Here is a 57,671-nt window from a genome sequence, read left to right on the forward strand (position 1 = left end):
GCATACAAGATTTTTTTCTTGCCATAAGGCGATTCAAATTCCTGATCATTGCCTACAATATGTTCCCTAAACTTTGAAAAATAAGCTTCAAGCTCCGTTATTTGTTTAACATCCGAATCCATCATTTAAAATCCTTAAAAATTAATGCCTAATTTTGTTTTTCAAAAACCTCTAATCCATTTTGCAGGAAAATCCCATAGTCTTCTTCGCTAGGGGTATATCCCACTGGCTCTGTCAATACTTCATTTTTATTCGGATTGAATAAGACGTAATAAGGTTGAGAATTTGACTTAAAGAATTGGGTTTGAAAATTGGCCCATTTATGACCGTAATTTTTAAGTCGTCTTGTCCCCCCATTGACCCTATTCACCTCTATCTGTTGATCCTCAGGAAGATCCTTTTTATCATCCACGTACAAGGAAATGAGTACGTATTCATTCCTTAAGTAATTGTCTATGTTTTCTAAAGGCCAAATATGCTCTTCCATCTTTCTACAATTCACACAGGCATATCCAGTAAAATCAATCATGATGGGTTTGTTAACCTGCTTAGCATAGGCAATACCTTCTTTCAAATCCTTGAAGGTTTTTAAATTATTTGTATTTGTACTTGGCAAGATCCAACTGTATCCCACTGGTGGTGCCAAACCGCTTAACAAGGTTAAAGATGTAAACGTATTAGTCTCTTTATTTACCCTAAATCCCGATGCCAAATAAATGACAAAGCATGTAACCAAAATGCCTCCTGCTATTCTAGGGAATGATATTTTTTTGATAGGTGAATCATGAGGAAATTTAATTTTTCCAAAAAGATACAATGCCAGCCCTACAAAAATAATAATCCAAATGATCAAGAAAGGTTCTAACTTTAAGATCCCCCACCTTTTAACCAAATCGGCATTTGATAGGAACTTAAATGCCAAAGCCAATTCCAAAAATCCTAATATGACCTTGGTAGTATTAAGCCAACCACCCGATTTAGGTAAAGCATTCATCATATTAGGGAACATGGCAAACAAGGCAAAAGGTAAACCTAAAGCCAAACCAAAACCGGCCATACCTGTTGTAAGTTGCCACGCCCCACCATCAACTGTCAATGAACCAGCCAACAACGAACCTAAAATAGGACCTGTACAAGAAAAAGACACTATGGCAAGGGTTAATGCCATAAAGAAAATTCCAATAATTCCACCAGCATTCTCTCCCTTGGTTGTTTTATTTGTCCAGCTTGCCGGTAATGTCAATTCATAATATCCAAAAAATGAAAAAGCGAAAAACATGAATATGGCAAAAAACACAATATTCAACCAGACATTGGTGGATATTTCATTTAAAATATCGGGGTTTACCGAATCTAAAAGATGAAACGGAACACTCAATATTAAATAAACCATTAATATAAAAAAACCATAAAGAAGAGCTTTTGAAACACCTGAGCTCTTATTCTGGTCTCCTTTTTTGGTGAAAAAGCTCACCGTTAAAGGAATCATTGGGAATACACAAGGTGTCAAAAGTGCTAGTAATCCCCCTAAAAAGCCTAAACCAAATATACTCCAAAATGATTTTTGTTCAACTGAAGTATTTGTAGTTAACTGAATATCCTCTGGAACCATCCCATACAATAACTTATTTGTTTGATTATTATCAACAGTATTGTTTTCTAGATTTTGTCCAGCTTGGGTTGTATCTTCAACAAGATTAAAAACCAATTCAACTTCGGTAGGTGGCAAACATTTACTATCATCGCACACCATAAACTCCACAAATCCTTTAATAGTTTTGAACTCCTTATCTACATGTATTTTTTGTTTAAAAACGGTTGATTTTTCAAAATACTTGATTTTCATTTTAAAAACCGGATCGTCCACAATATGGCCTTCTTCTTCGGAAGTGTTTCCTAATATTTTAAAGCTCTCCTCTCCATTCTCATAGGTAAACGTTGTCGCAATAGGGCCGTTTTCTGGAACTGTTTGAGAATACAAATGCCATCCCGTCTCAATATCTGCAACTGTTATTAAATGATACTCTGTTTCAGAAATTTGTTCAACAGAGGTTTTCCACTTTACTGGATCATGTATTTGCGAAGATGCATGGAATCCATAAAAAACTATTAAGATAAGTATCCAGTACTTTTTCATCACTTCAAATTGTTTTTCTTGTTTACATTAATATCCAAATAGTTCTTCCAAGCTTACCATTCGAAGTTCTCCTATTTTCTTAAGATCTTCAGTAGTAATATGATCTTTTGAACCAACTATGCAATAGGTATAGAACTTATTTGCAACCTTTTGATTATGAAAATCTTTAATTTGCTCAAAATCGATCATATCTACAGCTTCATAAATAGATTTTCTTAAATCATAATCAATTCCTTTTTTTAGAGCGTTGTAATATAATCTAATAGGCTCACCTTCTGTAATTCTTTGTGTTTGAATGGATTTCTTTATAGCTTCTTTAGCCAATTTAAATGATTCTTTATCCTCAGGTAAATCATTTAAAAGCTCATTCATGGCAGCCACGGCTTCTAACATTTTGTCTGATTGACTCCCAACATAAGCACTCATTTGAAACATCTGTTCCTTTTTGTATGGAATGATATAGGATGCATAAGTAGAATAGGCCAATGCCTTAGACTCTCTAATAGTTTGAAAAACGATAGATCCCATTCCCCCACCAAAATATTCATTAAAAATGGATATCATAGGCTCTTGAGAAACATCATATTGCTCCACATTTCTTACCCATCTTATTTCACTTTGTACCATGTCATAGTCAACAAACAATACCTTGTTTTCTAACTGCTTGGTATATTTAAATGTTTTCTTTTGCGGGTAGGAATTAAAAGTTTTAGGTAATGGGTGATTGACTTTCAACTTAGTTTCAAGCTCCTTAACCGTTAATGGACCATAGTAGGACACTTCATGTTTAAATTTTAACAGGGAATGTAATAAGTCAACCAATTTTTTTGAAGTAATGTTTTGAATATCCTCATTGGACAACACATCGTTGAACGGGTTTTTCTCACCATAAACTGCATAATTGTTCAAACCAGAAAAAATATTTCTCTTATTTGATTTATTATCTTTCCTAATTTTAAAAATTCTTGATTTTAATTCTTCTAAAGCATTTTCATTGGCTTCGCAATTGGAGATAACATATTCAAACAATGAGATTAGCTCATCAAAATTCTCATTAAGCCCATAAAAATTTACTGTAGTTTCCTCATTACTAACATTAATAGAATAATTACTCGCCAACGCGTATAATTTTTTATTCAATTCTTCTGACGAATATTTATTGGTAGATAAATATTTAAAATAACTTATTGCTAAAGGCAAATAAGCATTGTGATATTCTCCCATATCGAAACGATATGTCATATTGAATAATTGATTTTCATCATTATGCACATATAGCAATTCGGTATTCCCATAGGATACTTTTTGAAGGTCCTTTTTAAAATCAACCCAGCTTGGTTGAATGGGTTCCTCCTTCATTGATTTTATATTTTTCACAAAAGCCGACTGTTTACCTGCATTAGTTTCAATAGGAGTAATTGGCGGCTTTTCTACATTCATTATACTCTTATCCGTTCCCTTTCTTTTATAAACAGCTACATAATTTTCTCCGAAGTATTTATTTGCTACCCTAACAACATCTTCCTTCGTTATTTTTGACAAATTGGTTAATGAGGCCACTTCCTCATCCCATGCATTTGAATTACTTTTTATATATACGCTAAGTAAAGAACTCAATCTTCCATTATTAAATTTTAATGCTTGTTGCTCCTGAAGTTTGTAATTAGATATTATAGCTGCTAGAAGGTCACTACTGAAATCCCCTTTCTTTAACTTCTCAATCTCCCCCATCAAAATATCTTTAACTTCATCTAAAGATTGACCTTCCTTTGGGGTTCCTGCAACGGCAAACACTCCATAATCCTTAAGTTGCATATGGAAGTTATAGGCCTCCTGCAAAACCTGTTTTTGCTTGATATTAATATCAAGCAATCCTGCCTTTCCATTACTTAAAACATTTGAGATCAAAGACAATATTCTGGCGTCTTTTGTATTATATTCAGGAGTCCTCCAAGCAATACGTATATTTTCCGCTGTTGGACCAAAGACCTCTCTTGTAATTGGTTCACTTATTGGTTTCTCTGGTTTTGGATTATAGCCATCAAATGTTTTAGCCGCCATATAGGAAAAATGATTGTCTATTTTTTCTATTAGCAAGTCTGGATTAAAATCGCCTACCATGATGATAGCCATGTTATTTGGCACATAGTAGGTTTGATAATAGTCTTTAATGGCAGAAATAGATGGGTTTTTTAAGTGTTCTATGGTACCTATCGTCGTTTGTTGCCCATAATTGTGAGTAGGAAAAAGAGCATCACTCATTTTTTCCATCACTTTTCTACCATCATTGTCTGAGGATCTATTTTTTTCTTCATAAACGGCTTCTAATTCTGTATGAAAAAGTCTTACTACAGGATTCCTAAAACGTTCTGCCTGTATATCTAAAAACTTATCAATAGCATTTGATGGTATATCTTCTTTATAAACTGTTTCCTCTACCCAAGTATGAGCATTTGTACTTTGAGAACCAATTTCTGTCATGAGCTTATCATACTCTCCTGCAATTGCATATTTTGACGCCTCATTTGATACTTGGTCTATTTTTGTATAAATTTCTTTCCGCTTATCTGGATCTGTTGTTTTATTATATACTTCATAAAGTTCTTCAATTTCCTGCAACAAGGGAGCTTCCTTTTCCCAATCTAATGAACCAAACTTATCAGTCCCTTTAAAAAGGATATGCTCTAAATAATGAGCCAACCCTGTATGTTCTTTCGGATCATTGTTACTTCCTGCTCTAACTGCAATATTCACAGCTATTCGAGGTTCCTTTTGATTGACACTTAAGATAACTTGCAAACCATTATCCAGGGTATAAAACCTTGCCTGCATGGGGTCATTAGAGACATATTTATACGTATAACCATTTGAAGTTTTCTCTTCCCAATGAAAATCATTTTGTTGGGAAAAGCCTTTAAATAAAACCAAAAATAATAGGACCAAAAGGAGTGACTTGTTGTTTTTAAAATTTATATGTTTCATATTCATTAAGGTTGTGTTTGCATTTAAGTAGTAAAATTTGATTCATTATTTAAAGAACCGCCCCAAAATGATATGGTCTGAGGCGGCCTTCCTTTAAAAAAAAACTAAAAACTACTTATTTACTTATAATTATTGAAATGGGACTATTTAGGTTTTATAACACCCCCAGCTATAGTAAACTGAAGGTGTTATGGACTAATTCAAATAATTCCCTTTGTTATTGAAAAATTTCTGTGAATAGTTTGTGTAATTACTTAATCTAGGAGTTGCTCTAAAATTTTCTCTAATTCTGAATTGGAAGGTCTTGGTGCATTTGCCATAATTATATTACTTTCTGGATCCAATAAAATAAACCTTGGAATTCCTTTAATGTAGTAATCTTGAACAAACTGAGATTTAAAATCATTATCTGCCATTAATTGAACGCCTTCTAAATTTTCATCTTTCACCATTTTTTTCCATTTATCACGATCTTGTTTCCTGTCTATGGAAATACTAATAAATTCTATGTCTTTATCATGATATTTCTCTTCAACTCTTTTTAAATGTGGTATTTCTGCTTTACATGGTCCACACCATGTAGCCCAAACGTCTATATAAATGTACTTACCCTTAAAATCTTCTAAAGAGGAAGTTCCTCCCTTAAAATTTTCATAATCTAGGAACTTAGGTGAAGGATTCCCTTTTGCCACTTTTCTGAGCTCATGATAACTATTGGTAATTTCCTTTTTATGTTCTTCATTACTCGATCCTTTCATAAATTCTTCATAGTAAGCTTCTAGTTCATTGGTATATGTAATACCATATTGAGCTTTTTTATAGAGTAATAAATCTTTAATGGTTTGATTAGATAAGGTATTATAAGTCTTTAATATTGCTAGGTCTTCAGCAATACCGGTAGCTTCTGATAGTTTATTGGCTTCTCTCTTACAATAATCATTCAACAAAGAATAATATGCATAAGAAAATAAAAAGTCTTCTTCTCTATTGTAGTCAAAATTGTCAAGTTCCTTCAAAAATCCTTGGGAAACTTTAAAAGTTGAATCTTTAGCATAATAAGCATGGTTAGCTTCATAGTTAGAAAGATTACTTAAATAGGTATATTCTATATTTCTTCTTTCCTTTTCTATATACTTTTCTGGTAAATTCTCAGTACCATCAAGTAAAGTCTTAGAAACATTACGAACTTCATCTTGCTTTGATTTAAATGTTGATTCGTCTAAAAGGTATTTATTCACATCCTTTCCAATAACTTCCTTTTCTTTCCTCCTTTTTGAAATTAAGTAACTATTGATTTCTGATCCTACACCTTTAAATTGAATGGTTTCATTAAAATTCTCACTATCATAGTTAATTTCTAAGTCATCCCCTGCTTCTAAATATAAATACAAGAGATTGCTGCCATCATAAACCATCAAGTTCTCGGCCTTAATTCTTAAGGTATCTTTAAATGTTCCTGTACTATCTAAATCAACGGTTTTTGACAAGGAGTTTATCATACCACTGAACTGTAACTTATTCGTTCTTGAATTTAAAATAGTTCCATTGATAAGAACATAGTCTTTCTTTTCTGTTTCTTGAGAACAGGAAAGAAAAGCAAGAGGGGCAAAAACTAGCAAATAAAATAACTTCTTCATTTTAATAATTACTTTTAATTAAAGGATGGAATGTTATAACTAACCTTCTTTATTTAGTAGAAAAAATATCATCTAACATTTGATACATATCAACCTTTTCTGGATTCTTAGAGCTATAAATAATTTTGCCTTTTGGATCTAAAACAATTTTAGTTGGGAAAGAATTGACATTAAAAGGAATTAAAAGATTCGTTTCATTGGTGCTTCTTATGTGGGTCCAATCATAATTTTCTTTTTCAATGATATCCCTCCATTTTTTATCTGTATCTCCTTGATTTACCCCTACAACCGTAAAATTTTTATTGGCATATTTTTGACTATACTCCTTAATTTTTGGAATTTCCGCCATACAAGGACCACACCACGTCCCCCAGTAATCCAGTAGAACATAGTTACCTTTTAATTCTGACAATTTAAATTCTTTACCATTTAAGGTGTTCAATGTAGTGAGTTCTGGAGCAGACATTCCGATTCCTGTATTTTCAACTGCTGAAATGCGCTCTTTAGCTTCTTCATAAAAAGGAGTACCGTCCAAAGTTGAGCTATCAAAACCATTAAATAGAGCCTTTGCTTCTTCATGTGTAAAGTATCTTCTGTAGTAGGCATCATTAAAGACATAGGATGCAGCAATAGATTTGGGATGCGACTTAATAAAATCCGTTTTTAGGACAGTTACTTCCTTACTTAACTTATCCCTTCTTTCATATAGGCTTTTTACCTCTTCTTCATTTAAATCACTAGTAGAAATAGCTACTGAAATAGAATCCATGGTATTCAAAAGAGGGAATATTTGTGAGTTAATCAGCGCTAAATCATTATTAATACCCAATGAATCTGAAGGATATGCATCTACCATATAATCTACTATTTTTCCATTATAGGAGATTTTAGCTCCAGGAAAACCAATGAACCATAATCGGCTTAAATGTGCTTTGACCGAAGCTTGATATTCCTTGTCCCCTACCTTTACCTTATAACTTCTTAGAGCTTCAGGAACACCTATGTAATATAACTTATAACCCTCTATAGAATCCTTGAAAGTAAATTTTTGATCTTTTATCCCAAGGGTATCTCTATGATAACCAGACGGATCCTTATCATCTTTTTCATAGTATACCAAATAATCGCTCTCAAGTCCTTCTATACTAGCATTTAATGTGAATGTTTTTGGTATTTCTTTCACTTCTTCACCAGACTTGTTTGACTTACAATTAAGCATAAGAATGGCCGTAAGCAAAAGGAGGTTTGCTTTAATATTCATGTCTATATGTTTTTTGGAAACCAAAACGAAGATTTTTTATCACCTTCGTTTTGGCAAGGATTAATAACTTATAATCTAGATAATGATTGTTATTTAAAAAGGACTCTAATTGGTATAAATATTTGAAGGCCAATCTTGACCATCTGTTCTGGTAAGGGTAAATGTTCCATATTCATCATAGGAAACAGTGTAATAATAGGTCCATTCCACTGTAATTGTTGGGCCATCAACATCAATAATATTCCATTGTTGCTGTCTCCAAGTGTCATCTATAATTTCCACTAAACCAGTATCATAACTGTAACTAAGAGCTCCTGGCCCTCCGTAATAATAATCACAAGATAAATCACTTACGTCATAAACAGTAAAACTACCTGGTTGAAGTGCCATAGAAATGGTTCCTGTTTGGCCTACCTCTACATCACCCCAAGTAACACCTCCAGCAGAAACCTCAATCCATTCATAATCATAAGTACCTTCCCAAATAGGAGGAGCAATTTCCACAATTCTAGACCCCATAGAATAGGTACAATTAAAGTCAAAACAATCCTTACGAGTATCCACAACAGCACCATCTTGACCAGTAATTACCCATTTAAATTCAAATATGTCGCTTACCAAAACGTCCCCGTTATGGTTAGGTGAAAATTCACTACTAAAAAGGTCTGCGAGTTGGTCTTTGGTTACAGTAATCATAAATGTGCTTTCTGGGTCAACTATTGTTTCAAGTAACTTTCCTTCAGAACCACCCAAATAATTAAATGTTCCATTATTGTTTTCCTCTGCAAAAGCATAAATTTCAACTTTACTTATATCAGAAACAGGGAATTCACCTATTTCCAATGACACTTCATAATCGATTGAGGTTAAGTACCAATACTCCTCACCTCCAGTCTCCAATTCAACATAATATTCAAATTGGTTTGTCCCATTTTCATTAGAAGGTGTAAATTTCAAATAAGCATCATCTTTCCATGTGATTTCATAAGGATCTGGCATTTTCACATCATCATTTTCTTCACAAGATTGAACAATTGGAAGCAATAATAAGCCCAGACATAACAAAATTATTTTTTTCATTACTAATGTTTTTTAATTAAAGTTATAGGTTATATACTTTGGGTGTTCCTTTGAGAACATCCCTCAACTTGTGATTTAGTTTAAATTGGGGTTTACATCTCTTATGGATTGAGCAATTCTAACCACATAGCCATCATCTCCCGGACTTAATGTAAACTCTTCTCCTGTTAAAGGATGAACTCTAGTAAAGACAGGTACTTCGTCGCCATACACATGGTATCTTTTTTGGTCAAATAGATTTAAAGATGAGCCCGCTAATTCCTTTCTTCTTTCATCCTTCACCAATTGTAAGGTTGTAGCATTATCAGTAAAAGCAAGTGGCGTAAAGGATTCTAATCTATTAGGCAGCAAAACATTTAACATATCGATAGCACCTTGACCATCTCCAGTGCGCACCTTGGCTTCAGCATTAGTTAGCATTAACCTAGGAACACTTAGCCCATTACATCGCTCTGAATTGGCGTACATGTAAATATAATTTGGAGACACATCAATACCCGTACTTGATGTTTGAGTTGCAAATAAATACCATCTTCGATCATTATCCTGATCATAAAGTGAAACCAAATCTGGAGAATAGAGATGAAATGGATTTGCAAATGACCAATAGATATATCGGTCCCATATAACTTCCTTATTTAGCGTACTAGAGTACCATTGACTTCCATTGTTATAACCAGACCATGGATTTGATGGATTTGTAAAATCAATAGTGTTGTAGTCATACAGAAAATCATATTGCTCTAAAGCAAGATTAGAGTTTTCAACTGCTTCTTCAAAATTGCCCATATACAAATTAACTTCTGCAAGTAAAGCATATAATGAAGCACGACCTGGTCTAAAATTTGCATAGGAATTAATAGCATCATAATTTGAATCCAATAAGGCTATAGCTTCATTTAAATCTGTTAAAATTTGAGCATAAACTTCACTAACCGAAGATCTCCCCAATAATGCCTGAAGATCAATTTCTAAAGGCATCGCTACCCCTGGTTCATCCGGGTTTGATGGATCAAAATGATGTGCATACTGATTAACCGTTAAAAAATATTCAAAAGCTCTTTGAGCCAATGCCTCTGCTTTAATGTTATTTCTTTTCGAAGGATCAAAATTCCCAGGTTCAGCAGTATCTACATCTTCCAAAATTTGATTCATAACGTGGATATAATAATAAAAATTATTGTAATCGCTATCTGCATCATCTGGATTGAAAATATCATGCTGCCAAGTATATGCATTCACACTTGGTGTGCTATTGGAAATACTATTAAAACTTTCCTCCGTGTGGTATACATCAGGATCTATAAACCTTGCATTTGTGCCAACAGAACGTAATATGGCATAATCGAGTAACATTTTGTCATAATCCTCCAATGTTGAGGGAATAATATAACCTGTTGGTTCAACATCCAAAAAGTCATCGGGACTTTGACAAGATGTAAATGATACGAATATGATTACTATATAAATAATATATTTTGCTTTCATAGTTTTGCTCTTTTTATATTGTTTTAACATCATTTAAAAGGAGACTCTCACTCCAAAAGTGTAACTAGTTAAATTTGTATAAGCCTCTGAATTAGGTGCAATAGGATCTACTCCTAAATCATTAGCCACCCACAAGAAAGGATTGGCAACCTGCATAGTCAATCGAAGATTTGTTAAGAACGTACGATCTAAAAATTTCTTAGGCATTGTATACCCCAAAATAATATCTTGAACTCTTAGGTAATCTCCTTTGTGAACATTACGATTAGATTGATTCCAAATGCGGTGCATTGCGCTTGTATCATATCTATTTTCATATTCTCCGGTCATAGGATTTAAACCATTATAGAATACTTTTGGAACATCTGTGAATGCTTCATCACCAGGGTTCATCCAACGGTTTGCCCACTCTTGATGTAGTCTAATATTCCCAAACCCATAATCATAGTTATTGTAAGAGCCATAACCTGCAGATGCATAGTTATAAGACATTCTGAAAACATAATCAGCTTGATAGTTCATATTAACAGTAAGATCCAAACCTTTATAATTGAAGGTTGTAGAAAGACCACCATAGTGTTGAGGCACTGTAGTTCCCACGTACTCCAATTCATCAATATCAACCGTTCCTCTCCAAGACCTAGTATTACCATTAGCATCATAAAGTAGCACTTCCCCATTGTCATCTAAACCAGCAAAATTATAAGCATAAAGCCCACCAATTGGCATACCTTCTTCATATGCATTTCCTCCTGTATAACTATCAGCTGTAGGAGCATTGGTTAATTTTGCCTTAGCTAAAATATTTTTATTGTAATTGAAATTGGCTCTAACCGACCATGTAAAATCATTACTTCTAATGACATCTGCATTCAATTGCAACTCCACACCTTTATTATCAATATCTGCATAATTTACTCTTGCTGTTGACCAACCTACAGTAGGGTCAATTACTTTTGATGTATAGACATCAGTACTCTTTTTAATATAATAATCTATACTTCCAGATAGCCTGTTGTTGAAAAAAGCAAAGTCAACACCTAAATTGGTAGTTGCGGTTTCCTCCCATTTCAAATCAGGATTCCCTGGTTGACTAAGCACTAAACTATTATAGGTATTACCCCATGTAATGTTTCGAACTCGGGCAGTAGGTTCTGGATAAACTCCAATCAAACTATTTCCTCCAAGTCCATAGGTAGCTCTCACCTTCAATCGGTTAATCCAATTTGCATTATCCAAAAAAGCTTCTTTAGCTGCATCCCATGCTACACCCACCGACCATAACGGTTTGTATCTAAAATCTGGATTGCTTCCAAAAATATTTGCTTGATCTATTCTGAAACTTCCGTTTAGGGTATACTTATTTTTGAAAGTGTACCCCATATTAGAAAAATAACTTACAAAGCGATTATCTTGATTGTTGATATCAAACAATTCAGCTGCATAGAAATCATATAATCTAGCTCCAGTCCAATCGACTAAATTATAACTCAACAAAGCTGCTTCATTAATTGGCAAATAGGTAGTTGATTCTTTATCATACCCAAATTGTCTATTACGCAAAAACTCTGTAAATCTCCTAGAGTATTCTCCTCCAGCAAATACATTCAATTGGTGATCACCCCATTCCTTATCCCAATTCAATGTGTTCTTAAAGACCCATCCTTTGGAATATGTACGCTCTTGCAAATATTGTGATCCTTTTGGAATACCATATTGATACGAATCTGTATTACTGTCATAGATATAGAAATCATTGACCATATTACGCCATGAAGGCAAATCCATTGATTTAAAGGAATCATAGTCATTCGTATTACGCTCATACCTAAAAGAACTACTTAGAGTTAAATCTTTAAGTATTTCTACATCTAATTTAAAATCAGCCCTAATATCTAATAAGGTTCTATCATTGTCCAGATTTCTGTGTTCTTCTAAATAATTATAGGTGTAGGGAGCTCCAACCAGCGGTTCACGGTCTTGAGACATCCAAGGGTTCCAGCTATAATACTTTTGAATATACTGCCCATTTTCATCAACCAATTGATCATAGGGCTGCGCCATATAAAACATATCTATTGGGTTAAAAGCTCCATATTGAGTATCAAAACTGTTATCATTCTGTTGCCTTAAAACAGCTGTCATACCAGCAGTGAAAGCAATTTTATCATTAAAATCAAAGGTGTTACGCATATTCATGGTATACCTTTCTTGATCATCGCCAATGGTTTGTCCTTCAACATCCGTATATGACAGTGACCCGAAAAAAGCATTACGTTCACCTCCTCCTGAAAGAGATAAATTATAGGTCTTTTGCATAGCATTTCTTATAAAATACTTTTCCCAATCATTCTCTATATTTCTCCTTCTTAATTCGTTCATATAGTTATTATAGGTGTTTTGAGACCAAGTAACACCATCAGGAGAAAGCCCATTTCTATATATTTGAGCCATATGAAAATCATTGATACTGGAATTACTGCCTACCAATCCATTGATATTTGTCCATCCCTTATCAATAAATTCTTGATCTAAATCCATTTCTTGAGAAGTAGACATAAGGTTTAAGTCACTTAAGTCAACTTTATTTTCCATTTTGACAAAACTGGAAAAATCTACTTTCAAGGGTTGGTTTTTCCCTCCTCTTTTAGTTACAATTACAACCACACCATTTGAGGCCCTAGACCCCCAAATTGATGATGCAGAGGCATCCTTCAAAATGGTGATAGATTCAACATCTTCTGGATTGATTGACTCTAAATTTTGTTGTTCTGCCAAAGGGAAGCCGTCAACAATTATTAAAGGATTGGCAAAGGCACTTAAAATGGTAGAACGCCCTCTTATTTCAAAATTGTTGAACCTCGGGTTTATATTCAAACCTGCAACTTGACCAGTGATTCTCTCAATAATATTTGTTCCAGAAGGTCGCTGTTCAAGTTGGCTTGCCCCAACTTGTGTGAAAGACCCCGCTGTTCTCTCTTCAGAAAGCTCCTGATAACCAGTTAAAACAACTTCATCCAGAGAATTAATGGACTCCTTTAAAACTACATTAATAACATTATCTGAAGAATAATTATTTAAGTTAGATATATCTATTTTTCTTGTAGTAAATCCCACATAAGAAAATTCTAATACAGCTTGTACATCCGAAACCTTAATGGTATAATTCCCTGAAAAATCAGTAGCAACCCCATTTCGAGTATTGGCTTCCAAAACTGTTACACCAGGCAATGGAATACCATTTTCATCTGTTACTTTTCCTGAAATCTGTATTCCTTGAGCAGTGGCAGAATAATTATTTTTAATAATCTGAATGGTATTATGCTCACCCATGACATAATTTAAATTGCTATTTTTTAAACTTTCGTTTAATAAATCTCCAACAAAAAACTCTCCTTTTTTGAGTTGAACTTTGGGTGCATCCTGAAACAAATTTTTAGGATAAATGAAATGATAATCAGTTTGTTGTTTGATTATTTGAAATACTTCATCCACAGATACTGATTTATTATCATCAATAGTAATTTTTTGCTGTGCAAATGAGTCTTTGCCATTTAAACCAAAAACGGTGACGCAAAAAAGAAAAATAAACATTCTCATAGATAAAAGAAGAAGTCGCCTTCCAAACAAACCTGAAGGCACATGATTTAATTTAATTTTCATAAATTTGAATTGTGTTAGTTAGACATCCGATTAATTAATACATCAATTAATAGCGAAGAGACCTCACACCGCCAAATGTTAAGCTCTTCGCTTTTTTATTTTTATTCTATAGTTATTAGTTTTCCTTCAATTTTAAAATTGGTAATAAGTCCGTAGTTTTTGATACTTTTTAGAACATCAACAATAGTTTGATCTCTTCCTAAAACACCTACAAACTGCTCATCCATAATTTTTTTGTTTTCAAAAACAATATCAAAATCATACCACCTCGAAAGGACTTTCATAATATCCTTTAATGATTTTCCATCAAAACTAAAAATACCTTCCTTCCATGAGATTTCAGGTTCAACATCAACATCAGCTATTACCAAATTTTCTTTCACTAAATTTATGGTTGATTGTTGTCCTGGCATAAGAATTTGGTTATACTCCTCATAAGCAACCTGTACTTTACCATGAACTAAAGTGGTGTAAATAAAGGTTTCATCCTTGTAAGCCTTCACATTGAATCCTGTTCCTAAAACTTCAATTTTTTGATTTGTGTTAGAAACAACAAATTTAGACCCATTATTTTGGGAGCTAGGTGTAACCTCAAAATAGGCTTCACCATAGACTAATTCAACTTCTCTATCTTGGTTATTTAAAAATGCAACAGGGAATTTTAATTGAGAATCAGAATTTAACCAAACCTGAGTACCATCTGATAAACTTAAGGTAAACTGACCACCTCTAGGAATGGTTAAATAATTATATTCCAGGTTGCCCCCTTCTGTACTAGAACTATATACTAATTCCTCTCCATCACTTTTGACATACTCGGTCTCATATAACTTTCCTTTTTCAAGTTCTACAAATGAACCATCTCCTAAGGTTAATACTGCCTTGTCAGTTCCTGTAAGGATTTGATTATCTACAATAACTGGCTCTATTAAAGAAGGTTTATTTTTGGAATTAAAGTATATAGAAACAGCTAAGAAGCAAGCAACTGATGCTGCCACTGCAAATTTCCAATATATATTTTTAGAACTTTTTGGTTTAATACTTTTTTGAAGCCTCTTCCATTCACCTTCAAGATTTATATTGAGTGAATCTGCATTGTAATTTGCCTTTACATTTTCAAAATACCTTTTATGGTGTTCAGACTCTTGGTACCATTTGGAGAATACAATCTCCTCCTCAGGAGTGAGGTTATTATTTATTTTCTTAATTATTAATCTAAATTCCATTTCGGATTTATTTGGCCTTTATATGTTAGACAAATAAAACCTAAAAAAGGGTGACAAAAAATTTGAAAAAAATTAAAAAAACAGAAATTTAGATAAAAAATTAGTTTAAAAACACCTTCTTTATTGATGGGATTCAAACATAATAGCCAAAATAGATATGATTTCCGCAATTTTAAGTTTTGCTCTTTTCAATTGTGTTTTTACTGTATTGACGGAAATATTAAGTTCCATAGCTATTTCAGAATATTTGTAATTGTTAAGATATTTTAATTTGACGATTTCTTGCATACGATCGGGTAAAGAAGTAAGAGCTTTAGACACTTGCTGATTTAGTATTTTTCTCTCGTCTTCATCACTAAGAGAAATTTCATGCTCAGAAACCAAATTTAAAGCTAAATCCAAAAGCTCGTAATCATCGGTGATCTTTATTGTTTTTAAGAAGTTTAAGCAACGGTTTCTTACCATTGTATAAGAATAACTTTTTAAGGACACTTGAATATCAATGGATTTGGCATTCTCCCATATATAAATAAATACTTCTTGTACTAAATCCTGACTAGAATCTTGGTCAAAAAGAAATCCATTAGCATAGATAACTAAATCTTCATAGTTCTTCTCGAAAAAAGATTTGAAGACACTTTGATCTCCTTTACGAATAGACTCAAATACAAGATCCATTGGTTTAGTTAATATATTGTAAAGTTTACACCAAATCTAACAAAAAGCAACAATTCCTATAACTATCAGTTGTTTTATTTAATTTTTTTTTAAAATATCTTAAAATTAATATTATGAAAAATGGAAGCCTAAAAAAATAGATGATTTTATTGAAATATATCATTTTCAACATAATACGCCTAAAGGTTATAGGAAATCAATAATTTTTTTTAGAAAAAGCTTAAAACTTGACTTTACATAATAAATTATCATCCATCTCATTTTACAATGCTTTACTTATTAAATTATATCAATTACAAAACATATGTTAAACATTTTCACAAAACTAAACAATCGGTTAGTTTTGTTTTAGGAATAAGGAATTAATGCCAAGACTCAAAAAATATAATGAACAAGAGGTGATAGAAAAAGCCATGAATTTGTTTTGGAAACAGGGCTTTGAAAATACTTCTATGCAAATGCTAGAGAATGAAATGGGCATTAATAAGTTTTCTATTTATTCAAGCTTTGGTAGTAAAAACGGAATATTTTTAGAAAGTTTGAATTGTTATAAGAAAAAATTGTATCAATTACTTAGTTCCTTAAGAAAAAACTCTAGTCATATTGAAGATATCAAACAATATTTTTATGACTTTATTGCTTTTTCACAAGAGGCAGGTATTAAAAAAGGTTGTTTAATTACTAATACAGCAGGAGAAATTAGAGAAGATGCTGACGCACAAATAAAACAAACCTTAAAAGAATTTACTGAAGAAGTGAGGACTATTTTTTCTAACATTTTAAAGAAAGATTCCAACAAAAGCAATGAAATAGTAAACCAACAAGCTGATTATTTAATCATTTCCATGTTTGGACTTTCTATGGCCTCTAGAATATTCAACCCGTCACAATTAGACAACTATATATTAAACATATTTAGAAACCTTTAATATTTTTTAATAAATAACCGAAAACTAAGGATATACGTTTTGAAAAATTTAATTGGTAAAAAAATATAATATGAAATTTATTAAAAACATCTCAATGAAAACATCCAACATTTTAACCCTAGGTCTATTCTGTATTATAGCTTTTTCCTGTAAAAACAGTACTTCTGAAAACAACACCGAAACAACAGAAACAAACATGGAACAAAACAACGAATCCAAGGCTATCGAAAAAACTCCTACCCTATCATCACAACTGGAAGAACGCAAGGAAAATTTCGAAAAAAAAGCAGATGATACCACCAAAAAAATATATCAAGAAGGTTTAGATGCTGTTGCTGAAAGCGGCATTTTAGAATCCGCCAAAAACGTTGGGGATAAAGCTCCAAACTTTACTTTAAAAAATGCTTTAGGAGAAGACATTCGCTTAGAAGCTTACTTAAATAGAGGTCCTGTAGTCTTAACATGGTATAGAGGTGGCTGGTGTCCATATTGTAATTTAACATTACAACACCTACAGCAAGAGTTACCAAAATTTAAAGAAGCTGGTGCCCAACTATTGGCTCTGACCCCGGAATTACCAGATCAATCTATAAGCACTAAAGAAAAACACCAATTAGAATTTGAAGTTTTAAGCGATATTGGAAATAAAGTAGCCAAAGACTACGGCGTGGTCTTTAAGTTAACCGACGAAGTCGCTAACATCTACAACCAAAAATTTGACCTCAATGGTCACAATGGAGATGAATCTAACGAACTTCCATTGGCAGCGACTTATGTTATCAACACAGATGGAACCATTGCCTATGCCTTTTTAGATTCCGACTATAGAAACAGAGCTGAACCATCAGAAATAACAGCCTTTTTAAAATCTATGAATGAATAAATTATTATATTGGAAAATATTAACCACGTGAACACAAAACCGAACAGGCAGGTGAACACGATTTTGAACACGATTATTTATAACTAACTGATAATCAATATCTATTTTTGTCAGTTAATCAATTCATAACCCGAAAATCCTACGGATTTTCACGCAACGAAGCTATACACAAACCGTTACCACCAATTATGACCCGTATGAAGTTTCCATTGATGAAGTTCTAGAGCTCTGGGAATTTACATGCAGTATCAATACCCAAGAATATGATGAACGAGAACTTAAGATTTCCAGTATCATGAACATGTTCAATAACTTGGGAGTGGAATTAAAGGCATTGGAAAGGATTATAAAATGATGTACACTGTCATAGATATTGAAACTACAGGACAAGGAAATAAAATAACAGAAATTGCCATTTTTAAATTTGACGGGGAAAAGGTAATTGATGAGTTTACATCTTTGGTAAATCCTGAGACCTACATACCTGAATACATCACTGCCCTTACGGGTATAGACAATAGCATGGTGGCAGAGGCTCCTACTTTTAGGGAAATAGCAAGTTCCATACTTGAAATTACCAAGGATTGTGTTTTTGTGGCACATAATGTCAATTTCGACTACAACATCATTCGGAATGAATTTAAAGCCATTGGTCTGGAATTTACACGCAAAAAACTGTGCACCATTCGTTTATCTAGAAAACTGATACCCGGACATCGCTCTTACAGCTTGGGAAAGTTATGTGCAGCCCTTAATATACCTATTGAAGGCCGTCATCGGGCCAGAGGTGATGCCCAGGCCACCGTTACTCTTTTTCAGAGAATTATTGATACTGATAATTCCGAAAAAGTATTTGCTGAGTTTTTAAGGAGAACTTCAAAAGAAGCCACTCTCCCACCCCACTTGCCAAGTGATATCTTTAATGGTATTCCTAATGCACCTGGAGTTTATTACTTTAAAAACAAAAAGGGTAAAATCATTTATATTGGAAAGGCCAAGGACTTAAAAAAAAGGGTGCTGGGACATTTTTACGACAAGACAGACAAAGAATTAAATCTATGTAGGGAAACTGCTGATATTGATTATGAACTATCAGGAAGCGAACTTATTGCTCTGCTAATGGAAGATGCTGGCATTAAACAACATTATCCCGAGTACAATGTGGCCTCCAAAAGAAATCCTAGAGCATATGGGATTTTTACCTATCAAGACAGAATGGGAATTAATCATTTGGCATACAACATCTTGAAGAATGCTCCGTCACCTTTCATTACTTTCTTCAACATCACTGATTGTAGAACCTATTTAGAAAAAATATGTGTGCAATTTGAACTTTGTCCCAAGTATTGTCATTTACAGGAAGGCGTCCAACAATGCAGCCACTATAAGATCCATACATGTCGTGGTGTTTGTATAAATAAGGAATCAGTAAAGAACTATAATTTGCGCGTTGAACAAGCTATATCGTTCACTAGCGAAATATCTTCAAACAAAATCATAAAAAAACCTGGAAGACATCCTGATGAAGAGGGATTTGTATTGGTTAAAAATGGTATTTATTTAGGATTTGGATTTGTGGAAAATACTGAGCAAATTATAAATACGGAGGACTTGGAGCATTTTCTTATCAGACAGAAAGACAATGTTGATATCCAGAGAATACTGAAAAGACAGTTAATTACTTCGTAGCCAAAAATGTTTTAATACTGAAACAATCAAATTAATGATTATAAATACTCCAATCAACCAAAATTAATTGACCATTATATTTGCAAAGAACCAATGGTTTTGAGTCAATTTTAGTTTTATTTTACCAAGGTAATGGAACCACTGGTGCAATTTGCAACCTAATTTGATGTTGCGGACCAAAACTATCCGGAGAGGCCACATAATACCAGTATTGCATACTCAATTTAATGGGCATTTTTCCAAAACGTGTTATCTTATTCACTCCTGTTCCTACGGGAAAGGTAAATTTATTTCCTTTAGCAGCTTTATGATTATATGAAAAAGTGGGCTGTCCTGTTATTTGCCAACCTTTACTTAGGTTATAGACATAAAAATACTGACCTGCGGTAATACTGGCTGTCTCTTTCCTCCCTGCAGTACTTGTGTAAAAATCATCAGGAAGTACGGTTGAGCTGGTCACATCGGCATCTATACTGTTCAAACTCCAAGCATGATTAAACATGATTCCTAAAACCCCCCAATCAAATATCTGAGCTACCATTAGTTCTGGTCCTAGTAAATTGTAATTTGACCTCAATGCCTTATCTGAGGCGGTCCGGAAACTCCCAAAAACACCAACAATTCCTATTAACTTAGAGGGAAAAGTTTTTCCAACAGCGACATCAGCACTAATATTTCCGAGATTGACTCCTTTCTGTTCAAATCCATTGGCTTCAAATGTTGGTTGACTCAAATAAATAGGAACCAAAGGTCTTACAAACAAGTTGACCCCGGGCGAAAGTGGAATAGGTAAACTAGGCTGAAAGTTCAATAAAGAACCTGTTTGTTTGTTTGCATCTGGCAAATCGCCGTTATAAAACACCACATCAATAGGAAACGCCATAGTACCCAATGTGGTATTGGGGTTTGATAGCTCTTTGGCTATATCATCATTACTTTTAGGTTTGTTAGCGTCATCCGTATCTTCTTGTGCCCAAATGGTGTTGGAGACCAAAAGGATCAATATAATTGGTAATAAATAGTTGATTTTTTTCATTTTAATTAATTTTTAAAATTCAAATTTGGCCATGGTTTGTAATCTACCTGCTCTACCTAAAGCATCATTGGCTGTACGCTGCGCACCCCACATATATTCAGCTCCAATAGAGAAGTTTTTATCGAAATGATAAACGAGATTCACATGTCCTACCCCTCCTCTTTTTAGGGCATAAGGCGCTCTGGAATTTGGAGCATCTAACCAGCCATATGCATAATTAAAATTGGATTCTAAACCTGGCGACCATCTATGCATAAAGCCAACTAAAGCCGATTTGGCCAAAATAGGATCCAATTTTCCTTCAGCATTTAACACCGCATTGGCTTGACTACCTGCAAAGGCAATGATGTTCTCGCCATAGGCATCACCATAGTTAAAATTAAAGCACACATAGCTGTTTTTGCCAATATATTGCCGGCCTGCCACAATGACTTCCCATTGTAACGTTTGATCAGATGGCCCGGTAGAGCCTCCATCCCATCTTAATTGCGCAAAACTTGCACCGGTCCATAAAATCCCTGTTTTCCACTTGTAGTCCATTCTTAAAGCCAATAAAGGTAATTGTACATTGGCTTGACCCTCAAAGTCATTCGGATTCTCAATACCTAGGAAACCTTGGTATTCAAGACCGGCAGCGATCATAATTTTATCTGATACTTGTTTTTGATACCTTATTTGAACCGATCGTCCTCCCGCAAGGGCATCACCTGCAGCAAAGTCTATCATGAAAGCCATAGATTGTAGAAAAGAAAGGGTCGTCCAGGTTTGTCCTATGATAAAATCGCCTGCCGTGACATAGGCATGTCGCAATCTAAACTGATTGCCATCAGACCAAAAATCACCTTCTATAAATAGCTGTAAGGGGATTTTATCTTCAGCAAAACGTCGGATATCTACATTAATTCGCGTCTCCTTAGCCAAGAAATAAATGTATCCCTCATTTCCATAATCGGGTTCTCCTTCCACAGGGATCGTAGACATTAAAAACTGACTTTTATCCGTTGTACCATCAAAATCATAGAGAGCATCCACCTTTAAATACCCGCCTATTTTCATGCGTAAATCGGTACCAAACATGGGCCATGAACCAGGAAAATCGTTACTGGTAAATTTCTCGGATGCCGTTTTTAAAACATCTTCTTTGAGATCCCTATCTGGGATAACCAAATGGTTTTTCACAGAATCTTTTGCCGTTTCTACTTGGGCATACATCCCCATAGGTAACAGACTTGCCACCAAAAGCAGAAAAACTTTATAATTCTTTAATGTCATGGTTATTTTATGTTGTGTTCCTAAAAGAACATGATTAATGCTTACAATTTTTTATTCAGCCAGACTATAAATAATCTCTCTGGCCATAACCTCTTCCAAATTATTTCCATCACCGGTACAGAACCAGGCTACAACCATATCTTGAGATGGAGACACAAAAAGTCCTTGTCCGCCTACACCACTTTTAAAGAAATCTCCATTTGGAAATACTACATCCCATTGGTATCTATTGGCTAATCCTTTTACATCAGGGAAAGATTCTGCGAATTTTTTTCCTGCATAGGCCTTGGCATACATGCCGGAATGTGATGTATCTTGAATCTTTTTAATGATGGCATCAGGAATAATTTGCTCTCCAGCCAGTTTAGCTCCACTAGGGGTAAACGCCATTCCAAAGCGGGCCATATCACGTACACTGGTATTCATACCCAACCAACCTAATGTCATTCCACTAGGACTTACTGAAAGATCTGCATCGTGCTCCATCCCCAGTTTACTCCATATACGTTCACTCAATTGTTCGTGCATTGGCATTTTACCAACTTTTTCTACAATCCGGTTAATCACAAAGGTGTTGATGGAGTTGTACTCAAATGCTTCGTGCCCTGGTTTTACCCGTTTCATCTCGCCTAGGATATCGTACCAGTTTTTGCTTCTGTCTCCCGGTAAAACAGCCACATCGGATGTTGCGGCCCATCTAAACCATATTTGTTCGGGATTGGTTCTGGAATCGTGCAAAGGTTCGTCATGTTCCGTTCCATTTAGTCCAGTGGCCATATCTAGGGTTTCTTCAACGGTTACGCCATCCCAGTCGCTTCCTTTCAGTTCTTCGAGATAAAAGGTAACGGGTTTTTTAACATCCACTTTACCTTCATACTCCAAAAAGGCGAGCATGGTAGCGCCAGTAACCTTACTGCACGAGAACCAAATATGCTTATCATCTGGACGCATGGTTTTATAGCGTTCATACACAATTTCACCTCCTTTAACTGCTACCATGGCATCAATGGGGAAGTTTTCAAAATGAAAGTCTACGGTTTCGGTCTTACCATCCCTGCCCACAAAACTTAAATCACCAATATCAGGATGAATATTATACGACAATTCACTTACCTGTCCACTCCTATATAAAGGTGCGGTGATATAAAACTGTGACCAATGCTGCCAGGCGTATTCGGTTTCCGTACTGGGAAACTGAATTTTCACGGCATTTTCAGGTTGATGGAAATAAGTGCTGATGCGCGCTACCTCATCGAATGAAATATTGGAAGCCACCTCTTCAGGATTGGCATAAATTAAGCCCCTGACATCATTTTTATCCAAGATGATGGTTTCTGAATTGCTCTTTTCCGAAGGAGATTTGCATGCTACCATGACTATACCAAGCAGGAAAACAATAGCGAGAAATTGTGTTAATTTTTTCATGATTCTATTATTTCAAAGTGTTTTTATAGATCTTCCCGTCTTTCATAATCACCTTAAAGTTGTTATCTGGGTCGGCAACCAGATCAATGTTTTTCAAAGGATTACCATCAACAATAATCAGGTCGGCATAGGCGCCTTCCTTAATAACACCTAATTCACCTTCCTGATATGGATTGCGCGGGCCACTCAACTTAAGCAGTTGGGCATTGTCGTAGGTCGCCATTTTTAAGGCTTCGTACGGTGTGTACCAACGTTTTAATTTTGCCAATAGCTTACCATGTTTTAGGCATAGTCCGGGATCGAAGATCACGTCTGTTCCCCAGGCGGTCTTCACACCATGTTTCTTAGCCAATGCATAAGCGTTATCTGTACCATTTGTAACTTCCACGTATTTTTTTTGATTATTCGACCCCTCTGGAAACGGAATGGCGTCTTCATCGTTAAGGATGGGTTGAATGCTCAACCACACATCTTTTTCTACCATCATTTTTGCCGTTTCATCGGTTAGTAGCATCCCATGCTCTATAGACTTCACGCCGGCTTTAATCGCCATTTGCACCGCATCGTCACTAAATGCGTGTACTGCTACGTAAGTGTTCCATTCATCAGCGGCTTCAACTGCGGCTTTGAGTTCTTCCAAAGAATATTGTCTTACATCAAGTGGATCCATATCGGACGACACGCCGCCACCTGCAGTGAGTTTAATCTGGGTGGCCCCGCGACGTAACTGCTGACGTACGGCGCGATAGACTTCAGGAACACCATCTGCAATGATCGTATGCCCAGATGTCTCCAGGTAAGGGGCATGGTTTGGCTCTAGTCCTGGTCGAAAATCGGCGTGACCGGAGGTTTGACTCACCAAAGCGCCCGAAGGAAAAATGCGGGCCCCGGGAATAATTCCTTGGTCAATGGCTTCTTTCAGTCCAAAGGTATTCCCCCCAACGTCACGCAAGGTGGTAAAACCGCGTAGCAGATCTTCCTCAGCTGTCTGTGCAGCCATAATACCCAAATAAAAGGCGTCCTTCGACATGACTACCGGTACTGAGAGCTTGGCCCACATCATGTGCCAGTGCATGTCTATAAGTCCCGGAATCACTGTTTTACCGGCTGCATCAATCACTTTGGCGCCTTTAGGAGCTTTAATGGATGGTCCAATTTCTTTGATGAGGTTGTTTTCGATTAGAATATCCCCATCAATTAATTTTTCATCAACACCGTTGAAAATCTTGGCTTTGGTAATTAAAATTTTTGTTTCTGCTTTTTGAGCAAATGTGAATCCACTTAGAAGGGTCACCACCAAAAGCAAAAAGAGCTGAATATTTAGCTTTTTCATAATTGTATTATTTTAAGGTGTTTTTGTAGATTTTACCATCCTTCATAATTACCTTGAAGTTGTTCTCCGGATCGGCGATTAAATCGATGTTCTCCAACGGATTGCCATCGATCAGGAGTAAATCAGCTAATGCTCCCTCTTTGATTACACCATTCTCCCCTGGATAGGGATCTCTGGGTCCACACATCTTGAAAAGTTCGTAATTGGTACTGGTTGCCATTTTCAACAACTCCCATGGCTCATACCATCTTTTAAGTTTGGTCAGTACCTTTCCCTGTTTGGCTGCAATTTCAGGACCGTTTTGTAAATCCGTACCAAAGGCGACCTTCAGGTCATACTTTTTGGCCAATTCGTAGGCTTTTTCCGTGCCAGCAGTCATGGCCAAGTATTTTTGTTGTTCGAAAGATCCATCGGGAAATGGAATGGCGTCTTCATCATTCAGAATTGGTTGTAAGCTAAGCCAGGCATCATGTTCCTTGATTAATTTTGCGGTGTCTTCCGTGATCATCTGTCCGTGATCAATAGATTGTACCCCCGCTGCCAAAGCACCACGAACCGCAACATCTGAGTAGGCATGTACAGCTACGTAGGTGTTCCAGGTCGCTGCCACTTCCACCGCAGCCTTCATTTCCTCCAAAGTATATTGCTGCACATCCAGCGGGTCACTGAGTGAGGCAACACCTCCACCCGCCATGACCTTGATTTGTGTGGCACCACTCATTAAATTTTCCCGCACCCGTCTCATCACCTGAGGGACACCGTCTGCGATCTTTGTCCACCCCATAATTTCCCCGTCCAGAAGTTCTCTTCCGTCTTTTCTTGACATTGCATTAGGAAACCGGAAATCCCCATGACCAGAGGTCTGCGTGATATAAGCACCTGAAGCATAAATTCTTGGGCCCACTATTCTTCCCTCGTCTATCATTTTCTTGATCCCAAAAACCGGACCTCCAAGATCCCGGATTGTTGTAAATCCTCGCATCAATGTTGCTTCAGCAGCTTCGGCTCCCACCAATGTTAGATAACCAATGTCATTCACAAAAATTTGCATACTGGCAATATGGGCATGCATCAAATGATAATGGGCATCAGTAAGGCCTGGCATCAACGTCCTGCCAGAGGCATCGATGATTTGGGAATTCTCGTCTTGAGTAATCATAATGCCCTTACCTATCTGAACAATCTTGTTCCCTTGAATGAGAACATCTTTACCTTCGACCAACTTATTGGTTCCGTCAAATATTTTGGCATTAGTTATTAATATCTGTTTTTTAGGCTCTTGTGCGTAAACGCCAACAGCTAAAAACAAAAACAGAATGACTATTCTAGATATTTTTGCTCTCATAATTAGTGGTATTATTTTTTTAAATCTTCCAGATTGTCAAATATGGTATAGAAGAATCCTATGGATTTTCCATATTCACTCACCAATATCCGTTCATTAACTCCATGAAACCCTTCAAATTCTTTAGTGTTTTCCAGTTGCAACGCAGTAATGGTATATACATCTGGAGCAAACGGGCGTTCCTGAAAATGTTTGGAGTCTGATCCACCAATTACAAAGAATGGAGACACCATTAGGTCATTTCCCCAGATTTGGCGTATGGTTTTCTCCAACATATTATATGCGGGATTCCCTACTTCAGCAATGTTAGTAGCTGGTGTAGAAGCTGATATATCCTTTATCGTAATGCGATTGTCTTGAATAGCATCTTTTACATGCTGGATAATTACTTCTGGCGTATCACCTGGCATTGGGCGGAAATTAACTACTGCCGTAGCTGCTGGTGGCAACACATTATCCTTGACACCTGCATTGAACATAGACACCGCAATGGTAGTATGAAGCATAGCCCTAGTAACTTGGTTTTGAGCCATGACATCAATAAATTTCTGTTCCAGATCAGTCACTTCTCCATCCTTACCAAAGGCTACAGCAGCATATAAAGGTTGTTGCTCTTCGGGTAATTCAGGACCCATATAGCGGTATTGTGAACGAACTGCTGGATGAATTCTATAAGGAAACTGTGCTTCCTCTAATTTGGTAATGGCTTTGGCCAAAATGCCAATATTAGATTCCGTAGGTGGCTGAGACGAATGGCCCCCAACTCCTTCCATTTTCAATTCCAAACTAATGAAGCCTTTTTGAGCAATACCGATAAGTGCTGTATTCTCTTCAATGCCAGGAAAAATACCTGGAGTTAATGGGGCGGATTCGTCCATGACATAAGAAAATCTTTTAATACCACGCGCTTCCAACACATCGGCAATATGTTTAGCTCCTTCCGGACCGCCCACTTCTTCATCTTGTCCAAATACAAAATAAATAGTTCGGCTAGGTTGCCAGCCCTCTTTAATTTTCATTTCAGCAGCTTCCAGAATGGCATGGATCTGGTTTTTATCATCCAATACACCACGACCCCAGATATACCCATCTTTTACAGTTCCAGAAAAAGGATCAACTTCCCATTGATCTCTGGAGTCTGCAGGAACAGGAACCACATCTTCATGTGCATAAAATAGAGCCGGCTCTAAACTTGTATCTTTACCTTCCCAAGTGAACAATAAACTATAAGGCCTAGGATCTCCAAGCACCTCTTTTTTTAGGGTCTTGTGAACCAAAGGATAGGATGCTTCCAAAAATTTGTGATAATCCAAAAAGGCTTTGGTGTCGAAATCGTTTCTATCCTGGTTGGATATGGTAGGAAAGGTTACGGCTTTGGATAGACGTTTTACCGCACCATCCAGATCAACATCAACGTTTATTTGTTCTACACCGGTCATCTGCATCGAGGTGAAGTCTTCTAGATTAACAACCTCTTGAGAAGTACTCTCTTGTTCTTCAAGTGAGCTTTTACCTTCTCCTGATTGGTTACAACCAAAAAGAAGTAAGACACCCAAAAAGCACACATAGGTTTTAATTGATTTTTTCATGTTTATAATAATTAATTAATAGTTTGATTTTAACATTTTTAGTAGGAATCTACACTCTTAAAGATAGGCATTTATCAAAAAGCAAACAATGAGATAAATCACCTAAGACTCACCCTACCAACCATTTAACACAACAAAGTTCCAAATTAAAAGAGCACGCTCATTAACCTATTGTTTTAAATAGTTTACCTATTGTTCAATGCCTTTAACTTATTGTTAAATGGTTTTACCTATTGTTAAGAAGTGTGGTTTTCTTTGTATTTATTGGGAGAGACTCCTACTTCTTCTTTAAAGATTCTTGAGAAATAGGACAAACTTTCAATACCAACCTCAGAGGCTATTTGACTTACATTTAAGTCTGTTTCCCTTAGAAGTTCACAAGCTTTTTCCATACGAACCAACCTGATTAAATGGGAAGTTGAGCGATTGGTCAGGGATTTTATTTTATTGTGTAATTGGGTCCTGCTCATGAATACCTTTTCACAAAGTTCTGATACACCAAATCCTTCATCAGCCATGTGATTTAAGATGGTTTGCTTTAACTGCAATATAAATTCGTCTTCTTTTTTTACGGCTGGTTCATTAGAGGGAGAAATATTTTGCAAACTGGAATAACGTTCTTGTAATCTTCTTCGTAGTAGCAATAAGTTTTTAAGTTGCTCGGTCAATTCACGTTTATCAAAAGGTTTTGCCAAATAGGCATCGGCCCCATGTTGCAAACCTTCAATTCTGGAATCCAAATCAGCTTTTGCTGTTAGAAGTACGACCGGTATGTGGCTGGTTCGTTGATCAGTTTTTAGATAATCACATAATGTGAAGCCATCCATTTTTGGCATCATGACATCACTCAGAATTAAATCTGGCACTTTATCCAAGGCCATTTCCAATCCCTCTTGTCCGTCTGAGGCAAGCATCAAATTATAATCATCCTGTAGGCAGGTCATGAGATACGCCTTTACATCTGGATTATCCTCCACAACCAAAAGACTAGGATGAGCCCGGTCCTGTTTGACTACATAGGATTCCAAATCAGCATCCATTGGTTCTACCAGGTGCCACCTATCATTTAAAATTATGGGACTTTCCTCCATTATTGGAGCAGAATTGGTGATAGGGAGGCTCACTTTAAAAATTGCACCTGTACCCTGACTACTTTCCACTTCTATATTTCCGCCCAAAAAGTTAGTCAATTCTTTAACCAAAGTCAGCCCTACACCTGTCCCACTTCCTGTTCTACTCACCTCATCATCAACTTGATAAAAACGATCAAAAATATGCTCGATTTTGCCCTCTGGAATTCCCGCTCCTGTGTCAGCAACTACTATTTCATAAAAACTACTTTCTGTATCCGCAGACGTCTTTAAAGTCACCAAAACCTTCCCCTCAGGTGGTGTAAACTTAATCGCATTGCTAAGTAAATTAGAGACAATATGCATGATTTTATCGGCATCGTAGTCGATTATGAAATGGTCTTGATCTGCTTCAAAAACAACGGTCACCTCTTTGGACTCGGCCAAGGAGTGAAAGGACTCAATGAGGTATTGAATATAGGCGACAATATCACTTTGAATAAGGTTCATGGAAACGTTTCCTGACTCCAATTTTCTAAGCTCCAAAATTTGATTAACCAAATTGAGCAAAAGCTTTGCATTTCTCGCTATTAGCTTTTTTATCCGTTCTTGCCCCTCACTTTGCTCTATCAATCCAAGGATAACTGTCAAAGGGGTTCTAAACTCATGGGAAATATTGGTAAAGAAATTGGACTTGACTTGATCTAGTTCACTTAACAACAGTGCTTGCTTTTCTATGGTCTCTTTACTTTTCCTGATTTGTGCTGTCCTTTTTTCAACTTCTACCCTTAATCTACTTTGCTCGGTCTGGATTCTACGGATATAAACAAAAATGACCACAGAGATAAGTATTCCGCAAAGTAAATAAAACCACCATGTGAGGTAGAAGAACTGCCCTACATGAATTGGTATTTCCAATGGTTTATCAACCTGAATAGAATGCTCATCAGTACCACGAACCTGAACGATAAACTCTCCTGGAGGTAGGTTATTGATCGTAACCTGTGATTCAGCTCCCAGATTTATCCAGTCTATTGAAGCGTCATTTTTATTTGATTTAGAAAAAGGGAGTAATCGATAACTATACGTTTGCTCCTGCAGGTTTATATAACTTGATATTGCAAAATCCAGATAAAGATAGTTTTTCGCAGCAGGAATTTGGAGGAAATCAGTCGTATTATAAGACCCCTCTCTCACAATATTCCCTTTTTTCTTATTGTCGTAATACTTTAATCCAGTCAAATAAATTGTCTCACCTTCCCTTTTGGGGAGCGTTTGAAGAATGTGATCAGGTTGTAAAATATTAAGACTAGCATCACTTCCAAAAACCATTCTTCCATCATATAATTTCACACAAGAGTTTTCGTTAAACTGATTGCTACTTAAACCATCTGATTCCTTTAAGTAAAATAATATCTTTCCACTAGAATTTAATACCGAAATACCATCTGAAGTTGAGACCCATCTGTTCAATTGATTGTCGCAAAGAATGCCCATAACGGTGTTGTTAGACAGTCCGTTTGAAACTGTAATCTGTCTGACGGAATCAGTGGATTTGTTGAGTATAAATATTCCTGAATTGCCACTACCTAACCAAAGTAAACTGTCAGAAGCTTCATAAATGCATATTATATTGGCGTTCCTTAAGTTATTATGTTGATCATAATGCCGTACCTCACCACTATTGAAATCGATCTGCCACAATCCGTTCTGGGCACCAATCCATAAAACTCCATCTTTGGATTGAAAAATGTCGTTCACTTTTGCACCAATGGTGAACGGAACTTCCTCCTTGATAAAAGTACGCATTGTTTTTGTTTCTATATTGAAAATGTGAAGGTCTCCTATATTTGTATTATCACCATTATCCTCAAACAAGGCAACCTCTTTATCATTGATAAAGGCAAATTTTTCAAAGATTATCTCGGTAGAAATATGATCAGTAGTATCTCTAACCGGATCATACCACTGTAAACCTGTTCGGTTTACCATATTAAAACGTGCAGACATCCAGATTTTCCCGTTCCTCTTTACAACTGAAGAATAAGACCTTGTTTGAATATGATACCCATTATTAATAAGTCGGCCAGAATTAGGTCTGTGAGTTCCTTTTTCGTGGATTACCGAGACCCCATGGCTTGAATTAGGCTCTAGAGTTTCGTTTAATTGTCTTAATCGAAATACTTGTGGGGTTGAATTGATCAATAAATTAGTGCTGTCTAATTGCAGCATGGAACCCAATTTGTAGGTTTTGTGATAATTAATTGTCTTAATTTCCAAATCAGGATTTAAACTCAACAATTTCATCCCGTTTTCAGTCAGTGTTGAACCTATTTCCTTGTTAAAATCAGCACTGAAAAATTTTCCTTGATACCAAAAATCGGTAAAAATGGCTGCATCAATCATTTTACGCAAAAGCGAAGTATAATTGAACCAACTGCCCTTCTTATCTATTAAAACAGATTGAAGGTTGTTAACATCCTTGTAAGCTGACCAAGGGTCAAAATATCCCGATACTATTAAAAGGTTGTTTTCTAAATCTTTGGCAAAATACACCTCAAGAACTGGATTTTCTCCACCATCTTTAAGCATTAATGTATTGAGTTGGTTTTCAACACTAAGTTTATGAGAGTTATTGTTTAGGTTGAAAAAGCCATTTTGCTGTCCAAGGAACAATAACAGCTCATCGCTATTTTTGTCAATTATTTTCCAAACAAATTCTTTTTGATGAGTCTGAGGTACATCGTATTCATTTTTTTGCATGGTTGGAATATTCTCAAATTCGCTCCAGGGCTTAAAAGATAAGGTCTTATTTAAAAGGTTGAGTTTTACCAATCCCTTTCGCTCATGAAAGAACCAGCCCCAGTTGTCTTTAATCTCAAAAGGGTATGTCAACGAACCTGGAGTTGTTGCTATTTTATTCGGATAATGATAATGAAGTTGTACGGGATCATCAAAATTAAGTTGAATGGATGCTATTTCCTCTTTTGTGTCCTTGTAAAATCGGGAAACAGTATAGGTATTACTTTCCTCATTCAAAAGCAGCGCGAAGATACCGCCCTTAGGATCAGGAACAATATTTAATAGGGTTAAACCATTTTCAAGTTTAAAAAAATACTGTTCCTGCGTATCGGGATGCCAGTAGAACAAAATATTGTTTTGACGATTTACCCCAAATAAAAATCCATCTGGTGTGATTCCCAAAAGATACCAACTATGAACTACATTCTCTTCAGATAACCAATTTGGTTTTAATTCATAAAAAAAGCTTTGTGTACCATCGTACTCAAAAAATGACAATCGTAAATTTCTTGCATCTTCAACACGCGGGTTTATCCAAATTCTACCCTTCGAGTCAACAAAAACCTGATCCATGTGGAGTGTTGCAAATCCATCAACTAATGTATACAACTTTGAAAATTTAGCTGACGGTGATCCCGAAAACCGTATGGTGTCGTTGCCAAATAACAAATTTGGTGAACAGAAGAAAATTATAGCTATTGTAAGTAAAATTTTGATTTTATGTAACTTAAGAATCACGTTCACAATAGACTCTAGTTGAAAGTTTAAAAAAATTAATTAATTGCTTTTCAAGTTAGTAAAACAGTTTTCTGACACTTAAAGCAATACTAGAATACAACATATAACACCTCATCATAAACTAAATTTATATAAAAAGCTTGAAATCATTTATTACATAAAAATAATTCATTCAAAAGATTTATTACTTAAATTCTAGATATAACTTTTGGTATTCCTAATAATAATTGACAAAACCATTTTACTATTCAAAACTAGCTTAGGAAAATTGATTGTTTTTTGGTTTATATAAAAAAATGACAAAGTGATTAAGCGAAAGACATAGGTAATGATTTAAATTCTAATATCTTGGCTAATACTCCAATAATTATTACTTTTCCAAAGTATTAACCGCGTGAACACAAAACCGAACAGGAAGGTGAACACGATTTTGAACACGATTATTTATAACTAACTGATAATCAATATCTATTTTTATCAGTTAATCAATTCATAACCCAGAGGTCCAGAGTTCAAATCTCGGTCTCGCTACAAATTTTAAATAATTGTACATAAGCGGTTTAGCCTTTGCTAAACCGCTTTTTTATGCCCAATTATAAAGATGCTCTTACATTAGTCTAAGAAAGTACATTTAATTTCCTCAAGGAAAATCCTCGCAACTTTACTAACTTAGATTCTTAACCCGAAAACCCTAGCTGATTTTGCCACGCCGGTTCACACTGCGTGCTCATGTCAGCCACAAAACCATCAAAGAAATTGCCTATGAATTAGGTTATAACGATGAATATTATTTCAGCAAATTCTTTAAAAAGCAAACTGATATATCACCTCAACTATTCAGGGAAACAATTGGTTTTGATTTTGGCCAATCTGCATAGTACATTTACTCCATGCTTTCTAAAAAGTAAATCCTAAAGAAAAGGTAAATCTGTTACCATCTGCTCCGTGATACAGTCCCAAATTACCCGATAGAGCATTAAACCCATTAATAAAAATAGAGCCTCCATAGTTGTTATGCCACACCTGAGACTGGTCATCTTCGACCCAAATCCGACCATAATCAAAACCTGCAGTAACTCCCATTCTTATAGGAACAAAATTGGTTCTAAACTTGGCTATTCCCACTCTTAAATCTGTACTTTGGTAGAAAGCTGTCTTTCCATTAAAACGTTCGTTTCGATACCCTCTAAGACTAAAATTTCCACCCAAAGTCGCACCGTGATAAAACTCATAATTATCACCAAATACCATCTGGCTTCCTATTTTGGTTGCTAATACGGCTATGCCACTTTCATGAATGGGATAGTCAATGGATAGCGAAGGTTTTAAATACAGGAATTCATTATTAAATTCATCTATATTGGTTTTGTAACCCGTAGCCAAGTCAAACTGAAAACCCCGTCTTACAAAGGCTAATTGATTGCCCTTGTTTTTATATTGGAAAGATATTTCACCTCCGGCATACATTTGACTTTCAAACACATCATTTTCTGGGTTGAAAAATTCTCCTGTGGCTTCCTGGGCATTGTAATCTACCATATGAGATTCTACCATCGGTTTTATGGTAAACTTTATTCCGTGCTTATTTCTATAGATGAGTGAAGGGGCCACATACCATTGGGCAATCCCAATTCGATTGTATTGTTTGTCTACGGCATTATCGTCATAGGTAGTTTCATTTCCATAGCCAAAAAAGTTCATGGCATAATTGGGACTGGTAAATCCGGCTTCAATACCAAAATTCCAATTGTGGAACACATGTGCAAATTCTCCTGAATATGTGAACTCATATCCCGAGGTTGCTGAAAAATAGGCAGCTCCAAAGGTATGTTGTGATTTAAAAGGATTGTTTGCTAGTCCATAGGTTGTAAAAGTATCTGAAAATCCTACCTTAAAGCCAGCATCCGGATCCCATCCTATGGCCGGAAAAACCGTATTGGTTGTATACTTCTTCTTTTCAGAATTGTAATTGTTTATATCATAATCGTCAACCAACCATTTCCTACTATGTCCTTTGATGGTATTCTTTTTACTTTTATAATCATAAAGTTTCGCCTTACGATTGTTTTCAAAATTATAGGTGTCATTATTTTCTCCTCCCATCAGTTTCAACTTGATTAAATGATCCCCTTCTCCTACTATTTGAAACTCATCTTTACCATCCAAACCATATAGCCATATTTCTTTGGTAAGGCCTTTGTCATAGGTATGCTCAAAAACCAATTTATCATCACTTTCAATTGAAACCTTGGTTTTACCTTCTGGCAGCCGTGTAATTAAAAACATATCATCATCCTCTGTTCCCGTAATGATTTGAACCCGATTCAAATACTCATAATACTCACGTGCCGGCTCAGCCAATTCATCTCGACGCTTTTTTAAGGCTATTTTAATGTCCTCTATGTATTGGTCTTGAACCGCATTAGGCAAGACCTTAAAAGACTCTTCAATTACCTGATCGCTTAATCTATTTTGGATCAATTCTACCTGTTTGTTCCAATCCTCCCATGAGAGATTCTTTATAAAAGCCTGATCTAATGAATACCCATCAAAATTGAGCCATTTTATGTTTTTATATCCTTTTTCAAAATCTTGCATTTTTCTGAAGTCAACAATCACCAACTTGATCAATTTAAGTAGCAGGCCGTCATATCTTGGAAAAGCTTGATCACGATCACGACGTATGGGCCTATATAACTTGATATCATTTTCTTGTTCAAACTCTGAAAAACGCCATTGGTCAGAATGTCGGTCCCAATCGCCAATTAACATATCCACTAATCGGGCTTTTAACCATTCAGATTCCATAATCTGATATTCTTTGGATTCGCTCATATCCTTCAGCAAGTCTGAAGTCGATACGATATCATCGGGAGCTCCAAATTTGGGATTATCTTTATTCTCATCACCTGCATGGGTTTCCATCATGTAAAGCTTATCTCCATAATCTTCATTAAAAATGTTCAGGTTTTTTTGTTTAGGCAAGTAATAAATTTCAGGTTCAGCATTATAAATGTTGAGAGTGTCAAGCATAGGGTTAAGTGCAAAAGGGGCATACGGATGGGCGGTGGTATAAAAATCCTGAACCAGTCTTTCGGCCACCGTATTATCCATATAATCTTCTACATAATGATCTGTCACCACCGATTGAATAAACCGCACCGCGCTTTTACGAAGCTCTCTTAAGGTATACTCATGATCCTCTTCATCTTTAATGCGTATTGAACGAGATTGATTTCCGCCCCCTTCTGAGATAGCTACTGGATTACCCGGTAATTTACTTAAATCCAACACAGGGACTTCCACTTCTTTACTATAAACCTCTCTATAATGGGAGCCCCAAAAGAAATTGTAAAGCAAACTTTTAGAGGTCTCCTCTGAAGTGTAAATCGATGCTTTTTTGGTTGCAGGCCAGTCACTAATATCGTGGTAGGACACCTCGTCCATGGTAGTTTGTTGTCTTCTTATGATGTTGCTGAATTCCTTTTGAGTAGTCCCATTTTCAACCGAATAAAACGCTACCTCTGAGCTGTTATCGTTATAAACAGTCAGTTTAGCAAAGCCATGATCATGAGACGCAAATTGTCCATCTTCCTCATCAGCTTTAGCCTTTCTTGTTTTTTTCCCACCTGTGCCACTAATTATTTGTGGAATACCATCATCTGAAAGATATTGAAGATTTTCATCACTGGCTGAAACAAAAATCACATCTGGAAACATACTGGCCATTGTTTCTAAAGCACCTCGTAGCTTTTTACGCTGCTGACTGTAATAATCTTCCTTTTTGACACCTCCAATTTTTTCAAGGAATCCGCGTCTGGTATTACTCAATATTGGATGATGGATGGCTACAATAACCGTTTTGTTTTGTTCATCCTTTAGGTCGTCTTTAAATTTTGAAAAAAATTGCTCTCTGGTTTTAATATCACATTTATTGTTGATGTACAATTGTTCATCCCAATCTTCCAAAAACCACTGGGAATCAATCATAAGAAGTTCCACATTATCGGTATCCAAATCTTCTATTTCTCTCACACAACCATCATTTGGCCAAAATTCAGCTTTGCTATTATCTTGAATAAAAGACTCCATATCATCTATATTCTCATGGCCATTCTTGTTCCATTCATTTTTCCCAGGGGTATAAACGACGCGTCCATTAAAATTTTGCATGGGTTCCATCAAGGTTTTCTGTAAGAGCTCTTCCGCTCTTTTCCGGTCTTTCTTTTTAGGAGGGAATCCATTTTTACCTGTTATATTACCTATAGCCACAAAGGTAGCTTTGTCATCAACTTGAGACATTTGGGAAATGGCAGAAAGAACTTCTTGAGTATAATGGGATTCATCTACCCCTGTATTACCCGTGAAATAGAAAACTTGAGAAACCTCCCTAACTCCTTCCTGTGCATAGGAATGCGTAAAACTGAAGATAAGGATGAGACAAAATGGGAAATAAATTTTATGGGTATTTAAAAGACTTTGCAAAAACGTAAAAATATTCACCATAGACATGCTTTTTTTTAGAGCTCAGGGAGAGCTTGTTAACAGGAAATTTCAACAAAAAAAAAGAGATATGCATAAATTTTAACTATCTATAACATTTTTAAGACCTAAAAACGGATACAATAGGGAGTGAAACTTGAAAATTTAGCCAAATTTATTTCCCTGCAGAATAGTTTTACGACTACTTCTAAACCGTGAACTTGGCTAAGATTCTTGTTGTGGTGAGGTTGAGAAACAATTTTACCAAGGTTAGGTTCGTGATCTCCACTTTTACTAAGGAAAATCCTCACAATTTTTATATCTTCGGTTTGCTGCTAAATTCTTAACAGATTTTGCTTGTTTGAAGAACTTCATTTACCTTGAAAAGTCACTTTTAAAATACCCTTATGAATAAATTCTTGTTAATTTTTGTTCTACTACCTTTTACAATGCTATTTGGTCAGACATTGAAGTTTGATATGATGGTTACATATGCTATTGACTACAAAACCTCAAATTATGAGTATAGCACCTTTGGAATATCCACAAATGATAATTATCTAATGAATGTTCACAATAATCATGATGGAAGTCAAGATGCAAGTGTTTATGATTTTAAAGCTATGAAAATATATCATTATAAAGTAGCCCATAATACATCCAATAACGGAGATAACATTGATCATTTTGATTTTGTCTACTCTTCTACAAACTCATTTTGTGACTATTTCCCTGAACAATCCTATCATAACAATATTCATTTTGATTTTAAAAAAGTTTCCATTGAGGAAGATAAAGAAACCGTTGATTTAATTTTCTATAAAAACAAAGCCAAAACTAGGTCAAAAAGCAAGTTGGAGTTACAAATATTAAAATCAGAACTTAATTTATTTCCCCTATTTCGCTTTACTTGTTTACATCCTATGGAGTGTATTCAAGACCTTAATTATGACAAATCAGGGCTAGTCCTCTCTGCCATATCAGAAAATGAAACAGAAAAATATACTTTAAAATCCTTTAAGGAGACAAGTTTAGAAATAGTATTACCAAAACAATAAAAACATGCTTGGTTTAAGAACAACAATTTATAAAGTAGGTGACATTCAAAAAGCAACCGAATGGTATACCAAAGCTTTTGAAACTCCCCCCTACTTCAATGAACCCTATTATGTTGGCTTCAATATTGGTGGCTACGAATTGGGACTTCAACCCGAAGAAAACCCCACCACAGATAAAATTGAGAGCGTTGTTTCCTATTGGGGAGTTGACAAAATTAAGGAAGTTTATGATCGCCTCATTCAAATAGGAGCCACAGCACATGAAAAACCATATAATGTGGGAGGCGAATTAATGACAGCTACAGTGAAAGACCCTTTCGGAAATATCATTGGCCTTATTTATAATCCGTATTTTAAAATTTAGAGGATTATAAAGCCATAGAAATAGAAGATCTCTAGAAAATGGGCTTTTGAAAAAACAAAAGATAACCATAAGGTCTTTCCCCTTTTTACTATCTTTATACTAATAATTTCAAATGCTCCTTCTTGGATTTAATCCATTGCCTAGCTTAACCAATCAAGGTTTCAATGAATAAATTATTTCACATATTTAAGGTTGATGTTGAGGAAGCCAACAGAATTGCTGAATTATCTGAAGAGCCGCACAATCATGATTTCGAAGAATTATTAATCGGAATTAAAGGGGAACTAGAGCATTTTATAGATTTCAACACAACACAAACACAAGCCCCATTTGTGAGTTTTGTATCCAAAGGGAAAGTACATAAACTTCTGCCTAAACCACTAAACGGAGATTGCGAAATTTGGGGCATTCGATTTAAAAGTGAATTTATTCCTGAGACCACTTTTCAACTGTATTCACTTTATCACAATCAAGCCAACTTATCTCTGGAGGAAGGCTTTTGTTTTAAGAGATTGGTCACTTTGTGCCAAATGATATATGATGAAACACAACAGGAATTGGTTGACTACGCCATTATTAGACAGTTGTTAGGGGTATTACTTACTATGATTGAGACGGAACGAAAAAAATTGACGCCACCTGATCAAACCATTCAAAAAACACAACACATTTCCTTTGGAAACTTTTTAAATATCCTTGAAGAAAACTTTAGGAGACCAGTGGGAGTGGAATTTTATGCTGAAAAACTTTTTATGTCCTCAAGAAACCTTAACTTGATTTGCCACAATATTATGGAACAAAGTGTTTCTGAAATTATAGAAACCCGTAAGTTGATAGAAGCCAAAAACCTCCTTATTTCTACTGATAAGACCATCTCAGAAATAGCTTATGAGTTGGGCTACAACGAAAACTCCTATTTCTCAAAAGTCTTCAAAAAGAAAGCTGGTCAATCACCAAATGAGTTTCGTGAAGAAATGAAAAGCACCCTTATTTCCTAAAATTACCATTCGTTTACCGAATTGTGTAAGACCACAGGCGCTTGTTGTTTCCATCTTTGCATTGTCAATGTAAAACAAGTAAAAGATGAAAAAAACAATTCTAATTTTAGCAGCCGTATTTTTAATTAATAACCTAACTGCAACAGCACAGTCTGAAAAGCAAATTTGGACCAATGATCCTCCACACTCCCAATTATATTTTACAGTAACACATTTAGGATTTAACGATGTCAGTGGGACTTTTGACAATGCAACCATTAAAGTTAGCGCGTCAAAACCTGATTTTAGCGATGCCACTTTTGAGTTAACAGTTCAAACAAATTCCATTAATACCTTAGTGGAAGCTAGAAACAACCACCTCAAAAGTGCTGATTTTTTTGATGTTGAAAAATTTCCAACATTGACATTTAAAACCACTGAATTAAAAGCAAAAGGAAAAGGAAAATTCAAATTAACAGGGGACTTGACCATGCACGGAGTAACCAAATCAGTTACTCTTGATCTTATCTACAGAGGTCAAACTACCAATCCTATGAGTTCTAAACTTACCACCTCATTTCAGGTGACTGGTGTTATCAAACGATCAGATTTCTCAGTAGGTGACAAATTCCCTGAGGTAATTGTAAGTGATGAAGTAAGAATCAAATTCTCAGGAGAATTTATTCAACCTGACAAACAATAAATCGTCATGCTAGATTTTTTATTAGAGATCTTAAAAGTAAATCAGAGTGCTACAAATATTGATGTGGCACTCTTTATCTTGAGAATAGCAATTGGAATATTAATGCTTCAACATGGGATTCCAAAAGTTAAGAAGCTAATGTCTGGAGAATCCATCCAATTTTTTGCAACCTTTGGTTTAAGTGAGCGTAACTCCCTTAAAATGGCTGCTTTTGTGGAAATATTTTTCTCTATCTGTGTCATTTTAGGCCTAGGAACAACCATCACCGTGATTCCATTATTGTTCACCATGATTATAGCGGCTTTTCATACATTGAAATCTCAACCTTTTGACAAAAAAGAAGTGCCTATTTTATACCTGTTAATTTATGTGGCCCTATGCCTTTCAGGAAGCGGTACATTCTCATTGGATTACCTACTATTCGGACTGAGTTAACTCTAATTTCCTAAAATTACCATTCATTTACCGAAAAGTATAAGATACTAAACACCTAATATTCTGACCTTTGTAATATCAATTTAAAACACATTTAAAATGAAATCAACTCTAAAAACCTTAAGCAAAATAGCAACAGTAGCTTTCGTCTTCATGACCTTTCTTACTAGCTGTTCAAATGACAAAACCACCGAGTTGGAAGAAAAAATAGCCACTTTGGAAGCAGAACTACAAATATATAAGGATGCCGAAGCCATAACCCAAGAACGCTTGGTAGCATTTGATTCTTTGGATTTTGAATTTTATACCAACCAAAAATGGGAAAACTTTAGCCACAGCCATACCGATGATATCGTTGTTTATAATGCTGATGGAAGTATTTCAAAAGGACTGTATCCAAACCACATCAATGACTTAAAACCCATGTTTGTTTTCGCACCAGATACTAAAATAAAAACACATCCCGTAAAATTTGGAACAGGTGACTGGACAGCCGTTATCGGTGAATTAGAAGGGACTTTCACAGAACCAATGCCTATTGGTGATGGAAAAACAATTCCTCCAACTGGAAAAACATTCAAATTAAGAATGGCTACAATCGGACATTGGGATGGTTCAAAAATGACCGAAGAATACCTGTTCTATGATAATCTATCCTTTATGAAACAAATAGGATTGGCTGAATAAATTTAAAATTAATAAAACATCAAATCATGGCAAATACAACATGGGCAATCGACCCAACACATAGTGAAATAGGTTTTAAAGTAAAACACCTTATGATTTCTAATGTCAAAGGGTTCTTTACAAATTATCAAGCTTCTATTGAGGGAGAAGATTTAACCAAATCACCCGTAAATGTGCAAATTGAATCTAGCTCTATAAGTACAAACAATACAGATAGAGACAACCACTTGAAAAGTGCAGATTTCTTTGACACTGAAAACTTCCCTACTATTACCTTTAAAAGTCAATCATTTAAAAAAATAAACGATAACACTTACAAACTTTCGGGAATCCTAACCATTAAGGATGTGAGTAAGGAAATTGAATTGGATGTTGACTACGGTGGAACCAACAAGGATCCTTGGGGTAATGAAAAACTAGCTTTGGAAGTGACTGGAAAAATAAACCGTAAAGACTTCGGACTAAATTGGAATGCAGCTTTGGAAACAGGAGGCGTTTTGGTTGGTGATGAAGTGAAACTTCATGCAGAAGTTCAATTTGTTAAACAGGAGTCCTAACTTTATGAAACGAAAAGAGTTTTTAACATCTTTAGCTTTATTACCTTTAATAGGTTCGACAATGCACTTAAGAGATTTAAATAAAATGACCTCCAACATGAGTAATACAGGCAAAATGCCTGTATTATTCCTGGGTCATGGCAGTCCGATGAATGCCATCGAGGAGAATGAGTTTGTAGAAGGATTTAGAACCATAGGAAGAAGTCTCCAAAAGCCCAACGCCATCCTTTGTGTATCCGCACATTGGGAAACCCGTGGTACCTTCGTAACAGCCATGAACAACCCGAAAACCATCCATGATTTTGGTGGCTTTCCACAGGCTTTGTTTGATGTAGAATATCCCGCTCCTGGTAGTCCAGATTTAGCTTTGGAAACACAAAAACTCATTACCAAAACCCATGTGGAATTAGACCATAAATGGGGTCTGGATCATGGCGCATGGAGTGTAATTAAACATCTGTATCCAAATGCTGATGTACCTGTTATTCAAATGAGTATTGATTATTCCAAGCCAGGTCGTCACCACTATGAATTAGCTCAAGAGTTAAACAGTCTACGCCATAAAGGAGTATTGATTATTGGAAGTGGGAATATGGTGCACAATTTGCGAAAAGTAGCTTGGAACAAACTTCATGAAAACTATGCTTTTGAATGGGCAACTGAAGCCAATGAAACTATGAAAAAGCACATTTTGAATGGGGACCATCAAAAGCTAATCGATTTTAAATCACAAGGTACCGCCTTTGATCTGGCTATTCCAACTCCAGAACATTACATCCCCATGCTTTATGCCTTAGGGCTAAAAGACGAAAACGAAGCCGTCAGGCTATTTAATGATAAAGCCGTGGGAGGTTCTTTAACCATGACTTCGTTTATTGCTGGATAACTTTTAAGAGTAATTAAATTAAATAAAAGATTGGATTACTAAAAAGCTTAGCAAGCTCCGTATTTCTTCCAATTATGAAATATACTATATCTACAATAGGTTCGGCAATCTTACTAACTCCGCTCAAGAAACACATAGGTTTTTGATTCAAAATCCAGAATAACTTGATAAAGACCCGCTATAACGTAAATATCCTCTCCATTTCTCACCAGTTTTCCGTTGGAAGTTCCATCACCTCCCCAAATGTAATCATAACGGTTATCCATTATAAACTTAACACTACCGTCTTCTAATTTCACTTCTTCAAGCACCCATTGGTTGTCATTCAAAGCTGATGCTTCAAACGAGATAGATTTCTCCCAACCTCCAGGAGAAGCAGTTCCCACTAGCCCAATGTTATCAATTTTAACATTCTCTATTGGGGTAACAAGGTTAACCATCTTCTCCCATGTCTTCGTTTGCCATAAAAAATCAGACATAAAAATTCCTAGGAATATAAAAACAAATCCAAAGATTGACACTCTAAATATTTTACGATAAGTAAAGGCATCATAAATGATTAAAGCGATAAGTGGCCCTAGAAAAAAAAGTAAATAACTAAGAATTGTTCCTGCTGCCACAAAGCCAAAAATAACGAGTCTTGTTACTGCAGCTACAGCTAAAACCATTGCACAAAGAAGCATCAACCGCTTATGGATATATGGTTTTTGCCGGTAATAAATTCCTGCTAATCCAAAGACTAATGCTACAAGAAATTTAATGCTTGACTCTCCTATTGCCTCTAATGGCTTTCCTCGCATCTGAGCAGTAAGAACAGCTACAGCTATACCGCTAACAAATGTGGCAATAAGGAAAATGAGGCCAATCCAACCCAGTTTAAAATGCCAATTTCTATATTTTGAAGTATTCATTAGAATGTTTTGAACCAGATAGATCAAAATAAATCCAAAAGAAATAATTCCATGAATAGCGGTAAAGGGAGCCAAAGTGGTAATTGGGGCATTATCAGATGATAAGGTTCTTGTAAAGCCTAAAATGCAAATGATAAATATCCATATTGCAATCGATAGAAAAAAAATGTGGTCAGATTTCTTATTATACATATAATTTCCGCTTTTGTTCTTTAACAAAACCAATCAATACTTTTAATTACTCCTCGTCTCACCCCACGGTATTGTGGACTAACAGGATATCATGACACCGCATTTATTAATTTTTAACTGTAGATTAATTATCCTTTAATGGTTCTATGGCTATTGTAAAACTATGTTCTCTATACACAGATTCCAGCACTGAAAGGTTCTGAAAACTAAAGATTAAACTTTGATCTAGCCCCTCCATCATAAGACACCTCCTTAAAATTAATTATTTTTCACCTGATTATCAAATACTTATACATAATATTATTGAAAGCACCTGTGACGTTTGTTGGAATTTTTGAGGGTTATGAAAAGGAATAAAAATTAAAACTGTTTAAAAAATCATATATTTTTTTTGTTCCTACTCTACTTATTTCACCTATTTGGATTTCAAATCGTATATTTACGGTCAATATGACCATAAGTTGTATTACATACAGCTCACACACTACTAATTTAATAGACACCTTCATGAAGCGGATCATTTTAGCATTCCTATTTCTAGATTAGTTTAAGATTTTCCTTTTTTAAAGAATGTTGAATTGATGACGCTTATTCCAGCGCCGCCAAATCCATAGGTTGTTATCACAAAACTAGCTCTTGCGCCGTAATGCAAGATCTTATCCCCAATTGAATCTGGCACAAAGGCTTCAGAACCCGGATCTAGATATGGAGCCATGGCAAAAACAACAAAAATCCCCGAGTTTGTTAAGGCACCTATCACCATAGCCCATTTAATATGCCAAAGTATGGGTATTCGTACCGAAGCAATTCCCAAAAGAAGGGCACTCATCAAAAGGTAATCAATATGTGCTTGGAGTATGCGTTCGGTATCACCGGGAAAGATTGATTTTACAAAACCCACACCACTGTAAACCCCAATTAATGACCAGGCCAAAAGCAAACCGATAATAATGTAAACCCCTGCACCTCTTAATAATAATTTATCTCCTTTTATCATTATTTCCATTTTATAAAATTAGTTGTGAGCTGGTTTATAAGGGTGTTCTTTGAGTTCAACAATCAAAAATGTAAATGGTTTATCACCAACATTTTCTGTTTTATGGGGTCCTACAGGATTAAAATAAAGTGGCGTTCCCTCTTTAAGTTCCATCACTACAGGTTCTTTCCCTTCATTATGAACCCTTAGTTTCCCATCGGTCATAATGTAAGCAAAGTGGGCAGGATGTGTCACCGGACCAATAATTTCTCCAGGTTCAATGGTGATTTTTACTGATCTCACTAATGTGGTGTCTGCTAATATCTTTATGCCATCAGGATTAAGCTGTTTCCAGTCCTGAGCCAATACAGAAGCACTAAATATCAAAAATGTCATTAATGTAAGAATGTTTGTTTTCATGATGTAAATTTTAATTTTTGTTAATAATTCAATTTGTATTGATCCTTGTTGATTTAAAAGCTAAAATTACCATTCCATCATAACTATACTTTGACTTTCAATCTTCAGTGATCTTACCAATGACCGAAAACTGAAAAACATCTTGTCTGGAATAGTTTCCATTAACATCAAACAAGCGCTTTAAAGGATTATGAATAGTCGCTTAACAAATATGAAGAAAAAGCCTACATATCACCCACACACCATGTTGTAAAGACTGTCAACTTTTTTTTACAACCTATCACTCAGGTTGCAACATGTGTTTCTAATCCTTTACGGATAGATAAAGAATGTACTTTAAGCTTTAGGGAAACCTACTTTCTTAACAAGGTCCTTAAAAGCAGGCTCGTTGTGAAGTGGATAAAATTGAGGCTCGGTTAACAGCCAAGGAATCTCCATATCATGATTGTCGTAAGAATTTTCTAGCCACTCTAATGCTGCTTGTCGTTCACCTAGAGAAGCATAGATAATGGCCACAAAAAAGGAATATGAGCCCGAGTACCCTTTATCCTTCATTTCCTTTAATTCATTTATCAGGGCCATAGCCTTATCCTTTTGTCCCAACTTGGCATAGGAGGCTCCCATCCAACCCAACATCCGGGGATAACGAATACCTTCCAATTCAATAGCTTGTTCAAAAAGAGAAATAGCCTTTTCATATTGACCAGTATTCAAAAACAAAAAACCACTATTATCTAGAGTAAAGTAGTTGCTATAAATTTTCAACCGCTCGTTTGCAAAAGCATTGGCTTCTTGATTTTCACCCAGGAAATATAGAGTTAAAATCATTCGGCTGTTGGGGTAATGTGGATGTTTTCTATTTAATCTATTTGATATCTCAAGAGCCAAGTCATGCTTCTTTACGAAATTTAAAAGATCTACATAAACCGCTAAGGCCTCTGGATAATCTGTAACTATAGCTTTTTTATATTCTTCCTCGGCTTTTTCAAAATCCCAATCTCCAAACACATGAATAAAACCTTTTAAAATATGAACTTGGATTAAATCTGGATCTAACTCTTCAGCTTTTTCTATATATGGCTTAACAATTTTAAAACATTCCATAGGCTGCAAGGAGGCTTCAAAAATACATGCCTTCGATATATAAGTTTGAGCAATCCCTGCATAAGCTAGGGCAAAGCTTGAATCTAGTTCAATCGCTTTATTAAAATACTCGATAGATTTGTCAAGACTGGAAGGAGTATAGATTCTGCGTAGATTCTCTCCTTTTAAATAAAGATCATAGGCCTCAGAATTTTCAGTGATAGCCTGGTCTAAGGTATCCTTCTCAACTCGATTCATTGAAGGGTTAATTAAAAAATAAACTAATAGAAGCGGAATAAAAATTACAGCTGCCCATCCTGCAAATTTCAAATAATTTCCACTTTTGGATTCAAGAGTTTTTTCCATATAAACATGGTCTCTTCTCTCTTTAAAGGTCTTATACTTTACGGCACTGGGTGCGTAGCCGAAAAAATCTATAAAACAAGAGGTAAAATAACTAGGGCTATTAAAACCTACTTTAAATGCCACTTCAGAAACTGTTGCGTTCTCTTTTTTCAAATACTCAAGTCCCCGTTTCAGCCTATATTCCCTTATAAACTGACTAATGGATTGCCCTGTTAGTTTTTGTAATTTGCGATGAAGGTTAGAACGGCTCATCCCAATATTTTGAGCTAATTTTTCAACCCCAAACTGTTCGTTGTTGAGATTTATTTCAACCTCTGTTTCCATTTTTTGAATTAAGGTCGAATTCTCATTTTTTGAAGAACTGTTATGCTTTGAATTTGACTCCATCTTTAACAAAAATAAAAATCTAAATGATTTATAAAAGAATTTACTTACTTCAATCACCTTCCATTTCTAAATAGAACCATCAAATAAACAACGAACTAAACCAAATTTAAACTAACTTTAAAACTCTGTTTATTAAATATTTATACATTCATGATTGCACATAGATTGATTTTCCTATACTTTCTAACCTTTTTCATTCTAATAGGTTGTAAAGACCAGGCCACCCAATCAGAACACAAGACTCTTGATACCAAAACAGCCAAAAAAATTGTGGATCTCACCCATGACTTTTCTCCAGAAACCATTTATTGGGTTACCGCAAAAGAATTTGAACTGGATACTGTCTTTGCAGGTCAAACCGATAACGGGTATTATTACACAGCCAATAATTTTACAACAGCCGAACACGGCGGCACCCATATAGATGCTCCCATTCATTTTGCAAAGGAAAAACAGACCGTTGACCAAATCCCCTTGGAAAACTTGATGGGACCTGCCATCAAAATTGATGCTTCAGATCAAGCCTTTAATAACCCTGATTATCTCGTTTCTATTGATGATTTTAAATCATGGGAAGCTCAGGAAAACATGCAAATTCCAGATGGAAGCATAATAGTCATTTACACTGGTTATGAAAGCTATTACCCTGACAAAAAGAAATATTTAGGTACCGCCCAACGTGGGGATGATGCCGTCAAACAACTTCACTTTCCGGGATTATCACCTGAAGCAGCAACATGGTTGGTAACTGAACGACATATTAAGGCTATCGGACTTGATACTGCCAGTATCGATTACGGTCAGTCCGCAACTTTTGATAGTCATGTGACATTATTATCAGCTAATATTCCTGCCTTTGAAAATCTTACTAACCTTAAAGATTTACCTAGTAGGGGTTTTGAAATTATTGCATTGCCTATGAAAATAAAAGGTGGCAGCGGTGGTCCATTAAGGATTATCGCCTTGTTAGATTCCAATTAGCAGAAAGTTCATTCAGCAAGGAATAAAACAAGATATATCGTCATTAATAAATTCGTGACATTAAGAAATATCCTTCAAGCTCAATCTGAGGATTTCTTTAAAAATAGTATCTTTAGCCAACTGCTAAAAACACTATAATTACCAAACTAACCGATGAGAGTACTACTTTTCCTGAGTCTTTTTTTATTCAATTTATCAATCATTCAAGCCCAAGCTATTTTAGAAGATGAACGTTATGTTCCAGAAACCAATTCCTTGGTATTAGAAAAACTGGATCAATGGCAGGACCTTAAGTTTGGCCTACTAATGCATTGGGGCCCCTACAGTCAGTGGGGAGTTGTTGAATCGTGGTCTATTTGCCCCGAAGATTATGGTTGGTGTGAACGAAAAAAGGGACAACATCCAGATAATTATTACGAATACAAAAAAGAATATGAAGGCCTAAAAACAACATTCAATCCGGTAAAATTTGATCCAGATAAATGGGCTCAAGCTGCCCAAGAAGCAGGGATGCGCTATATGGTTTTCACTACCAAACACCATGATGGTTTCTCGATGTTTGATTCCAAATACACCGATTACAAAGTAACAGACTCGGCTTGTGCCTTTAGTACCAACCCCAAAGCAAATATTACCAAAGAAGTTTTTGAATCCTTTCGAGACAAAAACCTGTGGGTAGGTGCTTATTTTTCAAAGCCAGATTGGCATCATGAAAGCTACTGGTCTCCATACTGGCCACCTCAAGACCGAAACGTAAATTATGACCCAGCACTTTACCCTGAAAAGTGGGAAGAATATGTTCAATATACCCATAATCAATTGATGGAATTACTTACCAACTATGGAGATGTGGACATTATTTGGCTTGATGGCGGTTGGGTCAAAAAAAGAGACCAACAAAATATTGATAAAAACTATGAAGAAAAGTTTTCAGAAAACGAAGCTAAAAACGGGTTCATTAAACATCGCGTTGTTTCCCAAGATATCAGAATGGATGAATTGGTAGAGAAAGCCCGTGAAAAGCAACCTGGTTTGATTGTGGTAGATCGAGCAGTTTATGGAAAAAATCAAAATTATTTGACTCCAGAAAATAGAGTACCAGAAAAAGAACTTCCCTACCCTTGGGAATCCTGTATCATTTCAGGAGGAGGCTGGTCCTATACACCAGATGCCAAATACATGAGTGGTCATGAAGGGGTACAAATGTTAGTAGATATTGTGGCAAAAGGAGGAAATCTGTTGCTCAACATAGCGCCTTCCCCAGAAGGAGAATGGCAAGAAGGTGCCTACCGATTACTTAACGATTATAAGGACTGGATGGCCATAAACAGTGAAGCCATTTACAACAGTCATACGTTGGCTCCTTACAAAGAAAACAATATTTGTATGACACAGCAGAAGAATGGAAATACCTATTTCTTCTATATGACGAACGAGGGTGAAACCCAAATGCCTTCATCCATTACCTTCAATTCGCACCAACCTATCGAGGGAGCTACGGTCACACTTTTAGGAAGTAAAAACCCCCTTCAATGGGAGAAATTGGGTTCGGGATTTAAAGTATTTATCCCAAAAAGCCTACAAAATAAACCTCCTAGTAAATTTGTTTGGACTATTAAGGTTTCACAATTAAAACAATAACTTTCTCGTTAGGAATTATGATTTTTCAAAAGATACTTAAGTCCGTTTCATTAGTAACCCTATGCCTTTTCTTAGTTAGATGTGACACAACACCAAACCAAAAAAGGGAATCAGAACCTGTGGAGCAACCTGACCAGGGTGCGACCTTCGCCTTAGGCCAAAAGGAATTTCTTCTCAACGGAAGTCCTTTTCAAATCATTTCTGGAGAAATTCATTATGCCCGAGTGCCAAAAAAATATTGGCGTCATCGCATACAGATGGCCAAAGCGATGGGATGTAATACCATTGCTACCTATGTATTTTGGAATTATCACGAAGTAGAAAAGGGTCTTTTTGATTTCACATCAGAAAACCATGACCTAGAAGCGTTCATTCAGATTGTTAAAGAAGAAGGACTATACATGCTTTTTAGACCAGGTCCTTATGTTTGCGGCGAATGGGATTTGGGTGGTATTCCCCCTTACCTGTTGAGTATCCCAGATATCAAATTGCGATGTAGTGACCCTAGGTATATGGAGGCTGTAGAAAGATATATTAAAACCATATCTCAAATCGCTAAACCTCATCTGATTACTAATGGGGGCCCTATCATTATGCTTCAAATAGAAAATGAATATGGTAGTTACGGCAACGACAGAGCCTACTTAGAAACCATTAAAAACCTGTGGGATAGCCACGGTATCGATGTACCATATTATACCTCAGATGGACCAGCCAACTTTGCTTTGGAAGCCGGTACTTTAACTGGTGTGGCAGTTGGGCTTGATCCCGGTGCTAATGAACACAATTTTAATTTGGCGTATGATATGAATCCAGATGTTCCAGTCTTCAGTTCTGAAACTTATCCAGGTTGGTTAACCCATTGGAAAGAAAGCTGGATTAAACGCGATACCACTTATTTGCTCCATGAAGTCAAATATTTAATGGACAACAAGCTGTCATTTAACTTCTACGTACTTCACGGCGGCACTAATTTTGGTTTTACGGCTGGAGCCAATTCGGGAGGTACGGGATATGAACCAGATGTTACTAGCTACGATTATGATGCACCCATTAACGAACAGGGACAACCAACTCTTAAATACCACGCCTTAAGAGATTTGATTGCATCTTATAAAAAGGATTCCACAAGCATTTCTCCTATTCCCAAAGAGATTGAAAGCATGACGGTGCCAGAAATAAAGATGGAAGCTTTCTCTTCAATTTGGAATGAACTACCCGATCCTAATATTTCTGTTCAACCCAAACCCTTTGAAGCATACAATCATTATTATGGATTTGCAATCTATAAAACAACTTTGGTGGGACGAAAACATGGGGAGTTAATAATTACAGACCTACATGATTATGCCACGGTATTTCTGGATGAAACCTTTATTGGTACTATTGATCGATCAAAAGGAGAAAAGACCATTACCATTCCACAAGTGGAAAATCAAAACCCGGTATTGGAAATTTTGGTTGAAGGAATGGGGCGTATCAATTTTGGTGAAAAGCTCATTGACCGAAAAGGAATTACAGAAAGGGTTTCTTTAGATGGCCGAACATTGATGAATTGGGAAGTCTATTGTTTACCTATGGATACACCTTATCTTACCAATTTAAAGAAGACTGCTAACACATCAAAACCAGGGCTTTTCTTTAAAGGGCAATTCCATTTAGATCAACCTGCCGACACTTATTTAAACCTATCAAATTACCAAAAAGGTATCGTTTGGGTTAATGGTCACAATTTGGGTAGATACTGGAACGTGGGACCTCAATTTACCCTTTATTGCCCAGAACCATTCCTAAAAAAAGGAGCTAACGAGATTCTAATTTTCGATTTACACCAACTTGAACCCAAGACGGTAAAAGGCATCAAAACCCTCAATGACTAATTATGAACATGTCTAAATTTTTGTATAATTCTGTACCCTGTATTACATCTTTCTTTCTTGGCATATTACTAATAAGTTGCCATAACAGTGAAAAATCTCCTGAGGACATCACCCCTAATCAAGTGGTTCCTACCCAACTTCAAATAGATTATCAAAAAATGGAGGTCATTGGATTTGTTCATTTCACTACCAATACTTTTACAGGCAAGGAATGGGGCTATGGAGATGAAAAGCCAAGTATTTTTAATCCAACTCAGTTGGATGCCGAACAATGGGTATTGACTGCCAAGGAAGCTGGAATAAAAGAATTAATATTGACAGCAAAACACCATGATGGCTTTTGCCTTTGGCCTAGTAAGTTTACAGAACACAGCATCAAAAACAGTCCGTATAAAGATGGGAAAGGCGATATTGTAAAGGAGTTTGTCGAAGCCTGCAAAAAGCATGGAATGAAAGCTGGCTTATATTTATCTCCATGGGATAGAAATCATGCTTCCTATGGAAAGTCAGAGTATATCGACTATTACAAAAAGCAATTAGAAGAACTTTTATCCAATTATGGAGAACTCAATGAGATTTGGTTTGATGGAGCCAATGGTGGAGATGGTTATTATGGGGGTGCTAATGAGATGAGAAAAATAGATAGCCAATCCTATTATCCTTGGAAGGAGATTTTCTCTTTGGCAAAAACTCTTCAACCCCAAATAAAAATTTTTTCTGATATGGGTCCTGATGTCCATTGGATTGGAAATGAACAGGGATTTGCTGGTGACCCATTTTGGTCTACCATATCTACAGACAAACTGGTTGTAGGACATTCAGACACTTCTTATTTAAATACTGGAGATCCTGAAGGAAATCAATGGATTGTTGGGCAATGTGATGTTTCCATAAGACCGGGATGGTTTTACCATCAAGAGGAAGACCAATCAGTTAAGTCTCCGGAAGAGCTTATGGAGATCTATTATAAATCGGTAGGGCGAAATGCCATCCTGCTTTTAAACATCCCTCCAGACCAAAGAGGATTATTCCATGAAAATGACATTCAAACCCTTAAATCCTGGAAGCATTTACTGGATACCACTTTTGAGACCAATTTAGCTAAGAATGCCTCCATTTCAGCATCAAATTATCGGGTTAGCCATGAAAAATTTGAGCCAAATAATCTTATAGACTCCAACAAAACAAATTATTGGGCCACTGACGATAGCATTCAGAGTGCTGAATTAACTATTAAACTACCACAGAAAACTCGGTTTGATATTATCCAGGTACAAGAACCGATTCAATTTGGTCAACGTATTGAAGAATTTGATATTCAAATTGAAAAAGATGGTACCTGGCAAACCATTTTCAAAGGCACAACCATTGGCTATAAAAGAATTGCTAAAGTAGAACCGACTGAAGCTTCTAAAATCAGATTACGCATCTTAAAATCAAACAACACCATAGCCCTTTCAAATATTGAGGTCTATCAATCGGGAACCAAATAAATAGCATAATGAACCAGAAACATTTCCTCTTTAAATTAATTGCCATAGGAACCGTCTGTCTAGGTCTTATAACATGCCAAAAGGACAACCAAACATTGGTTTATAAAAACCCCAATGCACCTATTGAAGAGCGAGTAGATGATTTGTTATCCAGAATGACTTTGGAGGAAAAATTCTGGCAACTTTTTATGATTCCTGGAGATTTGTCAGATGGAAAGGAAAAATACAAACACGGCATTTTTGGTTTCCAAGTGGCTACAAAAAGCACTACTTCCAATGAATCTGAGCAACTTTTAGATTATTCTGAAGGCGGGACCGCCCTAAATACCGCTGAACTGATAAACGACATTCAAAAGTACTTTGTTGAAGAAACTCGACTAGGCATACCCATCATTCCTTTTGATGAAGCGCTACATGGTTTAATAAGAAAAGAAGCCACAGCATTTCCCCAAGCTATAGGAATTGCTGCCTCTTTCAACACCCAATTAATGGATACTGTTGCAGCGGCCATAGCGACGGAAGTGCGGTCTAGGGGGATTCGTCAAAATTTATCTCCTGTAATTAATATAGCTAGAGATGTTCGCTGGGGTCGTGTGGAAGAAACTTATGGAGAAGACCCCTTTCTAACCTCCAAAATGGCCGTATCATACATTTCAGCTTTTGAAAAAAGAGGGGTTATTGCCACACCCAAACACTTTATCTCTAACGTGGGCGATGGAGGACGGGACTCCTACCCCATTCATTATAACCAAAGGCTTTTAGAGGAAATTTACTTACCCGCTTTTAAGGCCAGTATTCTGGAGGCAGGTGCTAGTTCCATTATGACAGCATACAATTCTGTAGATGGTACACCAGCCACATCAAACAATTGGCTACTTCAAGAAAAATTAAAAACAGAATGGGGTTTTGATGGATTTGTCATTTCAGATGCTGGGGCTACAGGTGGAGCCAATGTGCTACATTTCACATCTAAAGACTACGCTGAATCTACCAAACAAGCCATTGAAGGTGGTTTAGACGTGATATTTCAAACTTCCTATGACCATTATCCGTTATTCTTTGAGGCCTTTGAAAAAGGTATGATCGATGAATCATCTATCGATAAGGCTGTAAAACGGGTTCTAAAGGCTAAATTCAAACTTGGTCTATTTGAAAATCCCTATGTGGATATAGAACCTAAGAAAAAAGATAGTGCCTTCTCGCAACATAGACAATTAGCTAAATTAGCAGCTCAGGAATCCATCGTTTTACTTAAAAATGAATCTCAAGCACTTCCTCTCAGTAAAAATATTAAGTCCGTTGCTGTTATTGGTCCCGAAGCTAAGGAAGCTCGTTTAGGTGGTTATTCTGGACCTGGAAATAAACCTGTGAGTATTTTAGAAGGAATACAACATGTAGCAAGTCAAAATATTACTATTAATTATTCCAAAGGAGTCGAAAGAATTTCAGAGTCGTTTGTAACCATTCCAAAAGAAAATTTATCCCATGTCAAAAATGGAAAGCAAGCATCTGGTTTAGAAGCGGAGTATTTCAATAACATTACTCTAGAGGGCTCTCCTACTCTTTCCAGAACCGACGATAATATCGATTTTAGATGGACGCTTTTTTCTCCTGATCAACAAAAAATAAACCCAGACTATTATTCCGCTCGTTGGAAAGGCAATTTAATTGCTCCACAGTCGGGACCAATAGAGATTGGTTTCAAGGGAGATGACGGCTATCGTTTATATATCAATGATGAATTGGTTATTGACAACTGGAAAAAGCAAACAGTACAGCAAATAACAACACCTTACCATTTTGAAAAAGGTCAAAGCTATGATCTTAAGGTTGAGTTCTTCTCCACTACTGGGAATGTCTGGTTTAAAATGATTTGGAATGCAGGAATAGATAATGATTGGGAAGATGGAATCTCTAAAGCAGTGGCCCAAGCTAAAAAATCGGATGTTGCCTTAGTTTGTGTGGGTATAGAAGAAGGTGAATTTCGTGATCGCGCCTTTTTATCTTTACCAGGCCACCAAGAAGAACTTATCAAACAAGTAGCATCTACTGGTAAACCTACAATAGTTATTTTAGTTGGTGGCAGCGCTATCACCATGGAAAATTGGCAACATGAAGTTGATGCCATTTTGGATGTGTGGTATCCCGGAGATGAAGGTGGGAACGCCATCGCCGAAACCCTTTTTGGAAACTATAATCCAGCTGGAAGGCTTCCAATCACATTTCCTATTCATGAATCACAACTCCCCTTATATTACAACCACAAACCAACGGGACGGGGAGATGATTATTTGAATCTTACAGGAAAACCATTGTACCCCTTCGGATTTGGTTTGAGCTATACACAATTTGAATATAGCAATCTCCAATTTGACAAAGACACCCTTACTACGTCTGAAAACTGCCTTGTTACATTTAAGGTGACCAATACAGGTCCTTATGATGGTGACGAAGTCGTTCAACTTTATATAAAAGACGAATATGCTTCCGTAGCAAGACCAATTATGGAACTAAAGGGCTTTCAACGTATTCACTTAAAAAAAGGAGAAACCAAGGAGGTTTCTTTTGAAATTACTCCTAATCTTTTAACGATGCTAGACAAGAACTTAAAATCGGTTGTAGAACCTGGCGATTTCAGGATCATGATAGGTTCATCAAGTCTTGATATCAAATTACGATCTATCTTAACAGTAAAATAAGGCCTTGATAGCGTATTATTTAAAAATAGTATCTTGATTAAAATTCATTAACAACAAGATTATCAAGTAAACTCTAACCAACTATGAGAAAACTTTCTGTTATTGCCGGCATCAGCTATTTTATTATATTTTTCGCAGCCATTTTTGCTAATTTTTTTGTGTTAGAATCCATTTCCAAAGCCCCGTTGGTGGCCATACAAGAAAATGATTTGATGGTTCGATTTGGAATCATGGCATTTATTTTAACAGTAGTATTTGACGTGGTTGTAGCTTGGGCGCTTTATGAGCTATACAAAAATCATGTCCTTTCCAGTTTGAGCACCTTATTTAGAATGATGCATGCCGCAGTAATGGGCGTAGCCATTTACGCGTTGGTATTAAGCTTAAAATCAAATAATGAAGCCGACATTCTATTTCAAGTATCCACCTTCAATACCATTTGGCTTATTGGACTTTTCTTTTTTGGAATCCACCTTATTCTATTATCTCGAATCCTTAAAAAGCCAAAGTTCATTGCTTGGTTTTTGATCATTGCTGGAATAATGTATATAGTAGATACATCAGCCCATTTTTTACTAGCCAATTATGATTCCTACAACAACATTTTTCTAATGTTGGTAGCCATACCAAGTATTATTGGTGAAATGTCTTTTGCTGTATGGCTACTAAGAAAGAAGTCGTTTTGACAGAAAATAATGATGATGCTACACAACATAAATTGAAAATTGTCTTGGTAAAAGCACCTCAATATATTCCATATGAATATTTAAATCATCTTATCAACTTAAAATTTGTATACAAACCATGAATAAAAAGCAAAGACTAAACATCTTCAGGGTTTTCCTTTTCGCTGGAACCATCATCTCCCTATATTTTGTTCCCTGGATTTTAGTAAAAGCGTGGATACTTCCGTTACCTAAAACAATTGATGAGCAAATAAACCAATCTATTGAGCAGGGATTTGAAGGTATGATAGTATATGTTGACGAAGCAGGAAAGCAGCCTGTAACCTATACAGGAGGTTTTAAGAATAGAGAACAACAAGTACCAACTGATCCAGATGCTTTGTTTAAAATTGCTAGTATCAGCAAGTTATATGATGCTGTTGCTGTGACGAAATTGGTAGGTAAAGGTCAGTTATCTTTAGATGCAACATTGGCAGAGTTTCTACCAGAGCTTGTTGGTAAAATAGAACATGCAGAAACAATCACTTTACGATTGATGATCCAACACCGAAGTGGCATTCCTAATTTTACAGATACACCTGACTTTTGGGCACATCCAACAACCTCTTTTGAAGAAAGTTTAGCATTAATTGAAGGAAAACCTGCAAATTTTAAACCCGGTAATAAGTATGAATATTGCAATACAAATTACTTATTAATAAACAAAATTATGGATGATGTGTTGGGATATCCTAATTTTCAATTTATCCAAGAAGAAATTCTAAACCCATTACAATTGCATAATACATTTAGTTCAGCGAATGAGGTAAATATTAACAACGTAATGGGTGGTTATCATGTTGGGTATCCTCATGATTTAAAAAACAATGATTTCGGAATGCATGCAACAGCAGAAGATGTTGGTAAGTTTATCAGAGCCTTAAATGAGGGTACTGTTTTTAAAAATGATGAAAAAGAAATATACGCTTCTATTTATGAATTTGAACATTCAGGTTGGGTGCCGGGTTACCAAAGTTTTGCTCACTATTATGAAGATATAGATACGGTTGTGGTTTGTTTTTATAACACCACCGACCCTAAGCTACTCTATTGGAACCTATCAGAAATTATTAATAAAAGAATTTTTAAGATCCTTAAAAAGAAGAACAAAACGAATTGAATCAACTAAATAGGGAATTCAATAAAAACTCCTTTAAATCTGAAGTGTTCAACTGAATTCTATTTAAAATATTTTATTATCAAATCGTCAAGATTTTAAAGAAAAGCTAACTGTGGTCAACATAGCGCTTAATACTTTTTAAGCATAAACTCGATATACCGAACAAGAGAGATTATGAGGTTATTTCTACCTGTCCCTTCTTCCTGAAACTTATTTAGAGTTGATTCATCCAGCATTCTTCCCTTGATAAAAACGATTGAAGGTTGTTTTAATGCGCTTAAGTCATTCAATGGATTGTTCTTTAGCAGTAATAAGTTAGCCGTTTTCCCCGTTTCGATCGTTCCTAAATTCCTCATAAAATCATGGGTCTCAGCAGGGTTGATAG

At 35.8% G+C, this 57,671-nt stretch carries 41 protein-coding genes and 1 pseudogene (1 of these 42 running past the window's edge); 20 read left to right on the forward strand and 22 right to left on the reverse strand.

Annotation, left to right across the window (positions count from 1 at the left end):
• Positions 1 to 148: 148 nt before the first annotated feature.
• The 9 genes from ZA07_RS12670 to ZA07_RS12710 all read right to left on the reverse strand — a co-directional run bounded on the left by ZA07_RS12670 (position 149) and on the right by ZA07_RS12710 (position 16,152).
• On the reverse strand, positions 149 to 2,137 hold the full coding sequence (locus tag ZA07_RS12670; RefSeq protein WP_053972145.1) for a protein-disulfide reductase DsbD: 1,989 nt from the start codon (positions 2,135 to 2,137) through the stop codon (positions 149 to 151).
• A 27-nt stretch (positions 2,138 to 2,164) separates the two neighbouring features.
• On the reverse strand, positions 2,165 to 5,119 hold the full coding sequence (locus ZA07_RS12675) for a pitrilysin family protein (protein WP_053972200.1): 2,955 nt from the start codon (positions 5,117 to 5,119) through the stop codon (positions 2,165 to 2,167).
• A 254-nt stretch (positions 5,120 to 5,373) separates the two neighbouring features.
• Positions 5,374 to 6,756 (reverse strand): TlpA disulfide reductase family protein, encoded by a 1,383-nt coding sequence (locus ZA07_RS12680; protein ID WP_053972146.1) that lies wholly within the window; start codon positions 6,754 to 6,756, stop codon positions 5,374 to 5,376.
• 49 nt (positions 6,757 to 6,805) lie between these two features.
• The gene (locus tag ZA07_RS12685) at positions 6,806 to 8,017 is read right to left on the reverse strand and encodes a TlpA disulfide reductase family protein (protein ID WP_053972147.1); all 1,212 of its coding nucleotides are present in this window, start codon (positions 8,015 to 8,017) and stop codon (positions 6,806 to 6,808) included.
• Between the two features lie 105 nt (positions 8,018 to 8,122).
• Positions 8,123 to 9,097, reverse strand: a complete 975-nt coding sequence (locus tag ZA07_RS12690; protein ID WP_053972148.1) for a hypothetical protein — start codon at positions 9,095 to 9,097, stop codon at positions 8,123 to 8,125.
• A gap of 75 nt (positions 9,098 to 9,172) precedes the next feature.
• Positions 9,173 to 10,585: a RagB/SusD family nutrient uptake outer membrane protein gene (locus ZA07_RS12695; protein ID WP_197276736.1), complete on the reverse strand. Its 1,413-nt coding sequence runs from the start codon at positions 10,583 to 10,585 to the stop codon at positions 9,173 to 9,175.
• Between the two features lie 33 nt (positions 10,586 to 10,618).
• Entirely contained in the window at positions 10,619 to 14,248 is a 3,630-nt protein-coding gene (locus ZA07_RS12700) for a SusC/RagA family TonB-linked outer membrane protein (protein WP_082316600.1), read from the reverse strand.
• Between the two features lie 101 nt (positions 14,249 to 14,349).
• Entirely contained in the window at positions 14,350 to 15,474 is a 1,125-nt protein-coding gene (locus tag ZA07_RS12705) for a FecR family protein (RefSeq protein ID WP_053972151.1), read from the reverse strand.
• Positions 15,475 to 15,594: 120 nt separating this feature from the next.
• Complete coding sequence (locus ZA07_RS12710; RefSeq protein WP_053972152.1) at positions 15,595 to 16,152, reverse strand: RNA polymerase sigma-70 factor; 558 nt, start codon at positions 16,150 to 16,152, stop codon at positions 15,595 to 15,597.
• A gap of 365 nt (positions 16,153 to 16,517) precedes the next feature.
• Between ZA07_RS12710 and ZA07_RS12715 the strand changes: the two genes are divergently transcribed.
• The 4 genes and pseudogenes from ZA07_RS12715 (at position 16,518) to ZA07_RS12725 (ending at position 19,653) form a co-directional block, all read left to right on the forward strand.
• Positions 16,518 to 17,081, forward strand: a complete 564-nt coding sequence (locus ZA07_RS12715; RefSeq protein ID WP_053972153.1) for a TetR/AcrR family transcriptional regulator — start codon at positions 16,518 to 16,520, stop codon at positions 17,079 to 17,081.
• A gap of 94 nt (positions 17,082 to 17,175) precedes the next feature.
• Positions 17,176 to 17,964, forward strand: a complete 789-nt coding sequence (locus ZA07_RS12720; RefSeq protein ID WP_082316607.1) for a peroxiredoxin-like family protein — start codon at positions 17,176 to 17,178, stop codon at positions 17,962 to 17,964.
• 184 nt (positions 17,965 to 18,148) lie between these two features.
• Positions 18,149 to 18,319 (forward strand): annotated as a pseudogene (locus tag ZA07_RS16305) (XRE family transcriptional regulator); the annotation flags it as partial.
• Positions 18,316 to 19,653 (forward strand): exonuclease domain-containing protein, encoded by a 1,338-nt coding sequence (locus ZA07_RS12725; protein ID WP_053972154.1) that lies wholly within the window; start codon positions 18,316 to 18,318, stop codon positions 19,651 to 19,653. The pseudogene ZA07_RS16305 and the gene ZA07_RS12725, both read left to right, overlap by 4 nt.
• Before the next feature lie 121 nt (positions 19,654 to 19,774).
• On the opposite strand, the gene ZA07_RS12730 is transcribed toward ZA07_RS12725, so the two are convergent.
• The 7 genes from ZA07_RS12730 to ZA07_RS12760 all read right to left on the reverse strand — a co-directional run bounded on the left by ZA07_RS12730 (position 19,775) and on the right by ZA07_RS12760 (position 32,134).
• Positions 19,775 to 20,689: a hypothetical protein gene (locus ZA07_RS12730; protein ID WP_053972155.1), complete on the reverse strand. Its 915-nt coding sequence runs from the start codon at positions 20,687 to 20,689 to the stop codon at positions 19,775 to 19,777.
• A gap of 12 nt (positions 20,690 to 20,701) precedes the next feature.
• Positions 20,702 to 21,961 carry a DcaP family trimeric outer membrane transporter gene (locus ZA07_RS12735; RefSeq protein ID WP_053972156.1) on the reverse strand — a complete coding sequence of 420 codons (1,260 nt, stop codon included), beginning with the start codon at positions 21,959 to 21,961 and terminating at the stop codon, positions 20,702 to 20,704.
• Positions 21,962 to 22,012: 51 nt separating this feature from the next.
• Positions 22,013 to 23,386, reverse strand: a complete 1,374-nt coding sequence (locus tag ZA07_RS12740; RefSeq protein ID WP_053972157.1) for a serine hydrolase — start codon at positions 23,384 to 23,386, stop codon at positions 22,013 to 22,015.
• Positions 23,387 to 23,393: 7 nt separating this feature from the next.
• Entirely contained in the window at positions 23,394 to 24,719 is a 1,326-nt protein-coding gene (locus ZA07_RS12745) for an amidohydrolase family protein (protein WP_053972158.1), read from the reverse strand.
• A gap of 7 nt (positions 24,720 to 24,726) precedes the next feature.
• Positions 24,727 to 26,064 (reverse strand): amidohydrolase family protein, encoded by a 1,338-nt coding sequence (locus ZA07_RS12750; protein ID WP_053972159.1) that lies wholly within the window; start codon positions 26,062 to 26,064, stop codon positions 24,727 to 24,729.
• An 11-nt stretch (positions 26,065 to 26,075) separates the two neighbouring features.
• Complete coding sequence (locus ZA07_RS12755; RefSeq protein ID WP_053972160.1) at positions 26,076 to 27,653, reverse strand: M20 family peptidase; 1,578 nt, start codon at positions 27,651 to 27,653, stop codon at positions 26,076 to 26,078.
• A gap of 236 nt (positions 27,654 to 27,889) precedes the next feature.
• Positions 27,890 to 32,134, reverse strand: a complete 4,245-nt coding sequence (locus ZA07_RS12760) for an ATP-binding protein (RefSeq protein ID WP_157492145.1) — start codon at positions 32,132 to 32,134, stop codon at positions 27,890 to 27,892.
• Between the two features lie 830 nt (positions 32,135 to 32,964).
• Between ZA07_RS12760 and ZA07_RS15920 the strand changes: the two genes are divergently transcribed.
• Positions 32,965 to 33,141: an AraC family transcriptional regulator gene (locus ZA07_RS15920; protein WP_231628681.1), complete on the forward strand. Its 177-nt coding sequence runs from the start codon at positions 32,965 to 32,967 to the stop codon at positions 33,139 to 33,141.
• A gap of 19 nt (positions 33,142 to 33,160) precedes the next feature.
• On the opposite strand, the gene ZA07_RS12770 is transcribed toward ZA07_RS15920, so the two are convergent.
• Positions 33,161 to 36,769 (reverse strand): hypothetical protein, encoded by a 3,609-nt coding sequence (locus tag ZA07_RS12770; RefSeq protein WP_053972202.1) that lies wholly within the window; start codon positions 36,767 to 36,769, stop codon positions 33,161 to 33,163.
• Positions 36,770 to 37,152: 383 nt separating this feature from the next.
• Here ZA07_RS12770 and ZA07_RS12775 point away from each other — a divergent pair, with 383 nt between their 5' ends.
• From ZA07_RS12775 to ygiD, 8 genes are all read left to right on the forward strand, one after another.
• The gene (locus tag ZA07_RS12775) at positions 37,153 to 37,803 is read left to right on the forward strand and encodes a hypothetical protein (protein ID WP_157492146.1); all 651 of its coding nucleotides are present in this window, start codon (positions 37,153 to 37,155) and stop codon (positions 37,801 to 37,803) included.
• A gap of 4 nt (positions 37,804 to 37,807) precedes the next feature.
• On the forward strand, positions 37,808 to 38,167 hold the full coding sequence (locus ZA07_RS12780) for a VOC family protein (RefSeq protein WP_053972164.1): 360 nt from the start codon (positions 37,808 to 37,810) through the stop codon (positions 38,165 to 38,167).
• Between the two features lie 164 nt (positions 38,168 to 38,331).
• The gene (locus ZA07_RS12785; protein WP_053972165.1) at positions 38,332 to 39,165 is read left to right on the forward strand and encodes an AraC family transcriptional regulator; all 834 of its coding nucleotides are present in this window, start codon (positions 38,332 to 38,334) and stop codon (positions 39,163 to 39,165) included.
• A gap of 85 nt (positions 39,166 to 39,250) precedes the next feature.
• Entirely contained in the window at positions 39,251 to 39,847 is a 597-nt protein-coding gene (locus ZA07_RS12790) for a YceI family protein (RefSeq protein ID WP_053972166.1), read from the forward strand.
• Positions 39,848 to 39,853: 6 nt separating this feature from the next.
• Positions 39,854 to 40,282, forward strand: coding sequence for a DoxX family protein (locus ZA07_RS12795; RefSeq protein WP_053972167.1), 429 nt, complete (start codon positions 39,854 to 39,856; stop codon positions 40,280 to 40,282).
• Positions 40,283 to 40,381: 99 nt separating this feature from the next.
• Complete coding sequence (locus ZA07_RS12800) at positions 40,382 to 40,969, forward strand: ester cyclase (RefSeq protein ID WP_053972168.1); 588 nt, start codon at positions 40,382 to 40,384, stop codon at positions 40,967 to 40,969.
• A 26-nt stretch (positions 40,970 to 40,995) separates the two neighbouring features.
• A complete protein-coding gene (locus ZA07_RS12805) occupies positions 40,996 to 41,526 on the forward strand; it encodes a YceI family protein (protein WP_053972169.1) in 531 nt (176 codons plus the stop codon).
• Positions 41,527 to 41,530: 4 nt separating this feature from the next.
• Entirely contained in the window at positions 41,531 to 42,412 is an 882-nt protein-coding gene (gene ygiD / locus ZA07_RS12810; RefSeq protein ID WP_082316602.1) for a 4,5-DOPA dioxygenase extradiol, read from the forward strand.
• Between the two features lie 113 nt (positions 42,413 to 42,525).
• On the opposite strand, the gene ZA07_RS12815 is transcribed toward ygiD, so the two are convergent.
• The 4 genes from ZA07_RS12815 to ZA07_RS12830 form a co-directional block, all read right to left on the reverse strand.
• Entirely contained in the window at positions 42,526 to 43,515 is a 990-nt protein-coding gene (locus tag ZA07_RS12815) for a hypothetical protein (RefSeq protein ID WP_053972170.1), read from the reverse strand.
• Between the two features lie 547 nt (positions 43,516 to 44,062).
• A complete protein-coding gene (locus ZA07_RS12820; RefSeq protein ID WP_157492147.1) occupies positions 44,063 to 44,512 on the reverse strand; it encodes a hypothetical protein in 450 nt (149 codons plus the stop codon).
• 18 nt (positions 44,513 to 44,530) lie between these two features.
• Entirely contained in the window at positions 44,531 to 44,911 is a 381-nt protein-coding gene (locus ZA07_RS12825) for a cupin domain-containing protein (RefSeq protein WP_053972172.1), read from the reverse strand.
• A 336-nt stretch (positions 44,912 to 45,247) separates the two neighbouring features.
• Complete coding sequence (locus tag ZA07_RS12830) at positions 45,248 to 46,684, reverse strand: tetratricopeptide repeat protein (protein ID WP_197276737.1); 1,437 nt, start codon at positions 46,682 to 46,684, stop codon at positions 45,248 to 45,250.
• Positions 46,685 to 46,897: 213 nt separating this feature from the next.
• On the opposite strand from ZA07_RS12830, the gene ZA07_RS12835 reads away from it, so the two are divergent.
• The 7 genes from ZA07_RS12835 to ZA07_RS12865 all read left to right on the forward strand — a co-directional run bounded on the left by ZA07_RS12835 (position 46,898) and on the right by ZA07_RS12865 (position 57,286).
• Entirely contained in the window at positions 46,898 to 47,728 is an 831-nt protein-coding gene (locus tag ZA07_RS12835; RefSeq protein ID WP_053972174.1) for a cyclase family protein, read from the forward strand.
• A 153-nt stretch (positions 47,729 to 47,881) separates the two neighbouring features.
• Entirely contained in the window at positions 47,882 to 49,369 is a 1,488-nt protein-coding gene (locus ZA07_RS12840; protein WP_053972175.1) for an alpha-L-fucosidase, read from the forward strand.
• A gap of 17 nt (positions 49,370 to 49,386) precedes the next feature.
• Positions 49,387 to 51,249 (forward strand): glycoside hydrolase family 35 protein, encoded by a 1,863-nt coding sequence (locus ZA07_RS12845; RefSeq protein WP_082316603.1) that lies wholly within the window; start codon positions 49,387 to 49,389, stop codon positions 51,247 to 51,249.
• An 8-nt stretch (positions 51,250 to 51,257) separates the two neighbouring features.
• Entirely contained in the window at positions 51,258 to 52,742 is a 1,485-nt protein-coding gene (locus ZA07_RS12850; protein ID WP_053972176.1) for an alpha-L-fucosidase, read from the forward strand.
• Positions 52,743 to 52,750: 8 nt separating this feature from the next.
• Positions 52,751 to 55,441, forward strand: coding sequence for a glycoside hydrolase family 3 protein (locus ZA07_RS12855; RefSeq protein WP_053972177.1), 2,691 nt, complete (start codon positions 52,751 to 52,753; stop codon positions 55,439 to 55,441).
• A gap of 83 nt (positions 55,442 to 55,524) precedes the next feature.
• Positions 55,525 to 56,127 carry a DUF4386 domain-containing protein gene (locus ZA07_RS12860; RefSeq protein WP_053972178.1) on the forward strand — a complete coding sequence of 201 codons (603 nt, stop codon included), beginning with the start codon at positions 55,525 to 55,527 and terminating at the stop codon, positions 56,125 to 56,127.
• Positions 56,128 to 56,245: 118 nt separating this feature from the next.
• The gene (locus ZA07_RS12865) at positions 56,246 to 57,286 is read left to right on the forward strand and encodes a serine hydrolase (RefSeq protein WP_053972179.1); all 1,041 of its coding nucleotides are present in this window, start codon (positions 56,246 to 56,248) and stop codon (positions 57,284 to 57,286) included.
• Between the two features lie 128 nt (positions 57,287 to 57,414).
• On the opposite strand, the gene ZA07_RS12870 is transcribed toward ZA07_RS12865, so the two are convergent.
• Positions 57,415 to 57,671, reverse strand: the 3' end of a protein-coding gene (locus ZA07_RS12870; protein WP_053972205.1) for an amidohydrolase family protein. It continues 1,177 nt past the right edge of the window; only the last 257 of its 1,434 coding nucleotides appear in the window; its start codon lies off the right edge, out of view; its stop codon occupies positions 57,415 to 57,417.

This window comes from Mangrovimonas sp. ST2L15 (genome assembly GCF_001280515.1).
Taxonomy (GTDB): domain Bacteria; phylum Bacteroidota; class Bacteroidia; order Flavobacteriales; family Flavobacteriaceae; genus Mangrovimonas; species Mangrovimonas futianensis.

Bases quoted from the DNA above. Each gene is read 5' to 3' on its own strand.
- ZA07_RS12740 (WP_053972157.1), bottom strand. From the start codon at position 23,386: ATGAAAAAATTAACACAATTTCTCGCTATTGTTTTCCTGCTTGGTATA.
- ZA07_RS12830 (WP_197276737.1), bottom strand. From the start codon at position 46,684: ATGGAAACAGAGGTTGAAATAAATCTCAACAACGAACAGTTTGGGGTT.
- ZA07_RS12815 (WP_053972170.1), bottom strand. From the start codon at position 43,515: ATGTATAATAAGAAATCTGACCACATTTTTTTTCTATCGATTGCAATA.
- ZA07_RS12785 (WP_053972165.1), top strand. From the start codon at position 38,332: ATGAATAAATTATTTCACATATTTAAGGTTGATGTTGAGGAAGCCAAC.
- ZA07_RS12750 (WP_053972159.1), bottom strand. From the start codon at position 26,064: ATGAGAGCAAAAATATCTAGAATAGTCATTCTGTTTTTGTTTTTAGCT.
- ZA07_RS12710 (WP_053972152.1), bottom strand. From the start codon at position 16,152: ATGGATCTTGTATTTGAGTCTATTCGTAAAGGAGATCAAAGTGTCTTC.
- ZA07_RS12780 (WP_053972164.1), top strand. From the start codon at position 37,808: ATGCTTGGTTTAAGAACAACAATTTATAAAGTAGGTGACATTCAAAAA.
- ZA07_RS12680 (WP_053972146.1), bottom strand. From the start codon at position 6,756: ATGAAGAAGTTATTTTATTTGCTAGTTTTTGCCCCTCTTGCTTTTCTT.
- ygiD (WP_082316602.1), top strand. From the start codon at position 41,531: ATGAAACGAAAAGAGTTTTTAACATCTTTAGCTTTATTACCTTTAATA.
- ZA07_RS12715 (WP_053972153.1), top strand. From the start codon at position 16,518: ATGCCAAGACTCAAAAAATATAATGAACAAGAGGTGATAGAAAAAGCC.
- ZA07_RS12675 (WP_053972200.1), bottom strand. From the start codon at position 5,119: ATGAAACATATAAATTTTAAAAACAACAAGTCACTCCTTTTGGTCCTA.
- ZA07_RS12820 (WP_157492147.1), bottom strand. From the start codon at position 44,512: ATGATAAAAGGAGATAAATTATTATTAAGAGGTGCAGGGGTTTACATT.
- ZA07_RS12670 (WP_053972145.1), bottom strand. From the start codon at position 2,137: ATGAAAAAGTACTGGATACTTATCTTAATAGTTTTTTATGGATTCCAT.
- ZA07_RS12860 (WP_053972178.1), top strand. From the start codon at position 55,525: ATGAGAAAACTTTCTGTTATTGCCGGCATCAGCTATTTTATTATATTT.
- ZA07_RS12790 (WP_053972166.1), top strand. From the start codon at position 39,251: ATGAAAAAAACAATTCTAATTTTAGCAGCCGTATTTTTAATTAATAAC.
- ZA07_RS12845 (WP_082316603.1), top strand. From the start codon at position 49,387: ATGATTTTTCAAAAGATACTTAAGTCCGTTTCATTAGTAACCCTATGC.
- ZA07_RS12745 (WP_053972158.1), bottom strand. From the start codon at position 24,719: ATGAAAAAGCTAAATATTCAGCTCTTTTTGCTTTTGGTGGTGACCCTT.
- ZA07_RS12865 (WP_053972179.1), top strand. From the start codon at position 56,246: ATGAATAAAAAGCAAAGACTAAACATCTTCAGGGTTTTCCTTTTCGCT.
- ZA07_RS12795 (WP_053972167.1), top strand. From the start codon at position 39,854: ATGCTAGATTTTTTATTAGAGATCTTAAAAGTAAATCAGAGTGCTACA.
- ZA07_RS12700 (WP_082316600.1), bottom strand. From the start codon at position 14,248: ATGAAAATTAAATTAAATCATGTGCCTTCAGGTTTGTTTGGAAGGCGA.
- ZA07_RS12690 (WP_053972148.1), bottom strand. From the start codon at position 9,097: ATGAAAAAAATAATTTTGTTATGTCTGGGCTTATTATTGCTTCCAATT.
- ZA07_RS12725 (WP_053972154.1), top strand. From the start codon at position 18,316: ATGATGTACACTGTCATAGATATTGAAACTACAGGACAAGGAAATAAA.
- ZA07_RS12835 (WP_053972174.1), top strand. From the start codon at position 46,898: ATGATTGCACATAGATTGATTTTCCTATACTTTCTAACCTTTTTCATT.
- ZA07_RS12730 (WP_053972155.1), bottom strand. From the start codon at position 20,689: ATGAAAAAAATCAACTATTTATTACCAATTATATTGATCCTTTTGGTC.
- ZA07_RS12775 (WP_157492146.1), top strand. From the start codon at position 37,153: ATGAATAAATTCTTGTTAATTTTTGTTCTACTACCTTTTACAATGCTA.
- ZA07_RS12695 (WP_197276736.1), bottom strand. From the start codon at position 10,585: ATGAAAGCAAAATATATTATTTATATAGTAATCATATTCGTATCATTT.
- ZA07_RS12850 (WP_053972176.1), top strand. From the start codon at position 51,258: ATGTCTAAATTTTTGTATAATTCTGTACCCTGTATTACATCTTTCTTT.
- ZA07_RS12770 (WP_053972202.1), bottom strand. From the start codon at position 36,769: ATGGTGAATATTTTTACGTTTTTGCAAAGTCTTTTAAATACCCATAAA.
- ZA07_RS12800 (WP_053972168.1), top strand. From the start codon at position 40,382: ATGAAATCAACTCTAAAAACCTTAAGCAAAATAGCAACAGTAGCTTTC.
- ZA07_RS12855 (WP_053972177.1), top strand. From the start codon at position 52,751: ATGAACCAGAAACATTTCCTCTTTAAATTAATTGCCATAGGAACCGTC.
- ZA07_RS12705 (WP_053972151.1), bottom strand. From the start codon at position 15,474: ATGGAATTTAGATTAATAATTAAGAAAATAAATAATAACCTCACTCCT.
- ZA07_RS12840 (WP_053972175.1), top strand. From the start codon at position 47,882: ATGAGAGTACTACTTTTCCTGAGTCTTTTTTTATTCAATTTATCAATC.
- ZA07_RS12720 (WP_082316607.1), top strand. From the start codon at position 17,176: ATGAAAACATCCAACATTTTAACCCTAGGTCTATTCTGTATTATAGCT.
- ZA07_RS12685 (WP_053972147.1), bottom strand. From the start codon at position 8,017: ATGAATATTAAAGCAAACCTCCTTTTGCTTACGGCCATTCTTATGCTT.
- ZA07_RS12735 (WP_053972156.1), bottom strand. From the start codon at position 21,961: ATGACATTAAAGAATTATAAAGTTTTTCTGCTTTTGGTGGCAAGTCTG.
- ZA07_RS12825 (WP_053972172.1), bottom strand. From the start codon at position 44,911: ATGAAAACAAACATTCTTACATTAATGACATTTTTGATATTTAGTGCT.
- ZA07_RS12805 (WP_053972169.1), top strand. From the start codon at position 40,996: ATGGCAAATACAACATGGGCAATCGACCCAACACATAGTGAAATAGGT.
- ZA07_RS12755 (WP_053972160.1), bottom strand. From the start codon at position 27,653: ATGAAAAAATCAATTAAAACCTATGTGTGCTTTTTGGGTGTCTTACTT.